General features: G+C 65.8%; 56 protein-coding genes, 1 tRNA gene and 1 riboswitch (1 of these 58 cut by a window edge). Of the genes, 38 read left to right on the forward strand and 19 right to left on the reverse strand.

The genetic code is table 11. The features are described 5' to 3' along the window. Positions 1-121: 121 nt before the first annotated feature. From CLU95_RS04540 to CLU95_RS04570, 7 genes are all read left to right on the forward strand, one after another. Positions 122-1,042 carry a dihydrodipicolinate synthase family protein gene (locus tag CLU95_RS04540; RefSeq protein WP_099790828.1) on the forward strand — a complete coding sequence of 307 codons (921 nt, stop codon included), beginning with the start codon at positions 122-124 and terminating at the stop codon, positions 1,040-1,042. Beyond that, on the forward strand, positions 1,039-2,226 hold the full coding sequence (locus CLU95_RS04545; RefSeq protein ID WP_099790830.1) for a mandelate racemase/muconate lactonizing enzyme family protein: 1,188 nt from the start codon (positions 1,039-1,041) through the stop codon (positions 2,224-2,226). Before CLU95_RS04540 ends, CLU95_RS04545 begins: the two co-directional genes overlap by 4 nt. Then, complete coding sequence (locus CLU95_RS04550) at positions 2,223-3,134, forward strand: 2-dehydro-3-deoxygalactonokinase (protein WP_099790832.1); 912 nt, start codon at positions 2,223-2,225, stop codon at positions 3,132-3,134. The genes CLU95_RS04545 and CLU95_RS04550 overlap by 4 nt, the downstream gene beginning before the upstream one ends. Then, positions 3,131-3,727 carry a 2-dehydro-3-deoxy-6-phosphogalactonate aldolase gene (locus CLU95_RS04555; protein WP_099790834.1) on the forward strand — a complete coding sequence of 199 codons (597 nt, stop codon included), beginning with the start codon at positions 3,131-3,133 and terminating at the stop codon, positions 3,725-3,727. Before CLU95_RS04550 ends, CLU95_RS04555 begins: the two co-directional genes overlap by 4 nt. Positions 3,728-3,775: 48 nt before the next feature. After that, positions 3,776-4,750: a Bug family tripartite tricarboxylate transporter substrate binding protein gene (locus tag CLU95_RS04560; RefSeq protein ID WP_257214536.1), complete on the forward strand. Its 975-nt coding sequence runs from the start codon at positions 3,776-3,778 to the stop codon at positions 4,748-4,750. 23 nt (positions 4,751-4,773) lie between these two features. Next, entirely contained in the window at positions 4,774-5,766 is a 993-nt protein-coding gene (locus tag CLU95_RS04565) for a Bug family tripartite tricarboxylate transporter substrate binding protein (RefSeq protein WP_099797112.1), read from the forward strand. A 215-nt stretch (positions 5,767-5,981) separates the two neighbouring features. Then, on the forward strand, positions 5,982-7,622 hold the full coding sequence (locus tag CLU95_RS04570; RefSeq protein WP_099790838.1) for an SMP-30/gluconolactonase/LRE family protein: 1,641 nt from the start codon (positions 5,982-5,984) through the stop codon (positions 7,620-7,622). A gap of 96 nt (positions 7,623-7,718) precedes the next feature. Here the strand turns inward: CLU95_RS04570 and CLU95_RS04575 are convergent, their stop codons facing one another. After that, on the reverse strand, positions 7,719-8,738 hold the full coding sequence (locus CLU95_RS04575; protein ID WP_180288539.1) for a porin: 1,020 nt from the start codon (positions 8,736-8,738) through the stop codon (positions 7,719-7,721). A gap of 174 nt (positions 8,739-8,912) precedes the next feature. On the opposite strand from CLU95_RS04575, the gene CLU95_RS04580 reads away from it, so the two are divergent. From CLU95_RS04580 to CLU95_RS04610, 7 genes are read left to right on the forward strand one after another with little or no spacing between them, the layout of a single operon-like run. Then, positions 8,913-10,193 (forward strand): ABC transporter substrate-binding protein, encoded by a 1,281-nt coding sequence (locus CLU95_RS04580; RefSeq protein ID WP_099790842.1) that lies wholly within the window; start codon positions 8,913-8,915, stop codon positions 10,191-10,193. Next, on the forward strand, positions 10,190-11,128 hold the full coding sequence (locus CLU95_RS04585) for a carbohydrate ABC transporter permease (protein ID WP_180288540.1): 939 nt from the start codon (positions 10,190-10,192) through the stop codon (positions 11,126-11,128). Before CLU95_RS04580 ends, CLU95_RS04585 begins: the two co-directional genes overlap by 4 nt. Before the next feature lie 5 nt (positions 11,129-11,133). Next, a complete protein-coding gene (locus CLU95_RS04590) occupies positions 11,134-11,970 on the forward strand; it encodes a carbohydrate ABC transporter permease (RefSeq protein WP_099790844.1) in 837 nt (278 codons plus the stop codon). After that, positions 11,967-12,788 (forward strand): SDR family NAD(P)-dependent oxidoreductase, encoded by an 822-nt coding sequence (locus CLU95_RS04595; RefSeq protein WP_099790846.1) that lies wholly within the window; start codon positions 11,967-11,969, stop codon positions 12,786-12,788. Before CLU95_RS04590 ends, CLU95_RS04595 begins: the two co-directional genes overlap by 4 nt. A 10-nt stretch (positions 12,789-12,798) precedes the next feature. Then, positions 12,799-13,905, forward strand: coding sequence for an ABC transporter ATP-binding protein (locus tag CLU95_RS04600; protein WP_099790848.1), 1,107 nt, complete (start codon positions 12,799-12,801; stop codon positions 13,903-13,905). Then, the gene (locus CLU95_RS04605) at positions 13,898-14,896 is read left to right on the forward strand and encodes a tripartite tricarboxylate transporter substrate binding protein (protein WP_099790850.1); all 999 of its coding nucleotides are present in this window, start codon (positions 13,898-13,900) and stop codon (positions 14,894-14,896) included. The genes CLU95_RS04600 and CLU95_RS04605 overlap by 8 nt, the downstream gene beginning before the upstream one ends. Positions 14,897-14,912: 16 nt before the next feature. Then, positions 14,913-16,094, forward strand: a complete 1,182-nt coding sequence (locus CLU95_RS04610) for a mandelate racemase/muconate lactonizing enzyme family protein (protein ID WP_099790852.1) — start codon at positions 14,913-14,915, stop codon at positions 16,092-16,094. Between the two features lie 197 nt (positions 16,095-16,291). Here CLU95_RS04610 and CLU95_RS04615 read toward each other — a convergent pair whose 3' ends face one another. After that, positions 16,292-17,041 (reverse strand): SDR family NAD(P)-dependent oxidoreductase, encoded by a 750-nt coding sequence (locus tag CLU95_RS04615; protein ID WP_099790854.1) that lies wholly within the window; start codon positions 17,039-17,041, stop codon positions 16,292-16,294. 180 nt (positions 17,042-17,221) lie between these two features. Between CLU95_RS04615 and CLU95_RS04620 the strand changes: the two genes are divergently transcribed. After that, on the forward strand, positions 17,222-17,875 hold the full coding sequence (locus tag CLU95_RS04620; RefSeq protein ID WP_180288541.1) for a TetR/AcrR family transcriptional regulator: 654 nt from the start codon (positions 17,222-17,224) through the stop codon (positions 17,873-17,875). A gap of 538 nt (positions 17,876-18,413) precedes the next feature. Here the strand turns inward: CLU95_RS04620 and CLU95_RS04625 are convergent. From CLU95_RS04625 to CLU95_RS04675, 11 genes are all read right to left on the reverse strand, one after another. Continuing rightward, positions 18,414-18,490 (reverse strand) — tRNA-Pro (locus CLU95_RS04625). Positions 18,491-18,516: 26 nt separating this feature from the next. Further along, positions 18,517-18,975, reverse strand: coding sequence for a MerR family transcriptional regulator (locus CLU95_RS04630; RefSeq protein ID WP_099790858.1), 459 nt, complete (start codon positions 18,973-18,975; stop codon positions 18,517-18,519). Between the two features lie 73 nt (positions 18,976-19,048). Then, positions 19,049-19,423, reverse strand: coding sequence for an integration host factor subunit alpha (locus tag CLU95_RS04635; RefSeq protein ID WP_099797114.1), 375 nt, complete (start codon positions 19,421-19,423; stop codon positions 19,049-19,051). Between the two features lie 2 nt (positions 19,424-19,425). Continuing rightward, the gene (gene pheT, locus CLU95_RS04640; RefSeq protein ID WP_099790860.1) at positions 19,426-21,867 is read right to left on the reverse strand and encodes a phenylalanine--tRNA ligase subunit beta; all 2,442 of its coding nucleotides are present in this window, start codon (positions 21,865-21,867) and stop codon (positions 19,426-19,428) included. 50 nt (positions 21,868-21,917) lie between these two features. Continuing rightward, positions 21,918-22,994 carry a phenylalanine--tRNA ligase subunit alpha gene (gene pheS, locus CLU95_RS04645; protein ID WP_099790862.1) on the reverse strand — a complete coding sequence of 359 codons (1,077 nt, stop codon included), beginning with the start codon at positions 22,992-22,994 and terminating at the stop codon, positions 21,918-21,920. A 112-nt stretch (positions 22,995-23,106) separates the two neighbouring features. After that, a complete protein-coding gene (gene rplT, locus CLU95_RS04650; protein WP_007832499.1) occupies positions 23,107-23,466 on the reverse strand; it encodes a 50S ribosomal protein L20 in 360 nt (119 codons plus the stop codon). Positions 23,467-23,490: 24 nt separating this feature from the next. Continuing rightward, on the reverse strand, positions 23,491-23,694 hold the full coding sequence (gene rpmI, locus CLU95_RS04655; protein ID WP_007832497.1) for a 50S ribosomal protein L35: 204 nt from the start codon (positions 23,692-23,694) through the stop codon (positions 23,491-23,493). A gap of 153 nt (positions 23,695-23,847) precedes the next feature. Continuing rightward, on the reverse strand, positions 23,848-24,471 hold the full coding sequence (infC, locus tag CLU95_RS04660; protein WP_099790865.1) for a translation initiation factor IF-3: 624 nt from the start codon (positions 24,469-24,471) through the stop codon (positions 23,848-23,850). A 102-nt stretch (positions 24,472-24,573) separates the two neighbouring features. After that, positions 24,574-26,481: a threonine--tRNA ligase gene (gene thrS / locus CLU95_RS04665; protein WP_099790867.1), complete on the reverse strand. Its 1,908-nt coding sequence runs from the start codon at positions 26,479-26,481 to the stop codon at positions 24,574-24,576. 329 nt (positions 26,482-26,810) lie between these two features. Continuing rightward, the gene (aceA, locus tag CLU95_RS04670; protein WP_099790869.1) at positions 26,811-28,142 is read right to left on the reverse strand and encodes an isocitrate lyase; all 1,332 of its coding nucleotides are present in this window, start codon (positions 28,140-28,142) and stop codon (positions 26,811-26,813) included. 205 nt (positions 28,143-28,347) lie between these two features. After that, positions 28,348-28,770: a gamma-glutamylcyclotransferase family protein gene (locus CLU95_RS04675; RefSeq protein WP_099797115.1), complete on the reverse strand. Its 423-nt coding sequence runs from the start codon at positions 28,768-28,770 to the stop codon at positions 28,348-28,350. Between the two features lie 35 nt (positions 28,771-28,805). On the opposite strand from CLU95_RS04675, the gene CLU95_RS04680 reads away from it, so the two are divergent. Together CLU95_RS04680 and CLU95_RS04685 are read left to right on the forward strand one after the other, a co-directional pair. Continuing rightward, positions 28,806-29,735 (forward strand): DMT family transporter, encoded by a 930-nt coding sequence (locus tag CLU95_RS04680; RefSeq protein ID WP_099790871.1) that lies wholly within the window; start codon positions 28,806-28,808, stop codon positions 29,733-29,735. 155 nt (positions 29,736-29,890) lie between these two features. Then, positions 29,891-30,349, forward strand: a complete 459-nt coding sequence (locus CLU95_RS04685) for an SWIB/MDM2 domain-containing protein (RefSeq protein ID WP_099790873.1) — start codon at positions 29,891-29,893, stop codon at positions 30,347-30,349. A gap of 40 nt (positions 30,350-30,389) precedes the next feature. Here CLU95_RS04685 and CLU95_RS04690 read toward each other — a convergent pair whose 3' ends face one another. After that, positions 30,390-31,169: an AraC family transcriptional regulator gene (locus CLU95_RS04690; protein WP_099790875.1), complete on the reverse strand. Its 780-nt coding sequence runs from the start codon at positions 31,167-31,169 to the stop codon at positions 30,390-30,392. Between the two features lie 97 nt (positions 31,170-31,266). Between CLU95_RS04690 and CLU95_RS04695 the strand changes: the two genes are divergently transcribed. Next, positions 31,267-31,560, forward strand: coding sequence for a hypothetical protein (locus CLU95_RS04695; RefSeq protein ID WP_099790877.1), 294 nt, complete (start codon positions 31,267-31,269; stop codon positions 31,558-31,560). On the opposite strand, the gene CLU95_RS04700 is transcribed toward CLU95_RS04695, so the two are convergent. Further along, positions 31,526-33,250, reverse strand: coding sequence for a thiamine pyrophosphate-binding protein (locus tag CLU95_RS04700; RefSeq protein WP_099790879.1), 1,725 nt, complete (start codon positions 33,248-33,250; stop codon positions 31,526-31,528). The genes CLU95_RS04695 and CLU95_RS04700 overlap by 35 nt on opposite strands. A gap of 95 nt (positions 33,251-33,345) precedes the next feature. On the opposite strand from CLU95_RS04700, the gene CLU95_RS04705 reads away from it, so the two are divergent. The 14 genes from CLU95_RS04705 to arsC all read left to right on the forward strand — a co-directional run bounded on the left by CLU95_RS04705 (position 33,346) and on the right by arsC (position 48,215). After that, positions 33,346-34,002, forward strand: a complete 657-nt coding sequence (locus CLU95_RS04705; protein WP_099790881.1) for a TetR/AcrR family transcriptional regulator — start codon at positions 33,346-33,348, stop codon at positions 34,000-34,002. A 176-nt stretch (positions 34,003-34,178) separates the two neighbouring features. Further along, positions 34,179-35,171 carry a tripartite tricarboxylate transporter substrate binding protein gene (locus CLU95_RS04710; RefSeq protein WP_099790883.1) on the forward strand — a complete coding sequence of 331 codons (993 nt, stop codon included), beginning with the start codon at positions 34,179-34,181 and terminating at the stop codon, positions 35,169-35,171. A gap of 31 nt (positions 35,172-35,202) precedes the next feature. Then, positions 35,203-35,976, forward strand: a complete 774-nt coding sequence (locus CLU95_RS04715; protein ID WP_099790885.1) for an ABC transporter permease — start codon at positions 35,203-35,205, stop codon at positions 35,974-35,976. A 40-nt stretch (positions 35,977-36,016) separates the two neighbouring features. Continuing rightward, positions 36,017-37,024 carry an ABC transporter substrate-binding protein gene (locus CLU95_RS04720; protein WP_099790887.1) on the forward strand — a complete coding sequence of 336 codons (1,008 nt, stop codon included), beginning with the start codon at positions 36,017-36,019 and terminating at the stop codon, positions 37,022-37,024. Positions 37,025-37,047: 23 nt separating this feature from the next. Further along, the gene (locus CLU95_RS04725; protein ID WP_099790889.1) at positions 37,048-37,827 is read left to right on the forward strand and encodes an ABC transporter ATP-binding protein; all 780 of its coding nucleotides are present in this window, start codon (positions 37,048-37,050) and stop codon (positions 37,825-37,827) included. A gap of 7 nt (positions 37,828-37,834) precedes the next feature. Further along, on the forward strand, positions 37,835-39,268 hold the full coding sequence (locus CLU95_RS04730; protein WP_099790891.1) for an enolase C-terminal domain-like protein: 1,434 nt from the start codon (positions 37,835-37,837) through the stop codon (positions 39,266-39,268). Between the two features lie 32 nt (positions 39,269-39,300). Further along, positions 39,301-40,464 (forward strand): Gfo/Idh/MocA family protein, encoded by a 1,164-nt coding sequence (locus CLU95_RS04735; RefSeq protein WP_099790893.1) that lies wholly within the window; start codon positions 39,301-39,303, stop codon positions 40,462-40,464. A gap of 13 nt (positions 40,465-40,477) precedes the next feature. Next, positions 40,478-41,665, forward strand: a complete 1,188-nt coding sequence (locus CLU95_RS04740; protein WP_099790895.1) for a dihydrodipicolinate synthase family protein — start codon at positions 40,478-40,480, stop codon at positions 41,663-41,665. Positions 41,666-41,673: 8 nt separating this feature from the next. Beyond that, positions 41,674-42,552, forward strand: a complete 879-nt coding sequence (locus CLU95_RS04745; protein WP_099797116.1) for a sugar phosphate isomerase/epimerase family protein — start codon at positions 41,674-41,676, stop codon at positions 42,550-42,552. A 48-nt stretch (positions 42,553-42,600) separates the two neighbouring features. After that, a complete protein-coding gene (locus tag CLU95_RS04750) occupies positions 42,601-43,698 on the forward strand; it encodes a DNA glycosylase AlkZ-like family protein (protein ID WP_099790897.1) in 1,098 nt (365 codons plus the stop codon). 315 nt (positions 43,699-44,013) lie between these two features. After that, positions 44,014-46,194 (forward strand): TonB-dependent siderophore receptor, encoded by a 2,181-nt coding sequence (locus CLU95_RS04755; protein WP_099790899.1) that lies wholly within the window; start codon positions 44,014-44,016, stop codon positions 46,192-46,194. 98 nt (positions 46,195-46,292) lie between these two features. Next, positions 46,293-46,452: riboswitch (FMN riboswitch) on the forward strand. 113 nt (positions 46,453-46,565) lie between these two features. After that, positions 46,566-47,078, forward strand: coding sequence for a 6,7-dimethyl-8-ribityllumazine synthase (locus CLU95_RS04760; protein WP_070061276.1), 513 nt, complete (start codon positions 46,566-46,568; stop codon positions 47,076-47,078). Positions 47,079-47,122: 44 nt separating this feature from the next. Then, on the forward strand, positions 47,123-47,806 hold the full coding sequence (locus CLU95_RS04765; RefSeq protein ID WP_099790901.1) for a glutathione S-transferase family protein: 684 nt from the start codon (positions 47,123-47,125) through the stop codon (positions 47,804-47,806). A 28-nt stretch (positions 47,807-47,834) separates the two neighbouring features. After that, entirely contained in the window at positions 47,835-48,215 is a 381-nt protein-coding gene (gene arsC, locus CLU95_RS04770) for an arsenate reductase (glutaredoxin) (RefSeq protein WP_099790903.1), read from the forward strand. Here arsC and queG read toward each other — a convergent pair. After that, complete coding sequence (queG, locus tag CLU95_RS04775) at positions 48,212-49,294, reverse strand: tRNA epoxyqueuosine(34) reductase QueG (protein ID WP_180288542.1); 1,083 nt, start codon at positions 49,292-49,294, stop codon at positions 48,212-48,214. The two genes, arsC and queG, sit on opposite strands and share 4 nt — an antisense overlap. On the opposite strand from queG, the gene tsaE reads away from it, so the two are divergent. Together tsaE and CLU95_RS04785 are read left to right on the forward strand one after the other, a co-directional pair. Continuing rightward, a complete protein-coding gene (tsaE, locus tag CLU95_RS04780; protein ID WP_099790905.1) occupies positions 49,280-49,774 on the forward strand; it encodes a tRNA (adenosine(37)-N6)-threonylcarbamoyltransferase complex ATPase subunit type 1 TsaE in 495 nt (164 codons plus the stop codon). The genes queG and tsaE overlap by 15 nt on opposite strands. Next, positions 49,771-51,273, forward strand: a complete 1,503-nt coding sequence (locus CLU95_RS04785; RefSeq protein WP_099790907.1) for an N-acetylmuramoyl-L-alanine amidase — start codon at positions 49,771-49,773, stop codon at positions 51,271-51,273. The genes tsaE and CLU95_RS04785 overlap by 4 nt, the downstream gene beginning before the upstream one ends. A gap of 1 nt (position 51,274) precedes the next feature. On the opposite strand, the gene CLU95_RS04790 is transcribed toward CLU95_RS04785, so the two are convergent. Both CLU95_RS04790 and CLU95_RS04795 read right to left on the reverse strand, forming a co-directional pair. Further along, on the reverse strand, positions 51,275-51,775 hold the full coding sequence (locus CLU95_RS04790) for a DUF2938 domain-containing protein (protein WP_099790909.1): 501 nt from the start codon (positions 51,773-51,775) through the stop codon (positions 51,275-51,277). Further along, positions 51,768-52,637: a class I SAM-dependent methyltransferase gene (locus CLU95_RS04795; protein ID WP_099790911.1), complete on the reverse strand. Its 870-nt coding sequence runs from the start codon at positions 52,635-52,637 to the stop codon at positions 51,768-51,770. The genes CLU95_RS04790 and CLU95_RS04795 overlap by 8 nt, the downstream gene beginning before the upstream one ends. An 84-nt stretch (positions 52,638-52,721) precedes the next feature. On the opposite strand from CLU95_RS04795, the gene CLU95_RS04800 reads away from it, so the two are divergent. Both CLU95_RS04800 and CLU95_RS04805 read left to right on the forward strand, forming a co-directional pair. Beyond that, positions 52,722-53,159 (forward strand): helix-turn-helix domain-containing protein, encoded by a 438-nt coding sequence (locus CLU95_RS04800; RefSeq protein ID WP_099790913.1) that lies wholly within the window; start codon positions 52,722-52,724, stop codon positions 53,157-53,159. 157 nt (positions 53,160-53,316) lie between these two features. Beyond that, entirely contained in the window at positions 53,317-53,607 is a 291-nt protein-coding gene (locus CLU95_RS04805) for a glycine zipper domain-containing protein (protein WP_257214537.1), read from the forward strand. 71 nt (positions 53,608-53,678) lie between these two features. Here the strand turns inward: CLU95_RS04805 and CLU95_RS04810 are convergent, their stop codons facing one another. After that, the gene (locus tag CLU95_RS04810) at positions 53,679-54,344 is read right to left on the reverse strand and encodes a DedA family protein (protein WP_099790915.1); all 666 of its coding nucleotides are present in this window, start codon (positions 54,342-54,344) and stop codon (positions 53,679-53,681) included. 49 nt (positions 54,345-54,393) lie between these two features. Here CLU95_RS04810 and CLU95_RS04815 point away from each other — a divergent pair, with 49 nt between their 5' ends. Beyond that, positions 54,394-54,903: a GNAT family N-acetyltransferase gene (locus tag CLU95_RS04815; protein ID WP_099790917.1), complete on the forward strand. Its 510-nt coding sequence runs from the start codon at positions 54,394-54,396 to the stop codon at positions 54,901-54,903. After that, a protein-coding gene (locus CLU95_RS04820) for a LysR family transcriptional regulator (protein WP_099790919.1) crosses the window boundary here: on the forward strand, positions 54,900-55,413 show its 5' portion. It continues 428 nt past the right edge of the window; only the first 514 of its 942 coding nucleotides appear in the window; its start codon is at positions 54,900-54,902; its stop codon lies off the right edge, out of view. The genes CLU95_RS04815 and CLU95_RS04820 overlap by 4 nt, the downstream gene beginning before the upstream one ends.

Raw genomic sequence — 55,413 nt, forward strand, 5'->3', positions numbered from 1 at the left:
GACCGGAAGTTCCTGCGGGGGATTTGCCTGGCTTGGGGTTGAGGTCCATAGGGTTTTTACCGAGGCAACAGTTAGTTTTGGAATAAATAATTCCATCCATTGGAACAAATTCTCTGAATTCATGACTTCGCATCTTTCTCTGACCGGTGTTTTCCCCGTTCTTCCCACACCCTTCGATGCCCAGGGGCGCCCTGACACCGAGTCCCTGCGCAAGCTCGTCGAATATCTGGTTCGGTGTGGGGTTGATGGCATAACCTACCCTGGGGTCGCGAGCGAGGTGGGGCAACTGGTTCCCGAGGAGCGGCAGGCGCTCGTCGACATCGTGCTTGCGGAAGTGGCGGGCCGCGTCCCGGTGATTGCGGGTGTTTCGAGCAGCGACGCCGCCACCACCGATCGTCTTGCGGTTGCCGCGACCAAGGGGGGCGCGGCGGCGCTGATGCTGGCTGTGCCGCCCGATCGAAAGAGTGCTGCCGAGCAGATCGCCTATTTCACCCAGGTCGCGCAGGCCGCGGGGGACACCGCTCTGATGCTGCAAAACGTGCCGCCTCCCGTGGGTGCAGGCTTGGACCCGGAAGTGCTGCTCGAGATTCTGGCGGCCGTTCCGTCGATCCGCTACGTCAAGGAAGAGACGCTGCCAAGTGGTCAGCGCCTGTCGGTATTGCGCGCCGAGGCGCCGACAAACCTGCTGGGTGTGTTCGGCGGCGCGGGCGGGCGCTACATCACCGACGAGTTGCGCCGTGGTGCTTCCGGGACCATGCCCGCGATCGAGTTGGCGGAGGTGCACACGGCGCTGTTCAAGGCGCATCGCGAAGGTGACGTCGATCGCGTGCGTGCGCTTTTCACGCGCATGCTGCCCGTGCTGAACGTGCAGGCGGTGTTTCGCTGGTCCCTGACGAAATACGTGCTCAAGAAGCGCGGCCTGATCGCCGACGCTCGCCAGCGCATGCCGGGCCCGCTGCTCGACGCGATGGACATGGCCGACGTCGACGCATTCCTGGCCGACATCGACGACCTGCTGCTGCCGCAGGACCAGTTGCCATGACCGGCTTCGCAAGGATCGCCCAGGTCGAAAGCTTCATCGTCTCGCTGCCGCGCGACACGCCCTACCTCGGGCCCCTGGGCCCCGGAGAGAAGATCAACGAGCGCGGCTACCTGGTGCGTCGCGGCAATCGCGCGATCTATCCGTCGACCGACATGTCGGTCCTGATCAAGATCACCGCCGACGACGGCACCGTCGGCTGGGGCGAAACCTACGGCATCGTTGCGCCCGACGCGGTCACGAGCATCATCGACGACGTGATCGGCCCCGTGATCGTGGGGCGCGACCCCCGCGATGCGATGGTGATCCAGGAGGACCTGTACGACCTGATGCGCGTGCGCGGCTTCTTCGGGGGCTTCTATGTCGACGCCATTGCCGGCGTGGACATCGCGGTGTGGGATCTCTTTGGAAAGCTGGTCGGCCAGCCCGTGGTCAAGCTGCTCGGCGGCCAGCGACTCGAGACCGTGCCGGCCTACGTGTCCGGCCTTCCGGGGGCGACTCTGGAGGCCCGGCTCGAACTCGCGCGCGGCTTCGTCGCCAGGGGCTTCGACGCCTTCAAATACCACGCGGCCGTATCCTTCGACGGCATTGTGGCCGAGATGCGCACGCTGCGCGAAGGCCTGGGCGATGCGGTCAAGCTGATGGTCGACCTGCACTGGAAGTTCACCGCGCAGGAAGCCGTGCAGCTCATCGACCAGCTCGCCCCCTACCGGCCCTACTTCGTCGAAGCACCCTGCCAACCCGAGGACATCGAAGGCCAGGCCCACGTCGGCGCGAGCGTGCGCGTGCCGCTCGCGCTGGGAGAAGAGTGGCGCACGGTCTTCGAATACCGCCCTCGCCTGGAGCGACGTGCGATGTCGATCGTGCAGCCCGAGATGGGACACACCGGCATCAGCCAGTTCATGCAGATCGGCCGCATGGCCAATGCCTTTCACATGAAGGTGATCCCGCACGCCAGCATCGGCCTGGGTATCTACCAGGCCGCGAGCCTGCACGCTACGGCGGCGCTGCCCAACGCGCCGATGCACGAGTACCAGCACTCGGTGTTCGACCGCAACCTGCAGTACGTCCGGACCGCGATGCGCTGCGATGCCGGGGCCTTCCATCTCCCCGAGGGGCCGGGATTGGGCATCGAGCCCGCCCCCGAAATCTGGCAATTCCTGAGAAAGAAAGGCTATTCGCAATGAAGGCGTCATTAATCGCCATCGACTGGGGCACTTCCAACCTGCGCGCGAGCTTGCTCGATGCGCGCGGCGACATCCTTGAAGCGCGCAGCGCGCCCGGCGGCGTGATGGCCGTGCCCGAGCGGCGTTTCGCCGAAGCATTGCTGGCGCTGTGCGGCGATTGGATCGACACGCATGCAGTGCCGCTGATTGCGAGCGGCATGATCGGCAGCCGCCAAGGCTGGCAGGAGGCGCCCTACGTCGCTTGTCCGGCAGGCCTGCCAGCGGCCGCGGCGCAGCTGGTGCAGGTCGAGGTCAGGCCCGGCGCGGTGCTGCACATCGTGCCCGGCATCCGCTGCTTCGGCGCCGACTGTGTGCACGATGTGATGCGCGGCGAGGAAACCCAGCTCTGGGGCGCGGGCCTTGCGGCCGGCGACTGCTGCGTGCTGCCGGGCACGCACAGCAAATGGGCCTGGCTGGGCGAGGAAGGCAAGGTCGATCGCTTCGAGACCTTCATGACCGGTGAGTTCTACGGTCTGCTGACGAAGCACGGCATCCTCGGCCGGCTCATGCAGTTCGGCGCGGCGCGGCCCGAGACCTTCGATGCCGGCGTCAGGCTGGGCCTGGCGCAACATGGCAACGCGCTGCACGTTGTGTTTGCGGCGCGCACCGCCGGCCTCATGGGCGACATCGACCCAGAGGGATTGCCCGACTACCTCTCGGGCATCCTGATCGGCGTGGAGATCGCAAGCGCGATCGCACGCCATCCGCAACGCAGCATTGCCTTGCTGGGCGACGACGACCTGTGCAGCCGCTACGAAACCGCGCTCGGCATCGCCGGCGTGGATACGCGCCGCGCGAGCGACGGGGCGACCACGCGTGGGCAATGGCGCGTTGCCGTCGAGGCCGGGCTTGCGAAGGAAGCCGCATGAACGGGGTCATTGCCATCTTGCGCGGCATCACGCCGGACGAAGTGCTGGAGGTGGGGCACGCATTGGAAACGTGCGGCGTTCGCTGCATCGAAGTGCCGCTGAATTCTCCGCAGGCGCTCGTCAGCATCGAGTCCCTCGTGCGCGAATTCGGTGATCGCTTGCAGATCGGCGCGGGGACCGTGACGGCTGCCGCGCAAGTCGATCGTGTCGCCGACACGGGAGCGCACCTGGTGCTGTCGCCCAACTTCGATGCCGAGGTCATTCGCCGCACCAAGGCGCGAGGCCTGTACTCGATGCCGGGCGTGGCAACCTCCACCGAGGGCTTCGCCGCGATTGCGGCAGGGTGCGATGCGCTCAAGCTCTTCCCCTCCGAGCTGCTGGGCACCGCTGCGCTGAAGGCATGGTCCGCCGTATTGCCCGCCGGGACGCCGATGTTCAGCGTCGGCGGCGTCGGCATCGACAACATCGGAGCCTTCAAGGCGGCCGGGGCTTCGGGGGTGGGCATCGGCTCCAGCCTCTATGTGCCAGGCATCTCCATCGACGAACTTGCCCGGCGCGCGAAAGCGCTGATTGCAGGGTGGTCGGCGGCCTGACAGAAGTTCAAGGAGACCCAGATCGTGTTCCGTAAAGACAAGAGAACCGTGCTGCGCCTTGCACTTGCCTGCGCGCTTCTTCCCGCCTTCGGCGCCGCGCAGGCGCAGTCCGCCTTGCCCTCCTATCCGTCCAGGCCGATCAAGTTCGTGGTCCCGGTGCCGGCCGGCGGTGCGGCCGACGTGATGGCGCGCATGATCGCCACCCACCTGCAGGCCAAGTGGGGCCAGCCCGTGGTGGTCGACAACAAGCCCGGTGCCGGTTCCAGCGTGGGCATGGCCCAGGTCGCCAAGGCGGCGCCGGACGGCTACACCATCGGCATGGGCAATGTCGCCGCCAATGCCATCAACCCCGCCGTCAGGCCCGAGTCTTTCCCCTACGACCCGGTGAAGGATTTCGCGGCGGTCACGATGGTGGGCATCACGCCGCTGATCCTCGTGGTGAATCCGCAGAAGGTACCGGCGCGCACTCTGCCCGAGTTCCTCGCCTACCTCAAGGCGCACCCGGGGCAGCTCAGCTACGGGTCTTCCGGCGCGGGTTCGGCGCTGCATGTGGGCATGGAGCTCTTCATGCAGAAGACGGGCACCTCGATGGTCCACGTCGGGTACAAAGGCTCCGCACCGATGCTGACCGACCTGCTCGGCGGGCAGATCGATGCCTCGATGGACGCGGCCGCGACCTCCTGGCCGCATGTTCAATCGGGCAAGCTGCGCGCGCTCGGCGTCTCGACCGCCCAGCGGGTGGATTTCGCACCCGACTTGCCACCGATCGCCCAGACCGTGAAAGGCTTCGAGATGAATCCCTGGCACGGTGTGATGGCGCCCGCAGGCACGCCGCCGGCGATCGTCGACAAACTCGCGGCCGAGATCCAGTCGTTCCTGCGCCAGCCCGACACCGAAGCCAGGCTGCGCGAACGCGGCGTGGTGCGCGTGGGATCGAGCCCTGCGGAGTTCGCGAAGACCTTGCGCGATGAAGCCGCGTTCTACAAGAAGCTGGTGGCCGACGCCGGCATCAAGGCCGAATGAGCCGCCGATCCGTCGAGAAGGCCATGGCTTTTCCAGGACCCGATTTCCCGCTCCCGCGCCGCCGCGTGCTCGGCCTGCTGGCCGCATCGGCGTCATCTTCCCTCTGGCCCATGGTCGCCAGCGCCCAAAGCGAATGGCCTGCGCGCCCCGTCTCCGTGATTGTTCCGTTCGCGCCGGGCGGTGCGGGCAACGGTTCCGTGCGCATCCTGGCCGAGTTGATCGGGCCACGCATCGGCCAGCCGCTGGTGATCGACAACCGCCCTGGCGCAGGAGGCATCACCGGCACCGCGATGGTGGCCTCCAGCAACGACGATCACATGCTGCTGATGGGCAGTACCACCATGACCATCCTGCCGGCACTGCGCAGCGACCTGAACTACGACGTGCAGCGCGACCTGCAGCCCGTGGGCATGATGTCGACGCAGCCGCTGGTGCTGGCCGTGGGCGCCGGCTCGCCGGTGCGCAACCTCGACGACCTCATGGCCAGAGGACGGGCGGGCGACCTGAGCGCCGGCAACAGCGGTGTCGGCACGCTCTCGCACCTGGCGACCGAACTGCTCAACCGCAAACTGGGCACGCGCATCCTGCCCGTTCCCTACAAAGGCGACAGCGTGCTGATTCCCGATGTCGTGGCGGGCACCGTGTCCATGGGCGTGATGAACCTCCCGGTCGCGTTGCCGCTGATCCATGCCGGTCGCCTGCGCGCAGTGGCGGTCACATCGGCACAGCCCCTCGCGAGCCTGCCCGCCGTGCCGCTGCTGCGTTCAGTCGGCGAAGAGTTCGTGATCTCCGGCTGGGCCGCGCTCTTCGCAGCGAAGAAAGTACCGGCCGCGGGCGTGGAGCGGCTCGGGAAGCTGCTGCGCGAAGCCTTGGGCACGCCGACGGTGCGGGAACGCTTTGCCGGCTTTGGCGTGACGCCGGAAGCATCGACGCCGTCGCAGTTGCGCGAATACGTGCGCAACGAAACCGCGCGTTGGGGAGAAGTGGTGCACAGCCGCAGTATTAAGCTTGAATGAGGGGGCGCTGAGCGCCAACATGCAAGCACGACTCGAACTAGAATTCGGTCAATGTTCCGCTCTTTGGAACTCCTTTCCGCATGCCCATGACAAGCACTACTGGAGCCGCCTCCCAGGGGGATGGCACAGCCAAATTTCCGGCGACCGAAACGAACCACCAGGCAACCAACTGCGCACGGCCCACGGCCTCAGGTCTCGGTGTGCTGGAAAAGGCGATGAATCTCCTGAACATCGTGTCAGCACGCCGCGCACCGATGACCTTCACCGAGTTGCTGCGCGCGTGCGACCTGCCCAAGGCCACGCTGCACCGCATCCTCGCGACGCTGGTGCGCGAAGGACTGCTGCGACACAACGCCTACGACAAGACCTTTCAACTCGGGCTGCGCCTGCTCGAGCTTGCGCACGACGTGTGGAGCGAGTTCGACTTGCGCGTGGCGGCACAGGACGAGCTTGCGCGGCTGCGTGACGCGCTCAATGAAACCGTGGAACTCACGTTGCTTGATGGCACCTGGGTGGTCATCCTGGCCAGCGAACCTTCGGGAGAGGCGCAGGGTACACGCTCGGCTGTCGGACAGCGCTTGCCAGTGCATGCTTCCGCGTCGGGCAAGGCCATTGCAGCGAGCCTCGATCCTTCGGGCCAGCGACGCCTAATCCAGGCACTTGATCTTGAACGCTTTACACAGCACACGATCGTGACGGCAACCGAACTGCAGGCCGAACTCGATCTGGTCCGCGCGCGCGGCTATGCTATCGAACAGGGCGAGCGCGCACTGGATCGCGCGGCGGTGGCCGCGCCGATCTTCGACTACGAAGGCCGCCCTATCGGTGCTGTCGCCATTACCACCGACGCGAGCCGGCTCGATGCGGCGCGTGCCCACACCCTGTCGTCCGCGCTGATGGGTGCGTCGCGCAGCATCTCCCACAGCGCAGCGGGCAAGGCGATGTCCATCGCAACGCAGGCACCGCCCGAAACGACGTCGTCCGTCGAGGTCGCTTGTGTGAGCGAGGTGCGCTCGCTCCTTGGCGAAGGGCCAGTGTGGTCGCCTCGCGACAACGCGCTCTACTGGGTCGACATCCTCACCCCCTCAGTGCACCGCTACGACGCCGCAACGGGCGTTGACACCGAGACGCCGCTCGGAACGATGGCAAGCTTGGTCGTGCCGAAAGCCAGCGGCGGTCTGCTGGTTGCAACCCCGGGGGGGATCATGGCGCTCGATCTCTCTACACGGCGACTGACCTCCTTCTGCCACCCTGAAGCGGGTCGAACCAATGTTCGCTACAACGACGGCAAATGCGACCGACGCGGGCGCCTGTGGGTCGGCTCGATGGACATGGGGGCAGCGGCCAATCGGGGACACCTGTTCTGCATCGAGGCGAACGGCAGCTGGAAACAGGTTGACACCGGCTTCACGGTCCCCAACGGCATCGGCTGGAGCCCCGACAACAAGACAATGTATGTCACCGATACGTACCGCCAGGTCATCTACCGCTACGACTTCGACCTCGCATCCGGAGCCATCGCAAACCGGCGTCCACTGATCACCATCGCCGCCTCCGACGGCAAGCCCGACGGCCTGACGGTCGACGACCAGGGGTGCTTGTGGGTCGCGCTCTGGGACGCCTGGCAGATCGCTCGCTTCTCACCCGAAGGCCAGCTCATGCAGCGGCTGCGCGTGCCGGTTCCGCGTCCCACCAGTTGCTGCTTCGGTGGCGACAACCTGGACACGCTGTATGTCACGAGTGCATCGTTGCGTCTCAGCGAGGAGCAACTGGCGACGGCGCCGCTGTCGGGCTCTCTGTTCGCAATTCAGTTGCCCGATGCACGAGGCTTGCCGGAGGCCGCCTTCGCTGGTTGAAGCGCCTGCGCGGAACTCGCGTAAAAAAAGCCACCCGTGAGGGTGGCCAAAGCCTTGGGGAATCGTTGCATGCGCTTGCCGCGCGCATCTCGCTGGTCAAAAGTAGTGACGCAAACCGAAGTCGTAGCCGGTCTTGCCGATCGTCTTGCCAGTTGAAGCCCAGCCTTTGGCGGCGGTATAGGCGAATGCCGCTGCCTTGGGGTCATGCACAACGTCTGTGTAAAGAACGGTGCGTTTTGACAGGTAGTGGTAGTAACCCACAGCGACCCGCGACTGAATCAATTGATCGTCCGCTTTGGTGCGGGTGTAGGACACGCGAATGTTGCCGGCACCCACAGGGACGTTCACTCCAACCATCTGGTTGCGGATGGCTTGGGCGGCCGTATTGGTGCCTGAACCAACGCCACCATACAGTCGCAGAACGCCGAAATCGTACTGCCCCGAGAGATAGGCCCAGTGGTCGCGCGGTTTGGACGGGTTGATGTACGACACACCGACTTGGAAGGGACCGGATGCATAGATCAGGGACGCCGCATAGGGGCGGTTGCCGGTGGGGTCTGTGCCCTCGCGCAGGGCGCTTTGGACGCGGAAAGTGAAGCCAGCCTGAGTCAACGCGTAGTTGATCGAGTTGTTCATTCGCACGGTATCGATCGCACCAGGTGCACCGTTGCCACGAGAAATGCCGCCTCGCGCACCGTAGCCGCCTGCCAGACCGTCCTGCCCGAAGGGATCGGCGCCCGCCTCGACATAGTGGCTGGGATTGACCTCACGACCCAGGGTCACGCGTCCAAAGGCGCCTTCCAAGCCCACCGTCGATCGTCCTCCGAAGTACGCAGTAGCGTTGTACTGCGTGCCGTCGTCAGGATTGATCTGGGTTTCGAGCTGGAAGATGGCCTTGAGGCCTCCCCCCAGATCTTCGGCCCCGCGAAAACCCAAGCGGCTCGTGGCGCCTGTTCCCATCGTCTTCACGTTGGTTCCGTCGTACTTGCCTGTGGCGATGTCCATGACGCCGTAGATCGTCATGCTGGACTGCGCGGCGGCAGTGCCTGCAAATGGAATGAGCGCCAGCGCGGGCAGCAGTTTGCGCAGCGATCGGCGATGAAAGGGGCGGTACATGAAGTGAGTCTCCTGTTTGAAGTCCATCTATTGGAACTAAATGGCGAATCGGATTGTTCTTCTTCAAATTTGTTCCGATGAATGGTACTTTCCCTGATGCTTTGAGAAAAGTGTGACGACATACTCCGACGTGAACTTGAAATGTTTCAGTAAACGAGACTAAAGGAGAGTGGAATGTTGAACCGACGTGAATTTGCGGCGGGTGTCGCCGCAAGCGCGCTGGCCCCCTTGGGCCCGGCAGCCTGGGCACAGGGGAAATCTCTGACGTATGTGGGCTTCAGTCAGGACGAGGCGGCATCGAAGCCAACGCTGGCGGCCTTCTTCGACACCTATCGCCGAGAGAATCCGGACGTGAAGCTGGAGGCGATCGGGTTTCCGTGGGCACAGACCCAACAGAACATCCTGCTGCGGGTGCGTGCCAATCAACCGCTGCATGTCGCACAGATGCAGGAGCGGTGGCTGCCGACCATCGCGCCGCTGGATCGCCTTGTCGATCTCGACACGGTGTTCAGCAAGGGGCAACTTGAAAAGCTGATCGATCCCGGCGTGCTTGCGCTGGGCGAGTTCCGCGGCAAACGTCTTGGCCTGCCCTGGACGGCGGGCTCCATCGGCATGGTGGGCAACCTCAAGGTATTGCAAGCCGCAGGTGTCGCAAAGCTGCCTGTGAGCGTCGATGACTTCGTCGACGCGTTGCGCAAGGTCAAGAAGGGAAATCCGCAAGCAGTGCCCTATGCGCTCATGAGCAAGAACAATGGCTCGCTGAACCCGGAATTCCAGGTCTGGCTCTGGACCTTCGGTGGCCGCATCCTGGACGACAAGGGCAAGGTACAGGTCAACGATGCGGCGGGGGTGCGTGCGCTTTCGTTCATGACCGATCTCATGCGCGAGGGGCTCGCGGCGCGCGACATCGATCGGCCCGACGCACGCCGTCTGTTCGCGCAGCACCAGACGGCCTTCTACAACGACGCGCCGCTCGCTCGCGGCTTTGCGCGCAACAACTCGGGGCAGGGGGTCCAGATCGATTCGCTGGTTGCCTCGGTCCCCACGCCTGTGTTCAAGAGCGATGCGACACCCCAATCCTTTGCATGGGGCCACCTGCTGGGCATCTTCAAGAGCGGCTCGGCACGCATCGACGCACAGTCGCCGCAGGCAAAGCTCCTGCAATTGCTCGCGCTCAACGACACCACGCAGCTCGAGTACTTCAAGGCCGTGGGGTTGTTTCCGGTGACGAACACCGCGCTCGAAGCGCTCGCCGGCGACGCCTATGTGCACGCATGGTCGCGGACCGCGCGTTCGGCCCGTCGCGATGAGCTCGCCGCATGGCCCAACTCCGCCGACCTCACGACCATCGTGGGCGAAGAAGTGCAGTCCGCGCTGCTGCAGCTGAAATCGCCGCAGCAAGCGATCGAAGCCATGGCCAAGCGCCTGGACGTGAAGATGGCAGAGGTGCGATGAACGCCGTGACAACAACCTCGACGCATCGCGAGGTGCAAGCCGCCCCGCGCCGCGGCAGGCTCAAGCGCCACGAGCGCCGCGTCGGCATCGCGCTGGCGCTGCCTGCACTGGTCGCCTTCTGCGGAGTCATCCTGTATCCATTCCTGCAATCGCTGTTCATGTCGTTGCAGCGCTACACGCTGTCGACGCCCGAGCCCATTTTTGCGGGGTTCGAGAATTTTCGGCGACTTGCCAACGAGCCAGGTATGTGGACCGTGTGGCTCAACACCGCGGTTTTCGTGGTGGTGACCACGGCGCTGACATTCGTGCTTGCGCTGGCCTGGGCGCTGATCGTGCAGCAGAAATTTCGCGGCCGCACCTTCGTGCGCTCCGCGTCCCTGCTGCCGTGGGTCCTGCCCTCTACCGTAACTGCTTTTCTCTGGGCATGGTTGCTCAACGGACAGTACGGCGTACTCAATGCGATGCTGCTTTCGCTGCACGTCATCGATGAGCCGATCACCTGGCTGGCGACCGAGTACGGTGCCATGGCTGGCGTGATCGTTGCCAAGGCGTGGCTGTCCGTGCCGCTTTTCATGGCGTTCTTCCTGGCCGGGTTGCAGGGCGTGTCTCAGGACCAGGTCGACGCCGCGCGTGTCGACGGCTGCGAAAACATCGGCGTGCTGCGCTACGTCGTGCTGCCGCACCTTGCACCCACCATGGTCATCATCACTGTCCTCGGGGCCATGGGCAACCTGCAGGCCTTCGACGTCATCTACGCGATGACCCAGGGCGGGCCGGTCAAGGCCACCACGATGCTCTCGATCGAGGTCTACAAGCAGGCGTTCCAGAACTGGGACATGGGCCTCGCATGCGCGATCGGCTTCGTCTGGTTCATCACCATCGCGGTACCTGCCGGGTTCTATCTGCGGATGCTGTTCCGCCGCGAAGCGGCCTGACCCCCATGCTCAATCTCAAGACACCGCAATCGAAACTCGTCTTCGGCACGACGCTGGTCTTTCTCGGCGCGTTTCTTTTCTTTCCGTTGATCTGGATGTTCATCACGGCGCTGAAGCCGGAAGGCGAGATCTTCGTGCGCCTTCCGACGCTGCTTCCGAAGGCGCCCACGCTGGACAACTTCCGCAACGCCATGCGCGGCGACATGCTGCTGCATCTGCGCAACAGCCTGATCACGGCGGGAGGCGCCGCGGTGCTGACCACCGCGCTGGCGGCCTATGCGGGCTACAGCTTCGCAAAGTTTCGCTACCGGGGCCGCACGGCGCTGATGTACCTGATGCTTTCGGCGCAGATGTTTCCGTTCGCGCTGCTGCTGGTGAGCCTGTATCCGCTGCTGCAGAAGCTGGACCTGCTCAACACCCATTTCGGCCTGATCGTCGCTTACATCGTGCTGGCGTTGCCGAGCGGTACGTACATGCTCTACAGCTACTTCGTGAACATACCGAGCGAGATCGTCGAGGCCGCGCGCGCCGATGGGGCGGGAGAGCTCTATATCTTCCATCGGATCGTGCTGCCGCTCGCACTGCCTGCGATGATTACCGTCGGCCTGTACTCCTTCATGTGGGCCTGGAACGATCTGCTTTTCTCGCTCACGCTGATCACCGACCCGGCGCTGCGCACGGTCGGCCCGGGCCTGTTGCAGGGCTACCTCGGCGAATCACGCAGCGATTGGGGCGGCGCCATGGCGGCATCGGTGCTCGGCTCGCTCCCCGTGGTGATCGGCTTCGCCATGCTTCAACGCTTCTTCATCCAGGGCCTGACGGCCGGAGCGGTCAAATCATGAGACTTGCCGGAAAAACAGCCATCGTCACCGGTGCTGGACAAGGCATCGGGCAGGCGATCGCCCTTCGGTTCTGCGCCGAAGGCGCCGCCGTCATCGCGATCGAATGGTCCCCCGTACTTGCGACCGAGCTGCGCAAGGCGCTGCCCTCCGAACGCGCAATCGTGGTCAAGGCCGACGCGACGACGCAGCAGACAGTGGACTACGCGCTGGCCCTGGCGCACCAACACTTCGGCGGTGTCGACGTTCTCGTCAACAACGCGGTGAAGTACGCCGAGAAGAGCGTGACCGAAACGAGCGACGACGAGTGGGCAAGCACGCTGGAGTCCGCACTGACTGGCACCTTTCGCTACTGCCGTGCGGTCATCCCCTCAATGGTCCAGCGCGGAGGGGGAAGCATCGTGAATCTTGCTTCGATCAACCAGCTCGTCGCCAACCCGGGTCTCGCTGCCTATACAGCAGCCAAGGGCGGGGTGCGCGCCTTGTCAAAGCAGATCGCCATCGAATACGGTCCCCAGCGGGTGCGCTGCAATTCGATCTCGCCAGCGTTGGTTCTCACGCCGCGAACCGGACATGGCGTGACGGATGCCGACATGCGACTCAACAACGAGGCCTACCCCATCGGCCGCGTCGGCGTGCCGGACGACGTGGCCAACGCCGCGCTCTTTTTGGCGTCCGACGAATCGGCCTTCATCACCGGAGTTGATTTGCCGGTGGACGGTGGCCTCACCTCGCTCGCGGCCAGCGCCTTGCTCTCCCGAAAAATCCGTCAGTGGTGGGGGCGCGCGCCCATCGCCCTGCCTTCGAACGACCCAACCTGATCCAGTATCCATGGCACAACTGACACTCCAAGGCGTTGCCAAGTCCTTTGGCGATACACCTATTGTTCGCGGCGTCGACCTGCAGATTGCGCACGGCGAATTTTGCGTGCTCGTCGGCCCTTCTGGCTGCGGCAAATCCACATTGCTGAGGTTGATCGCCGGCCTTGAAGAAGCCAGCGGCGGAAGCATCCTGATCGGCGGGCGCGATGTCACTGACGAGCCGCCCGCGCGGCGCGGCATCGCAATGGTTTTCCAGTCCTATGCGCTCTATCCCCACATGAGCGTGGAAGAAAACATGGGCTTCGGCATGAAGATGGCGAAGCAGAACGATGCCGGGGAGATCCGACAGGCCGTGCATTCAGCGGCGAAGACACTGCGCATCGATCATCTGCTGGCGCGCCGGCCGCGCGATCTTTCGGGTGGGCAACGCCAGCGCGTTGCCATCGGCCGTGCCATCGTGCGCAAGCCCGATCTTTTCCTGTTCGACGAGCCGCTTTCCAATCTCGATGCAGCGCTGCGCGTGGAGATGCGCGTCGAGCTCGCGAAATTGAAGGAGCAGTTGGGCACGACGTTCATCTATGTCACGCACGACCAGGTGGAGGCCATGACGCTTGCCGACCGCATCGTGGTCTTGCGCGATGGGCGTATCGAGCAGGTGGGCACGCCGCTCGAGCTTTATCACGCGCCGGCGAACGAGTTCGTTGCGGGCTTCATCGGTTCGCCGAAGATGAACCTGCTCGAAGCCCGCGTATCGCACGTCGGCTCCGATGCGTGCGAGCTTGCGCTCGCGGACGACGTGACGCTGCAGATTCCCCCGGTGGCCGGCGTACGCCCCGGGGAGGCCGTCAAGCTCGGAATCCGCCCCGAGCATCTGTCGCTCGCCTCGCCGGAAGACGCCCATCTGCGTGGACGCGTCGTCGTCGTGGAGCGGCTGGGAAGCGAAAGCTACGTTCATGTCCAGATGGGGGACAACACAGTCATCGTGCGGACGGACGGGGGCGCCGACTGCACGCGCGGCAGCGTGATCGGCTTGCGGCTGGCACCCCATCAACGGCATCTCTTCAACGCGGCGGGCCAGCGGCTCGCGCTCCGCTTGGACGAGCCCGCCCATGCGTGAATTCGAGACCGGCCGGCGTCGCCTGCTGTGCCAGGCCATCGCAGCCGCTACAGCGGTTGCGGTCCCGTTTCGCGTATCGGCGGGAGACTTTCCATCGAAGCCGATCCGCATCGTCGTGCCGTATCCGCCGGGCGGCGCATCAGACATCACGGCGCGCATCCTCGCGCAGCACATGTTCGCGGCCTCGGGCCAGCCGACGGTGGTGGAGAACCGTACCGGCGCCTCGGGAATCATCGGCACGGATCTGGTCGCCAAGGCGCCCGCGGACGGCCATACACTCGCATTCGTTGCGAGTTCTCATGTCGCGAACCAGCGATTGTTCGTCGGCCTGCCTTATGACGCCCTTAAGAGCTTCGCGCCCATCACGCAAGTGACGGCCACCCAGCTGGTGGTGGTCGTGAACGCCACGGTGCCCGCGCGTTCGGTTCCCGAGCTCGTGGCGCTGGCAAGGAGCAAGCCCGGCGCACTGACCTTTGCCTCCTCCGGCACCGGGAGCAACCCGCATCTGTTCGCGGAACTCTTCGCGCAGCGCGCCGGCGTGAAGTTGACGCATGTGCCCTATCGCGGCAGCACGGCGGCGCATCCGGATCTGATCGGCGGCCAGGTCGACCTGATGTTCGATGCCATCGCAGCCGTGCTCCCGCATGTGCAATCCGGTCGCATGCGCGCACTGGCCGTCTGCGGCGAAAACCGAAGCGCCTTGCTGCCCGCAGTGCCCACGATGAGCGAGGCCGGCGTCGCCGGCCATGTGGCGAGTTCGTGGGGCGGAATTCTCGCGCCGGCGGGAACGCCGGCACCGATCGTCGCGCGGCTTCAAGGCGAGATCGTGCGTGCACTCGCACTCCCGACAGTGCGCGCGCGACTGGCGCAATTGGGCGCGGAGCCCATCGGCAACAGCAGTGCCGCATTCGAAGCACTGCTGCGCACGGACTCCGAGCGCTACATCCGGCTGATCGAGTCACTGTCGATCGAGCCACAACAGATCAAATAACGAGGTAGTTGCAAGAATGAATCCAACAACTGGCGATGACGCGCTGCGCATCGTCTCCGCGCGCCACTGGATGGTGCGCATGCCGTTCAGGCAAACCATCGAATGGGCTTCGGGCAAGCGCACCGGCACGACCCGGGTGATCGTCGAACTGAAGACCGCCGCAGGCCATGTCGGCTACGGTGAATCGATCTGCCTGCTCGATTTCATAGAGCCCGTACTGCGCCGCGTGGTCATTCCCCTGGCCCTGCACCACCGCGTGGACGAGGCGGAGGCGCTGTCCCGGCACGTGCTTGGCGCCGGCTACTACCACCACAAGCGCGCAGCCGTCATGGCAACCGCCGCAGTGGAGATGGCGATGTGGGATGCATTCGGAAAGTCCTGCGGGCAGCCCCTTCACAGGCTCTGGGGTGGGCTTTTTCGCGAACGCATCGAGATGGCGGCCTACCTCTTTCAATCCGACCCGGTCGTGGTCGCGGAGCGCGCGGCACACTTTGCCGATGCAGGCTACCGCTCGTTCAAGGTCAAGATCGGCATGGACGTCGACACCGACGCTCCGCTGGTCGCGGCGGTGCGCAAGACGGTAGGCGAACGCATGCCCATCCGGGCCGACGTCAACAGCGCCTGGACGCCCGGCACCGCGCGTCGCCAACTGGCGAAGCTTGCCCCCTACGACCTGAGCTATGTCGAACAACCCCTGGAGCTGGACGACTTCATGGGCCATTCGGAGTTGCGCAAGTGCCAGTCGGTGCCGATCGCGCTCGATGAATCGGCCTATACGCTGGCGGACGTCGGCAACATCGTGCGCATGGGCGCCGCGGATGTGATCCTGCTCGACCCGCATGAACAGGGCGGTTTGTGGCAAACGATCAAGGCTGCGGCGATCGCGGAGGCTGCGGGCATACCCGTCACGCTGCACAGCGGCGCCGAACTCGGGTTTTCCCAAGCTGCCTACCTGCATCTCGCCGCAAGCATTCCGAACCTTACGCACTCGGTCGATACCGAGCACGCCTACCTTGCGGCTGATGTCGTGCGCGAGTCGTTCGAGTTGCGTGATGGCTGCTTCGATGTGCCGCGCGCGCCTGGTCTGGGGGTCACGCCGAACATGGACGCGCTGGAGCAGTTCTGTACTTCAGAAATTTCCGGTGCTTATCTGGATGACGAGCGTCCAGGGTGGTTTCCCGTCAAACCCGCGTACTGAGACCAAGCATCAGGAAGGGGCGGATAAAAAATTGGACTGGTTTTACGTCGCAAGTCCAAGACTCTCTCGGTACTCGATGGAGCTCAGAGAGCCAAGGGAGATCTTGCCCAGATATTCCACCCGACCGTCACTGACGGCAACGGCGCGCGCCGTTCGATCGCGCGCCGTCCGGGGTCGTTTCAGATTGATTGAGGGAGTTAGCGAAAGCCGCCGCTGACGTACAGGTGTTCGCCGCTGATAAAAGAGGAATCATCGGACGCTAGGAAGACCGCAACCTTGCCCATCTCCTCGGTCTTGCCGAGGCGGCCGAGTGCCGTTCTCGAGGTGATGGCGTTGGCGAAGTCGGACCCGACGAAGCCATTGGTAATCACTCTTTCGGTGACGGTCAGCCCAGGGTTCAGGGCGTTGACCCGGATACCGCGCGGTCCCAGCTCTTGGGCGAGGACGCTGGTGTAACCATCGATCGCAGCCTTGGACGCCGAGTAGACAGCATTGCCGGGCATTGGGTACTTCGCTGCCAACGAGCCGATATTGATAATGCTGGCGCCCGCCTTGAGGTGCTGGACGGCGGCGGCGGTCACCAACATCGTACCGAGCACATTGAGATCGAACTCCTGATGGAACTGCTCTTCGGTGACTTCCTCGACGGTACCGAACGTGTGCATGCCGGCATTGTTCACCAGGATATCGAGCCCACCGAACGTCTTGATCGCCGCGTCCACAATGGCTTGAGCCGATACCTTCTTCGTGATGTTCGCGCCGATGGCGATGGCGTCGCCACCGGCTTTCTTGATATCCGCAACGACGGCATCCGCGCCCACCTGGTCGCTGTTGTAGTTGACGACGACCGAAGCGCCCTCGGCGGCCAGCGCCCGCGCGATTGCGGCACCGATACCAGTAGAGGACCCCGTGACGATGGCGACTTTTCCGGTAAGTTTCTTGGACATAATCTATTCCTTTGCAAATGGTTTTTTACTGATCGATACAAAACATGGCGTGCCGGTTTGCCTCAAGGCAGAGCGCCCCGTTCTTACCTTTTTCCGTGGGAGTGTTGTGCTAGGGGCTTCGCCGACTGAGGTTTTGTACCGAAAGTATATTAAGGCGGCCCAAGCCAAGTCAAGAAAGAATTGTACCTTTCGGTAAAAAACCTTAAGGTGTCAAAAGTGATGGATAGTTCTTCGAAAAAAAACCTTGGGGGCCGCCCCTTGGAATTCTGTCTAGAGACGGCGCTCGAAGCGGCGACGGGCGTTTTTGCGTCGAAGGGATTTGAGGCGGCCTCGCTGAATGATCTCTGCTCGGCGATGGGTATCAACCGGCCGAGCCTCTATCTGCACTTCGGGAACAAGGAGGCGCTCTACCTGAAATCGCTCGAACGCTACTCGCGCATGAGCGCACAGGATCTGGAGACCTGCCTTTCCGATCCGTCCGCGCGAGCGGGAGTCGAGCGGCGGCTGCGCGAAGTTGTGATGACGTCCACCGATCCGCACGGACCGGGTGTGTGCTTCACCACCCAAGGTCCCCTGAAGAGCCGTACAGCGTCAGCGGGGATACGCGAGGAGCTGGCGCGATGGCGCGGCACCACGGCGCTCAGGCTGCGTGCGCGCTTTGATAAAGCGGTGATGGACGGCGAATTATCGCCCAGCACGAACACCGAGAGCCTCGCCAATTACTATACGGTGCTGATGCAGGGGTTGGCGGCGCAAGCGCAGGACGGCGGCGAGCGAGCGGCGCTGCTCAATGTGCTCGATGTCGCGATGGCTGCCTGGCCAGCGTCCCGCTAGGCGCTCTTTACGTTGGCATCGGTGTGCCGCGGCGCCTTCTTGGGAACAATATCTCGCCGATTTCCAGCAAATCCCGCAATTAAGCTGCGCTCACGGCGGCCCATGAAGCCCATGTCTTGGCCATAGGTCTGCTGCGATCAGCACCTGAGCGGTGCGGAGCAGGCTCAGGGTGCGCCACTCATATCCGACACGACCGCGTGCGCTGGATCAAAAACCGCAGCCGCCCCGCCATGCAGGCGGGCAAGCGCTTCACGGCGTAGGCAGGGCTGCCTGAAAGCGTTCATGGCCTGGTGTGTTGGATTCCGCCGATCTCTGACCCTAGGCGGATGCGCCAGGCGCCCTAGACGACGATGCAGCGACTTACTTACGAGCTCGACCGGCCTCGCATCAAAGGACTTGGCCGCTGGCTGATGCCTCCATCGCGCACTAAGTGCGGAATGCCTGAACGAAGCACCACAATTTAGGGCACATCTAGGGCATGAGCGTCAGAAATGACAAAGGGGTTAGCAACTACTACGCTGCTAACCCCCGTCAATACTGGTCGGTGTGAAAGGATTCGAACCTTCGACCCCTTGCACCCCATGCAAGTGCGCTACCAGGCTGCGCCACACACCGAAGCTCTCGATTATAGCGGGCTAAATTCAGTGTCCGACAGTCAGCAGCTCACGAATTTCAAAGAGTTCGCGGCGAAGGTGCAACAACTGCGACAGGTCGACGGTCTGCGTGGCCGCTGTAGCCCCGGGTTCGTCTTGCACGGCGGCATCGAATTCTTCCTGGCCGATCTCGATGGCCTCCAGGCCTTCGAGCGGCACTTCGCCGGCCTTGCGACGGTCGCGCTCGCCTTGCGTGAGTTCTTGCAGCTTGTTGCGCGCACCGCTGATGGTGAATCCCTGGTCGTAGAGCAGGTCACGGATGCGGCGGATCATCAGCACTTCGTGGTGCTGGTAGTAGCGACGGTTGCCCCGCCGCTTCATCGGGCGCAGCTGCGTGAACTCCTGCTCCCAATAGCGCAGCACGTGCGGCTTCACGCCGCAGAGTTCGCCGACCTCACCGATGGTGAAGTAGCGTTTGACTGGAATCGGCGGGAGCGCTTTCTCCATTATTTCCATTGAAATCAAGACTGTGCGCGGGAAACCTCATAGATTACTCTACGCGGCCGCACAGCACCAAGCACTATTCCGCGCCCAGGCTCCACTCGACTTCGGAAGTGCCTTCTTGTGGCTCGACGGTGCCCTGGATCTGCTCCTTGAGCTTCGCACTCGCATGGAAGGTGGCCACGCGGCGCTCGCCGATCGGAATGGCTTCGCCGGTGCGCGGGTTGCGCCCAGGACGCGGCGCCTTCACGCGGATCTGGAAGTTGCCGAAGCCAGAGATCTTCACGTCCGTGCCTTCGATGAGGCTACCGGCGACGAGCTCGAAGAACGCCTCCACCATGTCTTTCGACTCACGCTTGTTCAGGCCGATCTGCTCGAACAGCAGGTCGGCCAGGTGCGCCTTGGTAAGCGCCGGCGTTTCGAGGGCTTCGAGCGTGAATTCGGCGGCGTTCATCTTCATCCTCTCAAGCGGCCGCCCAGGGTGGCGCCCAGTTGTTCGACGATTGCACGGACAGCAGGTTCGACCTGCTCGTCCGTCAGCGTGGCGACATCGCTCTGGAAGGTCAGGCGCACGGCCATGCTCTTCTCGCCCGGCGCCAACGCACCCGGCGCGGCGACTGCGCCTTCACGCAAGGGCTGCGGACGGTAGATGTCGAACAGCGTTGCATCCCGCAGCAGGCCCGAGGCGGACGCGCCCGCGCGGATGGCCTGCATCAGCGCATCGTGCGTCACCGCTTCGGCCACGACGACCGCGATGTCGCGCTCGACAGCCTGAAGCTTCGGCACCGGCTGTGCCACGGGCACGGGCCGCGCCGTGACGGCGTCGAGGTCGAGTTCGAAGAGCACGGGCGCTTGCGTGAAGTCCCACTTCTGGCGCCAGCGCGGATGCAGTTCGCCGATGAAGCCCACGGCCTGGCCATCCAGCAGCACGCGGGCCGAACGGCCAGGGTGCAACGCCGGATGCTCGGCCACTTCGAAGGTCGGCACGCGCGGCGCGAGCAGCGCCTCGACATCGCCCTTGACGTCGTAGAAGTCGGCGCGCTGCGGCTTGCCGTCCCAGCGCGACGCCTCGGCATCGCCCCAGGCGAGGCCTGCCACGCGCATGGGCTGATTCACGCCGCGCACGGTGCTGTCGGTGGTGACGACGCTGTCGTCGCGCAGGAACACGCGGCCCAGCTCGAACACGCGCACGCGCGGCGCCTTGCGGTCGAGGTTGAACTTGAGCACCTGCAGCAGCGAGCCGAGCAGCGACGAGCGCATCACGCTCATCTGGCTGGCGATGGGGTTCAGCAGCTTGACCGGGTTGGCGTTGCCCGCGAGGTCCTGCTCCCAGTGCGCTTCGACGAAGCTGAAGTTGATGGTTTCCTGGTACCCCAGCGCTGCGATGCTGCGACGCACGGCGAAGCGGCTGCGCTGTGCTTCGGGTCGCACACGGGCGGTGATGGGCGCGAGCGGCGCGGTCGTCGGCAGGTTGTTGAAGCCGATCAGGCGCGCCACTTCTTCGATCAGGTCTTCCTCGATCAACAGATCGAAGCGGTGCGGCGGCGGCGTGACGGTCAACGTGCCTTCGCCTTCGACGAGGGCGAAGCCGAGGCGGTTGAGCGCGTCGGCGCATTGCGCCTGCGTCAGCGGCATGCCGATGACGCGCGCGGCGCGGGCCACGCGCAGCGTGACGGGCGCGGCGTCGGGCAGGCGCAGCGTCTGGTCGTCCATCTTGCCGGCTTCGCCGCCGCAGATCTCGACGATCAGTTGCGTGATGCGCTCGATGATCTGCACCGTGCGGCTCGGGTCGACACCGCGTTCGTAGCGGTGGCCGGCGTCGGTCGAGAAGTTGAAGCGGCGCGAACGGCCTTGCACGGCCTCGGGCCACCAGAAGGCGGCCTCGACGTAGATGTTGCGCGTGTCGTCGGAGACCGAGGTGGCATCGCCACCCATGATGCCGGCGAGCGATTCGACTTCGCGGTCGTCGGCGATGACGCCGACTTTTTCGTCGACGGTGATCGTCGTGCCATTGAGCAGCTTGAGCTGTTCGCCCGCCTTGCCCCAGCGCACCGTGAGGCCGCCGTGGATCTTGTCGAGGTCGAAGATGTGGCTGGGCTGGCCGTACTCGAACATCACGTAGTTCGAGATGTCGACCAGCGGCGTCACGCTGCGCTGGCCGCAGCGCGCGAGGCGCTCGACCATCCAGGCCGGCGTCGCGACCTTGGTGTTCACGCCGCGCACGATGCGGCCGGAGAAACGACCGCACAGGTCAGGCGCTTCGACCTTGACGGGCAGCACATCGGAGAACGACGTGGCCACGGGCGCGATGGCCGGCGTCTTCAGCGGTGCGCCGGTGAGCGCAGAGAGTTCGCGCGCCACGCCGTACACGCAGAGGCCGTGCGCCAGATTGGGCGTGAGCTTGAGGGTGAGCAGCGCGTCGTCGAGCTTGAGCACGTCGCGCACATCGGCGCCGAGGGGCGCATTCGCGTCGAGCTCGAGCAAGCCGCCGTGGTCTTCGCTCAGGCCGAGCTCGCGCGCCGAGCACAGCATGCCTTCGCTTTCAACGCCGCGCAGCTTGCCCAGCTTGATGAGGAAAGGCTTGCCGTCTTCACCCGGCGGCAGTTCGGCGCCGACGAGGGCGCACGGCACCTTGATGCCGACGCGCGCATTGGGCGCGCCGCACACGATGTTCAGCAAGGCACCCTGCCCCACGTCGACCTGGCACACGCGCAGGCGGTCGGCGTTCGGGTGCTGCACGGCTTCCTTGATTTCGCCGACCACGATGCGCGTGAAAGGCGGCGCCACCGGACGGCGCTCTTCAACCTCGAAGCCGCCCATGGTGAGCGTTTCGGCCAGTGTGGCGCTGTCGAGGGGCGGGTTGCAGAACTCGCGCAGCCAGGATTCCGGGAATTGCATCTCTTCGATCTCGATCTGTTTTTCTGGTTTGGAAAGGGCGTGTCAGTGAATCACTGGAACTGCGAGAGAAAACGCAGGTCGCCGTCGAAGAAGAGGCGCAGGTCGTTCACGCCGTAGCGCAGCATCGTGAGCCGGTCGGGGCCCATGCCAAAGGCGAAGCCGATGTAGCGCTCGGGGTCCAGGCCCATGTTGCGCACGACGTTCGGGTGCACCTGGCCCGAGCCGGCAACTTCGAGCCAGCGGCCGGCCAATGGGCCGCTCGCGAACTGGATGTCGATCTCGGCGCTCGGCTCGGTGAACGGGAAGAAGCTCGGGCGGAAGCGCAACACGAGGTCGTCGCGCTCGAAGAAGGTGCGGCAGAAGTCAGTGAAGACGACCTTCAGGTCCTTGAAGCTCACGTTCTCGCCGAGCCACAGGCCTTCGCACTGGTGGAACATCGGCGAGTGGGTGGCGTCGCTGTCGACGCGGTAGGTGCGGCCCGGTGCGATGACGCGGATCTCGGGCGCCTTCACGGTGCCGGTGGCGTCGGCGGCAGCAGCTGCGAACTCGGCCGCGTACTTCTTGGTGTGCTGGTGGGCGTAGCGCACCTGCATCGGGCTGGTGTGCGGACGCAGGTTGTAGGGAATGCCGTCGTCGCCCTTGAGGTCGACGTAGAAGGTGTCCTGCATCGAACGCGCCGGATGGTTCGGCGGGTTGTTCAGCGAGGTGAAGCTGTGCCAGTCGCTCTCGATCTCGGGACCGTCAGCCACGTCGAAGCCCATGCTCGAGAAGATCTCTTCGATGCGCTCCAGCGTGCGGCTCACGGGGTGCAGTCCACCGCCGGCGCGGTGGCGGCCGGGCAGGCTCACGTCGAGCGCTTCGGCGCGCAGTTGCAGCGAGAGTTCTTCGTCGGCGAGTTGCTGGCGGCGGTCGGTCAGTGCGGCCTCGATGGCCTGCTTGCCGACGTTGATCGCGGCGCCACGGGACTTCTTCTCTTCGACACTCAGCGCGGCCATGCCCTTCATCAGCTCGGTGATGCGGCCCGACTTGCCAAGGAACTGGGCCTTGGCGTTTTCGAGCTCTGCGGGCGTTTTCGCTTCGGCGAAGGCGGCGCGTGCGGTGTCGACCAGGGAGTCCAACTCGTTCATAGCAACAAAAATCTTCGAGGGGAAATAAAAAAGAGCTGGAGCCTTTTCAAGCGCCAGCCCTTGAGCCGTGGGCGCAAGAAGCCGTCCGAAGACGGCGACCTGCTGTGCAAGATCAAGCAGCCAGCTTGGCCTTGACCTGCTCCACGATGCCGGCAAAAGCGGCCTTGTCGTGCACGGCGATGTCCGCAAGCATCTTGCGGTCGATCTCGATACCGGCCTTGCGGATGCCATTGGCGAACTGGCTGTAGGTCAGGCCCAGTTCACGCGAGGCGGCGTTGATACGCGCGATCCACAGCTGACGGAACACGCGCTTCTTGGTACGACGGTCACGGTAGGCGTATTGCCCAGCCTTCATCACCGCCTGTTTGGCGACGCGGAAGACATTACCGCGGCGACCGCGAAAACCCTTGGCGAGTGCGAGAACTTTTTTGTGGCGGGCGCGAGCCGTTACACCACGTTTGACGCGAGGCATGTGTTTACTCCTTGTTCGTCTGAATTAAATGCCACGGCCGGGCAGCATGGCGGCGACAGAAACCATGTTGGTTTCATGCACTGCGACTGCACCACGCAGGTGACGCTTGTTCTTGGTGGTCTTCTTCGTCAAGATGTGACGCTTGAAGGCTTGACCGCGCTTGACGGTGCCACCGGGACGAACGCGGAAACGTTTTTTCGCGCTGCTCTTGGTCTTCATTTTGGGCATATGAATGCTCCTTTAGTTTGTGCTCGTGAGGCGCCGCGGATACTCCACGGACTTGTTGGCCCCGAGACACTTCTTTATCTCGCCCCCGCCTGCACTTCTTTCGAAATGCGGGCCAGGGCGAAATCCCTTCAAAACCCGTCTACTGCAAATGCCTCAGGCGGTTGCCGTGGGCGCTGCTGCCGGCGCAGCATCTGCAGCCGGCTTCGGCGCCGCGCTGCCAACCTTCTTGCGGCCCGGCGCGATCATCATGATCATCTGGCGGCCTTCCAGCTTCGGGAACTGCTCGACCATGATCGTGTCGCCCAGTTCGTCGCGAATGCGCTGCAAGAGTGCCAAACCGAGCTCCTGGTGCGTGATCTCGCGGCCGCGGAAGCGCAGCGTGATCTTGCATTTGTCGCCCTCTTCAAGAAAGCGCTTGATGTTGCGCATCTTGATGTTGTAGTCGCCATCGTCGGTACCGGGCCGGAACTTGATTTCCTTGACCTCGATGACCTTCTGCTTCGACTTCGCCTCGGCTGCCTTCTTCTGCTCGTGGTACTTGAACTTTCCGTACTCGATCAGGCGGCACACGGGCGGATTGGCCGCAGCAACGACCTCCACCAGATCCACATCGGCCTCGCCAGCAAGGCGCAAGGCCTCCGAGAGACTCATAACACCCATTGGCTCGTTTTCCGGGCCTACAAGGCGGACTTCCGGGGCCATGATTTCCCGGTTCAGGCGGTGTTGGCGTTCCTCGCGGTGGCGGCGGTCGCGAAATGCAGTAGCGATGGTCAGAATCCTTCAAAGTTTGCTACAAAATCTGTAGCGATCGCCGTTCAGTCTTCGCGGACAGGCGACACGACTTGGCAGGGAAACATATGAGGGTGTTTCAGAGACAAATCAACGCTTGTCAGCAACGTCCTGGACGAGCCGTTGCGTGAACGATTCGAGGGACATTGCACCGAGGTCTTGATTGCCCCGGGCGCGCACTGCGACGGCACCTGCTTCCTTTTCCTTGTCGCCCACGACGAGGATGTAAGGGAGCTTTTGCAACGAATGCTTCCGTATTTTATACGTAATCTTTTCGTTGTGCAGGTCGAGCTGGACCCTAAGCCCTTGATTTTGCAGCGTTTTCGCAACTTGCGCAGCGTAATCGGCCTGTCCTTCGCTGATATTGAGCACCGCCACCTGCACCGGAGCGAGCCATGCGGGCATCGCGCCGGAGTGGTGTTCGATGAGCATGCCGATGAAGCGCTCGAGGCTACCGACGATGGCGCGGTGCAGCATCACCGGGTGGGCGCGGCCGCTCGATTCCGTCACGTATTCGCCGCCGAGGCGCTCGGCCGTGTTGTAGTCGACCTGCATCGTGCCGCACTGCCAATGGCGGCCCAACGCGTCGCGCAGCGTGTACTCGATCTTCGGGCCATAGAACGCGCCGTCGCCGGGCGCAATCACGAAATCGACGCCCGAGCGGCGCAGCGATTCCATCACCGCGTGTTCGGCCTTGTCCCAGAACTCATCGGAGCCGACGCGGTTCTCGGGCCGCGTGGCGACCTTGTAGAGGATGTCCGTGAAGCCGAAATCGGCATACACCTTCTGCAGTTGCGCCGTGTACGCGATGCACTCGTCGAGGATCTGGTCTTCCGTGCAGAAGATGTGACCGTCGTCCTGCGTGAAACCGCGCACGCGCATGATGCCGTGCAGCGCGCCGCTGGGCTCGTTGCGATGGCACTGGCCGAACTCGCCGTAGCGCAGCGGCAGGTCGCGGTAGCTGCGCAGGTCGCTCTTGAAAATCAGCACATGGCCCGGGCAGTTCATCGGCTTGAGGGCGTACTCGCGCTTCTCGGATTCCGTGACGAACATGCCTTCGCGGTAATTCTGCCAATGGCCCGTTTTCTCCCACAGGCTCTTGTCGAGAATCTGCGGACTCTTCACTTCCCAGTAGCCCGTGTCGCGGTAGATGCCGCGCATGTACTGCTCGACCTGCTGCCAGAGCGCCCAGCCCTTGGGGTGCCAGAACACCACGCCCGGCGCCACTTCGTCGATGTGGAACAGGTCGAGTTCCTTGCCCAGCTTGCGGTGGTCGCGCTTCTCGGCTTCCTCGATGCGCTGGATGTACTGGTCGAGTTGCTTCTTGTCGGCCCAGGCCGTGCCGTAGATGCGCTGCAGTTGCTCGTTCTTGGCGTCGCCGCGCCAGTAGGCGCCGGCCAGCTTCGTGAGCTTGAAGACCTTCAGGAAGCGCGTGTTCGGCACGTGCGGGCCGCGGCACATGTCGACGTATTCCTGGTGGTAGTACAGGCCCATGGCCTGCTCGTCGGGCATGTCTTCGACGAGGCGCAGCTTGTAGTCTTCGCCGCGCGACTTGAAGACCTCGATGACCTCCGCACGCGGCGTCATCTTCTTGACCACGTCGTAGTCCTGCGCGATCAGCTCGCGCATGCGCGCCTCGATGGCGGCCATGTCTTCGGGCGTGAACGGGCGCTCGAACGAGATGTCGTAGTAGAAGCCTTCGTCGATCACGGGCCCGATCACCATCTTGGCCGTCGGGTACAGCTGCTTCACCGCGTGGCCGACCAGGTGGGCCGTCGAGTGGCGAATGATCTCCAGGCCCTCGTCGTCCTTGGGCGTGATGATCTGCAGCTTGGCATCGCGGTCGATGACATCGCTGGCATCGACGAGCTTGCCGTCGACCTTGCCGGCCACCGTCATCTTGGCGAGGCCGGGGCCGATGGATTGGGCCACTTCGGCCACCGAAACCGGGCCGGGGAACTCGCGGCGCGAGTTGTCGGGGAGCGTGATCTGGATCATGTGAAAACCTCGGGGAGAAAAACAAAAAAGCGCGGTGGATGCCGCGCTTTGCTTGGTTGGTGCGCTGGAAAAACCAGCGAGCGCGGGGCTACCGGCCCTTTCCTTCGAAGAAGAAAAAGCCGCCGAATCCTTGCGGGGTAGTTCGCGGTGTCATAACCAAGGTGCCTTTCTCGCTCTTGTTGAGTGCAGAGTCGGCGATTCTAGCCGCTGCCTGTGCGGGCCGTGGGACCGCGCCCATTCGTCGGAACGCCCACGAAAAAGCCCGGCACGGAGCCGGGCTCGGGGGCGACAGCGCAGCGCGCCGTCACTCAGCGATCAGCGAAGGCAGCTCAGTGGAACTGCTCTTCTTCGGTCGAGCCGGTCAGCGCCTTCACGCTGGATGAGCCACCCTGGATCACGGTGGTCACGTCGTCGAAGTAGCCGGCGCCGACTTCCTGCTGGTGCGACACGAAGGTGTAGCCCTTGTCGCGTGCGGCGAACTCGGGTTCCTGCACCATGTTCACGTAGTGCTTCATGCCTTCGCCGCGAGCGTAGGCGTGGGCGAACTGGAAGGTGTTGAACCAGTTGATGTGGATGCCGGCCAGCGTGATGAACTGGTACTTGTAGCCCAGCGCCGACAGGTCTTCCTGGAACGAGGCGATCTGCTTGTCGTCCAGGTTCTTCTTCCAGTTGAACGACGGCGAGCAGTTGTACGACAGCAGCTTGCCGGGGCAGGCGGCGTGCACGGCTTGCGCGAACTCACGGGCGAAGCCGATGTCGGGCACGCCGGTTTCGCACCACACCAGGTCGGCGTACGGGGCGTAGGCGACGCCGCGGCTGATGGCTTGCTCCAGGCCGTTCTTGACGCGGTAGAAGCCTTCTTGCGTGCGCTCGCCCGTCAGGAAAGGCTTGTCGTTGGCGTCGTGGTCGGACGTGATCAGGTTCGCAGCTTCTGCATCGGTGCGGGCCAGAACGATGGTCGACACGCCCATCACGTCGGCAGCGAAACGTGCCGAGATCAGCTTCTCGCAGGCCTCCTGCGTCGGCACGAGCACCTTGCCACCCATGTGACCGCACTTCTTGACGGCAGCCAGCTGGTCTTCGAAGTGCACGCCGGCAGCGCCCGACGCGATCATGTTCTTCATCAGCTCGAAGGCGTTCAGCACGCCGCCGAAGCCAGCTTCCGCGTCGGCCACGACCGGCAGGAAGTAGTCGATGAACTCCTTGTCGCCCGGGTTGATGCCGCGGCCCCACTGGATTTCGTCAGCGCGCTTGAACGTGTTGTTGATGCGACGGACCATCGTCGGCACCGAGTCGTAGGCGTACAGCGACTGGTCGGGGTACATCGTTTCCGAGGTGTTGCCGTCGGCGGCGACTTGCCAGCCCGACAGGTACACGGCTTCCAGGCCGGCCTTGGCTTGCTGCATGGCCTGGCCGGCGGAGATCGCGCCGAAGGCGTTCACGTAGCCCTTCTTGGCACCGCCGTTGATCTTGTCCCAGAGCTTTTCAGCGCCGCGCTTGGCCAGCGTGTGCTCGATGGGGAGCGAACCGCGCAGGCGAACCACGTCGGCTGCGCTGTAGCCGCGCTTCACGCCCTTCCAGCGCGGGTTGGTGGCCCAGTCCTTTTCGAGGGCGGCAATTTGCTGTTCGCGGCTCAGTTGTTCGTTCAGGGTCTGGGGCATGGTCACTCCGTGAGGTTGATTGAAGGTTGGCGTTGCGGCCGTGGGGTTACTGTAATCCGATTGCGGACTCTTATGTCTTATAGAAGACATATTTTTGAACCAACAAAATCAACAACTTACAGAGATATTTCTCAATGAGAAATTATTTTTCTCATATTGAGAAAAAATATTGCGGCGCAACAGTCTGAGTTTTCGCGATACGGAATCACTCTTTCGGTTGTGAAAACGAACGCGCTTCCCCTGCGATTTCCGCGGCATGCGCGATCCAGTCGCCGCCGTCGATCACGCGACGGCCCGCGATGCGCATCGGATGGATCTCGTAGACCAGGCACTCGACCCATTTCGCTCCCACCGCCACGCGCACGCTGCGTCGGATGTACTCGCCCGAATCGTCGTCGGCCACTTCTTCGAGCCGGTCGAGTTCGCGCTCGACCTCCGGCGCAATGCGATACACCTCGCCCTTCACGCGCCCTGCCCCGCCGAGCACCACGCCCGGGTACGCGCCCAGGTCGTACAACGTGCCGGCAATGACGGCCTCGCCAACGAACACCGGCGCCGGCCGGTAGCGCGCGATGTCGTTGCGCCCGCCGCGCCGCAGCGTGCCGTAGACAAGAACGTGGGGCATCATCGAATCCATCCGATCAACAACCAGTGCCCAGTCTATTGAACCCCGCCGCTTCCACCTCCGGCCGCCTCGTGGCCTACGGCTGCCTGGCCTTGAGCATGTCGCTCGTCGGCGTCTACGTCGCCCTCTCCAAGCCGCTGGTGGCGGCCTTCCCGGTGCTGCTGCTGGCCTGGCTGCGCTTCGGCATCGCGGCCCTCGCCATGCCGCACTGGCTGCGGCCCACGCCCGACGAGCCGCCCATGAGCGCACGCACGCGCGGGCTCGTCTTCCTCGAGTCCTTCCTCGGCAACTTCCTGTTCTCGATCTGCATGCTGTTCGGCGTGAGCCTCACCAGCGCCGTGTCGGCCGGCGTGATCATGGCGTCGATCCCGGCCGTGGTCGCGGTGGCCAGCTGGCTCTTCTTGCGTGAGCGCATCACGGCGCGCATCGGGCTGGCCATCGGCTGCGCCGCGATCGGCATCGGCCTGCTCGCCTTCACGCCGACGCATGCACCGACCGCCACCGGCAGTGGGGTCGGCGCACCGTCGATGCCCTGGCTCGGCAACCTGCTCGTGTTCTGCGCGGTGCTCTGCGAGGCCGCCTACGCGGTGATCGGCAAGTCGCTCACCGGCAAGCTGGGGCCCAAGCGCATCGCCTCGCTCATCAACCTGTGGGGCTTCGTGCTGTCGATGCCCTTCGGCATCTGGTTCGCGCTGCAGTTCGACTTCACTGCCGTGCGCTTCGGCACCTGGGCGCTGCTGGTGGCCTACGCACTGGCCGCCAGCATCTGGACCGTGTGGCTGTGGATGACCGGACTTCGCCACGTACCAGCGGCGCAAGCGGGTGTCTTCACTGTCTTGCTGCCTGTGAGTGCGGCCCTCGTGGGGGTGCTCGTGCTCGGGGAAAACCTCACTTCGCCACAGCTGCTTGCGTTCGCGATCGCCCTCGTGGGCGTGGTGCTGGCGACGTGGCCGGGGCGACGAACGTGAACAACGCCCCTTCTCCCCTCTGAAAAAACAACAGCTCCCAATGAAAAAAGCGCTTTTTCCCTTGGAAACGCGTTTTTTCTCATTTAGCATCCGCATTGCCACTGGAGACGCAAGTTTTTCATTGGTGAACGTTCAACCAAAAAAGGAAATCAACCATGGCAACTGCAAAGAAAGCTCCGGCGAAGAAAGCCGCTCCCGCAAAGAAGGCTGCGGCTCCTGCAAAGAAGGCCGCTCCGGCCAAGAAGGCAGCGGCGCCCGCCAAGAAGGCTGCTGCTCCTGCGAAGAAGGCTGCCGCTCCGGCAAAGAAGGCTGCTGCTCCTGCGAAGAAGGCTGCTCCTGCAAAGAAGGCTGCTCCCGCCAAGAAGCGCACCCCCAACGCTGCGTTCATGAAGGCCCTGACCCCCAGCCCGGCACTCGCCGCTGTGGTCGGTTCGACGCCTCTGCCGCGCACCGCTGTGGTGAGCAAGCTGTGGGACTACATCAAGAAGAACAACCTGCAAGACAAGGCCAACAAGCGCAACATCAACGCCGACGCCAAGCTGAAGGAAATCTTCGGCAAGGCCCAGGTTTCGATGTTCGAACTGGCAGCGCTGATTGGCAAGCACGTCAAGTAAGCGTTCGGGAGCCTCGTGCTTCTGAGTCAAAAAGCCCGCGTCATGCGGGCTTTTTTTTCGCCTGCGGCACGCCGCCACCCGCCTCGAAGAAGCGCGCAGGCGTGCGGCCGAAGTGCTTGCGGAAGGCCTCGATGAAGGCGCTCACCGAGCTGTAGCCCACCGTCAGCGCCACGGCCGTCACCGACTCGCCCAGGCTCAGCAACTCCACCGCCTTCAGCAAGCGCGCCTGCTGGCGCCATTGCGCGAAGCTCCATCCCGTCTCTGCTGCGAAGCGCCGCGTGAGCGTGCGACGGGCCATGCCGATGCGATCGGCCCAGTCGTCGATGCCATCGGCCAACGCCGGATCATTGGCCAGTGCGCTCGCCATCGCCACCAGCCGCGGGTCCTGCGGCATGGGCAGGTGCAGCGACTCGCGCCCGCCAACCACCAGCTCGTCGATCAGCACCCCCACCAATCGCATGCGACGGGGCTCCAGCAGCGCATCGGATGCCTCCAGCGACATCAGCCGCGCCACCAGCTCCCGCACCAGCGGCGTGGCGGCAAAGACATGCGGCCCGTCCGGCAGCACCGCCGCAGCCAATGCATCGATGTGCAGGCTCCACCCCGACGTAGCCCCGAAGCTCTGTGCGGCATGGGCGCAGCGCGGCGCAATCCAGCCGATCCATCCCGGCGGCTGCACCCAGCGACCTGCGGGCGTCTCGATGACCTGCAGGCCTTCGCGCAGTGCGAACAGCTGGCCGGTCTCGTGCGCGTGGTAGCCCGTGACGCGCGCTGCTTCGTGCGCGTAGCGCCAGAGCGTCGCGGGCGACTCAACCGCCATGGCTGCTGGCCCGCTGGCGGTATCGATTGGCCCCGCGCCGCAAGCCGGGCGCCCCTCTGCTGCCTAGCATCGGATGCATCGCCACCAAGGAACAACCATGAAAGCGCAAGACATCATTCCCGACGGTCAGGACTTCGCCGTCATCGACGGCCACACCGTGCGCAAGGGCTCGGTCGGCGCCTTCCTCGCGAATGCGCGCGTGCTCGAGGACGCCAACGCGCCAGCCGACGCACGCCGCATCGCCCGCAACGACCTGCTGTCGCTCGTCCCCACGCTCGCCGCGCTGGGCCTGTTCGACGTCTTCGAACTGCGCTCGCCCGCGCTGCGCGACGAGGTGGCCCGCCATCGCGCGACGCTCAGCCCTGCGCCTGCTGCTTCGCCGCGCGCGTGATCGACGCCAGCGTGCCGCGCGTGGTGATCACTTCGGGGTCGAGCGGGATCTCGATCAGCGTGCCCGTGTCGGCCGCCAGCGCGCGCAGCAGCGCCGCTTCGAACTGCGCCGTCTCGGTGACGCGCTCGGCCGCGTAGCCATACGCACGCGCCAGCCCGCAGAAGTCCGGGTTGCGCAGCGCGGTGCCGCTGGTGCGCTCGGGGTACTCGCGCTCCTGGTGCATGCGGATCGTGCCGAACATGCCGTTGTTGAGCAGCACGACGATGCTCTTGCCGCCGTGCTGCGAGGCCGTCGCCAGCTCCTGCCCGTTCATCAAAAAGTCGCCGTCGCCCGCGATGGTGAAGGCCACGCGCCCGGTCGCAATGCTCGCCGCAATGCCGGCCGGCACGCCGTAGCCCATCGCGCCACTGGTCGGCGCCAGCTGCGTCTTGGCGCCCTTGGCGAGCCCGTGGTAGCGGAAGTAGCGATGCACCCAGCTCGCGAAGTTGCCGGCACCGTTGGTGATGGCTGCATCCGCCGGCAGGTGCTTCTGCAGCAGCGCCACCACGGCCGCCATGTCGACCGCGCCGCGCGGCGTTTCGGCCGGCATGCCGGTGAGCGCCTGCGGCTCGAGCCAGGCTTCGTAGTCCGCATGCAGCTGCTGCGCCCAGTCTTCCCACGGCAGCGAAGGCGGCGCGCTCAGCACCTCGAGGCTGCGCGCGGCAGCGCTCATGCCGGCGTTGATCGCCAGGTCGGCCTGGTAGACGCGGTTCAGTTCCTCGGCGCTCGCGTGGATGTGCACCAGCGTCTGCTTGGCCTTCGGCGCTTCGAGCAGCGTGTAGCCGCCGGTCGTCATCTCGCCCAGGCGCGGGCCGATGGCCAGGATCAGGTCGGCGTCCTTCACGTGCTGCGCGAGCTTCGGATTGATGCCAATGCCCACGTCGCCCGCGTACAGCGGGTGGTGGTTGTCGAAGGTGTCCTGGAAGCGGAAGGCGTTCGCCACCGGCAGGCGCCAGTTCTCAGCAAAGCGCTGCAGCGCCTGGGCCGCCTGCGTCGTCCAGCCGCCACCGCCTGCGATCACCAGCGGGCGTTGCGACTTCAGCAGCAGCTCGCGCAGCGTGCGCAGCGCGCCCGGGTCGCTCCACGGCTGGACCGCTTCCACGCGCGCCAACGGCCGTGCCGACGTCTCGGAGCGCAACATGTCTTCTGGTAGCACCAGCACGACCGGGCCCGGCCGGCCATTCATGGCGGTGGAGAAGGCGCGCGCGATGTATTCGGGAATGCGGTCGGCGTCGTCAATGCGCTCCACACGCTTGGCGAAGCCCTTGGTGCTCGGGCCGAAGAAGCTGGCGTAGTCCACTTCCTGGAAGGCCTCGCGGTCGCGGAAGTCGCTGCCGACGTCGCCGACGAACAGCACCATCGGCGTCGAATCCTGGAACGCGTTGTGCACGCCGATCGATGCATTGGTCGCGCCCGGCCCGCGGGTCACGAAGCACACGCCCGGCCGCCCCGTGAGCTTGCCGTGCGCCTCGGCCATGAAGGCTGCGCCGCCCTCCTGCCGGTTCACCACGAAGCGTGCGCGGTCGCGGTACGCATGAAAGCCGTCGAGCACCGCCAGGAAACTCTCGCCCGGCACACCGAAGGCGACCTGCATGCCTTGTTCGACCAGGCACTCGACGATCAGGTGGCCGGCGGGTTGTGATGTACTCATGAAAAATTCGAACCTCAGTTGCAAATGTCTCCGGCAATTATGTGCGCCCGCCTTCCACGCCTTGTCTTAATTCCCCAATTGGTTAAATTCGCGTCATGAAGGCCCCCAAGGACTCTTTGCCCGAAACGCTCGAGCCGCGCTCGCGCGACGCCGACCGCTCGCAGCTGGCCATCCTCGCGTCGGCGCGCGACGAGTTCGCCGCGCGCGGGCTCGCCGGAGCGCGCATGGACAGCATTGCCGAGCGCGCAGGCCTGAACAAGCGCCTCATCTACTACTACTTCGGCAGCAAGGACGACCTGTTCCTGGCCGTGCTCGAGCGTGTGTACGCCGACATCCGCGCCGCCGAACAGCGCCTGCACCTGGACGAGATCGAGCCCGTCGAAGCCATTCGCCAGCTGGTGTCGTTCACCTGGCACTACTACCTGGAGCACCCCGAGTTCATCACGCTGCTCAACAGCGAGAACCTGCACGGCGCCTCGCACCTGAAGCGCTCCGACCGCATCCAGGAGATGAACTCGCCGCTGGTGCAACTGCTGGCCACCGTGCTGGAGCGCGGCAAGAAAGACGACCTGTTCCGCGCCGGCGTCGACCCGGTGCAGCTGTACATCTCCATCGCGTCGCTGTGCTACTTCTACCTCTCGAACAACCACACGCTGTCGGCCATTTTCGGGCGTGACCTGCGTGCCCCCAAGGCGATGGCGCAACGCCTCTCGCACATGACCGACCTCGTGCTGGGCTACGTCCTGCACTGACCGACGACGACCGGCGCGCGCCCCGCCGCGGGCGCACCCACCCTCCTTCTCGTTCTCCGGGTAATCACTAGGCCGCCGCCGTTGACGCTGCGGCGCAGCCGTTCCTAAAATCGTTAATTCACTCATTGGTGAATTGATCGATCCCAGAATGCGGCCCGACCGCGCGGAGACACACCTTGAAGCCCCTTGCCAGCACTGCACGCACCACCGTCCTTGCCTCGCTGACCTGCATCGCCGCCCTGCTGCCGGGCCTGGCCGCAGCGCAGAACGGCTACCCCACCAAGCCGATCCGCGTGATCGTTCCTTTCGCTGCCGGCAGCACGACGGACATCATTGCCCGTGCCATCGCCGACAAGATGAGCCTCAGCATGGGCCAGACGCTGGTCATCGACAACCGCGGCGGTGCCAGCGGCACCATCGGCCAGCAGGCGGTGGCCACGGCTGCGCCCGACGGCTACACGGTGATGATCCATTCGTCGTCGCACACGGTCAGCCCCTCCACCTTCGCCAAGCTGCCCTTCGACACGCTGCACGACTTCGCGGGCGTCACGCCCATTTCGTCGCTGCCCAACGCACTGGTCATCTCGCCCAGCAAGAACATCAAGACCCTGCCGCAGCTGCTGGCCGCCGCGCGCGCCAAGCCCGGCAGCATGAACTTCGCCTCGGCCGGCCAGGGCAGCGCCACGCACCTGAACGCCGAGAAGTTCAAGATGGCCGCGAAGATCGACGCGACCAACATCCCCTTCAAGGGATCGGGTGAAGCCGTCACCGAGGTGCTGTCGGGCCGCGTCGACTACTACTTCTCGCCCATCGCGCCCGTCATCGGCCAGATCAAGGACGGCCAGCTGCTCGCACTGGCCGTGGGCTCGCCCAAGCGCGCCGCCGCCCTGCCCGACGTGCCCACCACCACCGAGGCCGGCGTGCCGGGCTCCGAGTTCAACTTCTGGATCGGCATGATGGCCCCCGCCAAGACGCCGCGCGACGTCGTCAACCGCCTGCACGACGAAGTGGTCAAGGCGCTGGCCACGCCCGAGGTGAAGGAGCGCTTCCTCAAGCTGGGCGCCGACGCCTGGACGCTCAAGCCCGAGCAGTTCGACGTCTACATCAAGGACGAGATCGCGAGCAACGCGCAGCTCGTGAAGGCCGCCGGCCTGTCGGTCCAGCCGTAGTCCGCAACAAGAGGCTCCAGTCGTCGTCGCCATGTTCCGCAAGCTCCTGCTCTCCCCGGCCCTGCGCCCGTTCTTCCTGATCCTGTTGCTGCTGGTGCTGTGGGACCTGACGATCCGCCTCTTCAAGATTCCGGCCTACCTCATTCCCCCGCCGTGGGAGGTCGTGAAGCAGCTCGTGGCCGAATGGCCGCGCCTGCTCGCCGAAGCCTGGAAGACCACGCTCGCCACGCTCGGCGGCTTCGGGCTGACGATCGTCATCGGCATTCCGATCGCGATGGTCATCGCCTACTCGCGGCTCGTCGAGTCGTACGTGTACCCGCTGCTGGTGTTCTCGCAGAGCATCCCCAAGGTCGCGATTGCGCCGCTGTTCGTGGTGTGGTTCGGCTTCGGCATCTTCCCGAAGGTGATCAGCGCCTTCCTGCTGGGCTTCTTCCCGGTGGTGGTGTCGACGGTGATGGGCTTCAAGTCGGTCGAGCCCGACATGCTCGACCTGGCCCGCTCGATGGGCGCGAGCCGCCTGCAGACCTTCTTCAAGATCAGCCTGCCGCAGGCCCTGCCCGCGATCTTCAGCGGCCTGAAGGTGTCGGTCACGCTGGCCGTGGTGGGTGCGGTGGTCGGCGAATTCGTCGGTTCCAACTCAGGCATCGGCTACGTGCTGCAGGTGGCCAACGGCAACTTCGACCTGCCGCTGATGTTCGCCGCGCTCGTCGTGCTGTCGAGCATCGGCGTCATTCTTTTCGTCGCCGTCGACCTGGTCGAGCGCGTGATGATTCCGTGGCATGCCTCGCAGCGCCACGTGCAGTGAACTCCCTCGTCATACCCAGAAAACTCCCGGAGACAACGCCATGAAGAAACTGCTGCTTCCCTCGCTGCTCGCCGCAGCCGCGCTCGCCACCTTCGCCATCGCCCCCGCCCACGCGCAGGGCGACAAGCCGAAGGACAAGGTCACGCTGATGCTCAACTGGTACCTGTACAGCGAGCACGCGCCCTTCTTCCTGGGCAAGGAGAAAGGCTTCTACGCCGAGGAAGGCATCGAGCTCGACATCCAGGAAGGCCGCGGCTCCGCCGTCACCGCGCAGGCGGTGGCTGCCAAGTCGGCGACCTTCGGCTACATCGACGTCACCACCATGATCAAGGCTGCCGCCAAGGGCGCGCCGCTGAAGTCGACCGGCGTGCTGTTTCAGGTGAGCCCGATGTCGGTCATGGGCTTCACCGAGAAGAACATCAAGACACCCAAGGACATCATCGGCAAGACCGTGGCCGTGACGCCCGGCGATTCGATGTCGCAGATGTGGCCGCTGTTCCTCAAGGTCAACAACATCAAGGCCGACCAGGTGAAGATCGTCTCGGGCGACGGCCAGACCAAGCTCAATGCCGTGACCAACGGCCAGGCTGATCTGCTGCTGGGCTACGTGATGGACCAGGCCATCAAGCTGCAGGACGCCACCGGCAAGCCGGTAACGCCGATCCGGTTTGCCGACTCGGGCGTGAACCAGATCAGCTCCGGGATCATCACCAACAAGAACCTGCTGACCGAGAACCCCGACCTCGTGAAGCGCTTCATGCGCGCCTCCACCAAGGCCGCCGAAGCCGCAGAGAAGAGCCCTGAGGCCGCAGTCGACGCGATGCTCAAGGCCAACCCGAAGGCCGGCGTGCGTGACACGCTCATCGTCGGCATGAAGCAGAGCGTGGCGCTGTATCACACGAAGGACACAGCCAACCAACGGCCGTTCCGCGTGGCGATGAAGAACGTCAACGACTCGCTCGACCTGCTGGTGCAGTACGGCGGCATGGATGCGTCCACGCGCGGTAAGCCCGAGGACTACGTCACCCTGGACTTCCTGCCGAACTGATTTCCTGCCCTCTCACGCATCCCATGTCCCAAGTCACCCTGATCGAAGCGCGCGGCGTCTCGAAGACCTACCAGAGCAAGGACGGCCCGGTCGAGTCGCTCAAGCCGCTCGACTTCGCCATCCGTGAAGGCGAGTTCGTCTCCGTCGTCGGCCCCTCGGGCTGCGGCAAGAGCACGCTGCTCAAGATGGTCGCGGGCCTGCTGCCGATCAGCGGCGGCGAGCTCACGCTGGCCGGCAAGCCGATCAAGGGGCCGCAGAAGGACGTGGGCATCGTGTTCCAGAGCGCCGTGCTGCTGCCCTGGCGCAGCGTGGAAGACAACATCCTGCTGCAGGCCGAGATGCGCCACCTGCCCAAGGCCGCCTCGCAGGCCCGGGCGCGCGAACTGATGCACATGGCCGGCCTCAAGGGCTTCGAGGGCAAGTACCCGTGGCAGCTGTCGGGCGGCATGCAGCAACGCGCGTCGATCTGCCGCGCGCTGCTGCACGACCCGTCGGTGCTGCTGATGGACGAGCCCTTCGGCGCGCTTGATGCGATGACGCGCGAGAAGATGAACCTCGAGCTGCAGCGCATCTGGATGGCCTCGAAGAAGACCGTGATGCTCATCACCCACAGCATCCCCGAGGCGATCTTTCTCTCGGACCGCGTGATCGTGATGAGCGAACGCCCCGGCTCGATCGCCGCGGTGTACGACATCGACCTGCCGCGCCCGCGCACGCTGGACATGATGGCGTCGCCCGAGTTCGGCCAGTACACGAAGCTGGTGCGCGCGCATTTCTTCTCGCAGGGCATCCTGGACCACTGAAGCGGCCATGACCGACGCGCCCCGTTTCCACATCGAAGAGGTCCGCTTCGCCGAGCGCGACGTGGCCCTGCGCCTGCCGTTCCGCTTCGGCGCCGCCACCGTCACCGCCTGCCCGCAGGTCTACGTGCGGGCGCGCATCCGTTTCGAGAACGGCCGCACCGCCGAAGGCTGCGCGGCCGAGATGATGGTGCCCAAGTGGTTCGACAAGAACCCGGCACTCACCAACGAGCAGAACTTCGAGCAGCTGCGCTTTGCGCTGCGCGATGCACGCGACGCGTACGTCGGCGAAGACGATGCGCAGACCGCGTGGACGCACTTCGCCTCGAACTACGCTGCGCTGCAAGCCCGCGCGAAGGCCAAGGGACTGCAGGCGCTGGTGGCTAGCTACGGCCCGGCACTGATCGACCGCGCGGTGATGGACGCGCTGTGCCTGCACACCGGCACGAGCTTCGCAACGGCGATGAGCGCCAACCTCTGCGGCATCGACATCGCCGGCAGTGGCCTCGCCGACGATCTCGCGGGCTTCGACATGCCCGCCTTCCTCGGCCGCCAATCGCCGCGCGCCAGCATCGCCGCACGCCACACCGTCGGCCTGGCCGATGCGATCGACGACAGCGACGCGCTGCCCGACGCGCCCACCGATGGCCTGCCTGCCACGCTCGCCGCGGCGGTGAAGCGCTACGGCCTCACGCACTTCAAGCTCAAGCTCTGCGGCAACACCGCACAGGACATCGACCGTCTCCAGCGCATCGCCCGCGTGATCGACGGCCACGCGCAGCTCGTGACGCTCGATGGCAACGAGCAGTACGCCGATGCCGACGACTTCGCCGTCTTTCTCGACCGCATGCTCTCCACGCCCGTGCTGTGGAAGCTCGCGCAGAAGACGGTCTTCGTCGAACAGCCGATCCGCCGCGATGCCGCCTTGGAGCGCAGCGTGTCGGCACTGGGCAAGCGCATCCCACTGCTCGTCGACGAATCCGACGGCACGCTCGATGCCTTCGTGCAGGCGCGCGCGCTCGGCTACACCGGCGTGTCGAGCAAGAGCTGCAAGGGCTTCTACAAATCGGTGGTCAATGCGGCGCGTTGCGCACACTGGAATGCGGCACAAGACAAGCCGCGCTACTTTCTCTCCGGCGAAGACCTGACCATGCAGGCCGGTATCGGTGTGCAGCAAGACCTCGCGCTCGTCGGCTGGCTCGGCCTGTCGCATGTCGAGCGCAACGGCCACCACTACGTCAACGGCCTCGCGGCCGTGCCCGAGGCCGAGCAGCAGGCGCTGTCGCAGCTGCACCCCGGCCTCTACGAAACCAGCGACGGCGCCACGCGCCTCGCCCTCCGCGACGGACAGTTGTCCCTGTCCTCGCTCGCCACCGCGCCCGGCTTTGCCACCGGCAAACCCGGCGCCGGCATCTCGTGGGACGCCATGCGTTCCGTCTACTGAAGCACCCCTCTCGCATCCCAAGGAAGAAAACGATGGCCACCCAACGTCTCGGAATCATCATGCACGGCGTCACCGGCCGCATGGGCATGAACCAGCACCTGATCCGCTCCATCTGCGCGATCCGCGCGCAAGGCGGCGTCACACTGTCGAACGGCGACAAGGTCATGCCCGACCCGATCCTCATCGGCCGCAACGCCGAGAAGATGGAAGCGCTCGCCAAAACCCACCACATCGCACGCTGGGGCACCGACCTCGACAAGGCGCTCGAGAACAAGGACGACACCATCTTCTTCGACGCCGGCACCACGCAGATGCGCCCCACGCTGCTGGCCAAGGCCATCCGCGCCGGCAAGCACGTGTACTGCGAGAAGCCGATCGCGACCAACCTAAACGAAGCCGTGGAAATCGCGCGCCTGGCCGAAGGCTCGGGCCTCAAGCACGGCGCGGTGCAGGACAAGCTCTTCCTGCCCGGCCTGCGCAAGCTCGACATGCTGCGCCGCGCCGGCTTCTTCGGTCGCATGCTCAGCGTGCGCCTGGAGTTCGGCTACTGGGTGTTCGAGGGCGACCTGCAGCCCATCCAGCGCCCGAGCTGGAACTACCGCAAGGAAGACGGCGGCGGCATGATCCTGGACATGATGTGCCACTGGCGCTACGTGCTGGACAACCTGTTCGGCGAGGTGAAGTCGGTCTCGTGCATCGGCGCGACGCACATCCCCAAGCGCTGGGACGAAGCCGGCCAGCCGTATGAAGCCACCGCCGACGACGCGGCCTACGCCACCTGCGAACTCACCGGCCACAACGGCGAGCCGGTGATCGCACAGATCAACATGAGCTGGGCCACGCGCGTGCGCCGCGATGACCTCGTGACCTTCCACGTCGACGGCACCGACGGCTCTGCCGTGGCCGGTCTGTCGAGCTGCCGCGCCCAGTCGCGCGTCGCCACGCCGCGCCCGGTGTGGAACCCCGACGAGAAGCAGATGATGAATTTCTTCGACCAGTGGCAGGAGATTCCGGATTCGCAGGTCTACGACAACGGCTTCAAGATCCAGTGGGAGCATTTCATTCGCCACGTGGTCGAGAACGAGCCCTACAAGTGGACGCTGCCCGAAGGCGCCAAGGGCGTGCAGTTGGTCGAGGCTGCGCTCGAATCGTGGCAAGACCGCCGCTGGGTCGATGTGCCCGCGCTGAAGGTCTGACGAAGCACACGCCATGGCACTGTCGCTGACCCTCCCCACCGCGAGCGGCGCGCTCGCGCCCTACGCCCTGCGCGGCACCGCGCCGGTGAAGCCCGAAGCGGGCGTCAAGTTCAACCGCATCGCCTACTCCGCCGCGCACGTCGTGGCCGACCCGCTCGCGGCCGTCGACCCGTGGCTGCAAGCGGCGGTCGATTGGGACACCACCATCGCTTATCGCCGCCACCTGTTCTCGCTCGGCCTGGGCGTGGCCGAAGCGATGGACACCGCGCAACGCGGCATGGGCCTGGACTGGCCCACGTCGCTCGAGCTGATCCGCCGCTCGCTCGATGCGGCGAAAGATGTGCCGGGCGCGCTCGTCGCCTCGGGCTGCGGCACCGACCACCTGAACATCGACGACGTGAAGAGCGTCGACGACGTGATCCGCGGCTACGAAGAACAGATGGCCGCCATCGAAGCGCTCGGCGGCAAGTTGATCGTGATGGCGAGCCGCGCACTGGCCCGCGTGGCGAAGAGCCCTGCGGACTACGAACGCGTGTACGACCGCATCCTGAGCCAGGCAAAGCAACCCGTGGTGCTGCACTGGCTGGGCGACATGTTCGACCCTGCCCTCGCGGGCTACTGGGGCACGAAGGACGTCGATGCAGCGATGGACACCGCCGTGGGCATCATCGCGGCGCATCCGGACAAGGTCGACGGCATCAAGATTTCGCTGCTCGACAAGGACAAGGAAATCGCGATGCGCCGCCGCCTGCCGAAGGGCGTGCGCATGTACACCGGCGACGACTTCAACTACGCCGAGCTGATCGCCGGCGACGGCTTCGGCAGCGAGCCGACGCACGGCAAGAGCGATGCGCTGCTGGGCATCTTCGACGCCATCGCGCCTGCCGCGAGTGCTGCGCTCGGTGCACTGGCCCAAGGCAACACCGAGAAGTTCCACGCGATCCTCGGCCCGACGGTTCCGTTGTCGCGTCACATCTTCGCGGCACCCACGCGCTTCTACAAAACGGGCGTGGTGTTCATGGCCTGGCTCAACGGCCACCAGACGCACTTCACGATGGTGGGCGGCCAGCAGAGCACGCGTTCGCTGCAGCACTTCGCGGAGCTGTTCCGCCTCGCAGATGCGGCGAACCTGCTGGAGCAACCCGAGCTTGCGGTGCGGCGCATGAAGACGTTGCTGGCCTTGCACGGCGTGGAAGGTTGACCGAGGCCATGCGCGACTTCTCGAAGAACCACGACTGGCTGTCAATCAACACGGCCACCATCCGCAAGCAGTCGGGCGCCGAGGTGCCGCTCGACCGCCTCATCGACCAGTGCGCCGAACGCGGCATCCGCGCCATCAGCCCGTGGCGCGACCAGGTCGCGGCAGTCGGGCTCGACAAGGTGGCCAAGCAGCTGAAGGCGCATGGCATCGGCCTCTCGGGCTATTGCCGCGGCGGCTTCTTCCCGGCGCCCGATGCGGCAGGACTGAAGGCCGCGCTCGACGACAACCGCCGCGCCATCGACGAAGCCAAGACGCTGGACGCGCCCTGTCTTGTGCTCGTCGTCGGTGCCCTGCCCGGTGCGCTCGAAGGAAAGGTGGCCTACAAGGACATCGGACGCGCGCGCGACGAGGTGCGCGACGGCATCGCCGCATCGCTGGAATACGCCCGTGAGGTCGGCATGCCGCTGGCCATCGAGCCCCTGCATCCCATGCAAGCGGCCGACCGCGCCTGCATCAACACGCTCGAACACGCGCTCGACCTGTGCGACGAACTCGATGCGGGCAAGACCGGCATGCTCGGCGTGGCGCTCGACATCTATCACGTGTGGTGGGACCCGAAGCTGCAGCAACAGATCGCCCGCGCTGGCCGCGAACGGCTGCTGGCGTACCACGTCTGCGACTGGCTCACGCCGACGCGTGACCTGCTCTCCGATCGCGGGATGATGGGCGACGGCGTGGTCGAGTTGAAGAAGATTCGCGGCTGGGTCGAGGACGCGGGCTTTGCCGGGTTCAGCGAGGTCGAGATCTTCTCGAACCTCGACTGGTGGCAGCGCCCCGGCGCCGAGACGCTCGACGTCTGCATCGAACGACACCGCAGCGCGGTCTGATCGATCCGACCGAAGCGAAAGGCAGCCGCTTGTGCTGCAATTCGCCCCATGGCTGACCCGACCCTCGACGACCTGCGCCGCTACGCCGTCGCGCGCACCCTCTTCACGCCCACGACGCTCCCCGCCGCGATCCGCAAGCTCGGCTTCGTGCAGGCCGACCCGATCCGCGCGCCCGCGCGTGCACAAGACCTCACGCTGCGCCACCGTGTGAAGGACTACCGCGCGGGCGATCTCGAAAGCCGCTACGCGCGGCTGGCGATCGAGGAAGATTGCCTCGTCAACTACGGCTTCCTGCCGCGCGAGCACCTGGCGCTGATGCATCCGCGCGAAGCCAAGCAGGCCTGGGACGCCGACACGCGCCGCAAGGCCGCCGACGTGCTGGCCTATGTGCGCGAACACGGGCCGGTGCATCCGCGCCAGGTCGAGCAGCACTTTGCGCATGGCCGCATCCAGAACTACTGGGGCGGCTCCAGCAATGCCACCACGCACCTGCTCGACGGCATGCACTACCGGGGCCTGCTGCGCGTGGTGCGGCGCGACAGCGGCACGCGGGTCTATGAAGCGGTGAACCATCTGCCCGCCGACGACAGCCCCGCCGGGCGCGCGCTGCGTGCGGCGGCATTGATCGTGCTGGTGGTGCGCAAGTACGCGCCGCTGCCGGCCACGAGCCTGACCTACCTCGTGCGCCTGCTCGGCTACGGCGCGCCGCACCTCGCCGCGCAAACGCAGGCGGCGCTGCGGCTGGCGCGCGACGAGCTGCTGGCCAGTTGCCGCTTCGACGGCACCACCTGGTACTGGCCCGCCGACGAGAAGCCCGCCTCGCGCCGCCATGCGCCCGACGACGCAGTGCGCCTGCTCGCACCCTTCGACCCGGTGGTCTGGGACCGCCGCCGCTTCGAGCTGCTGTGGGGCTGGACGTACAAGTTCGAGGCCTACACGCCCGCGCCGAAACGGCAGTTCGGCTACTACGCGCTGCCGATGCTGTGGCACGACCGCGTGATCGGCTGGGCCAACGTGAGTGCGCCGGAAGGCCGATTGCAGCCGGCGTTCGGCTACGCCGATGCGAAGAAGCCGCACGGCGCGGCCTTCCGCACCGGCCTCGACGAAGAACTGCACCGCATGACGCAGTTCCTCTCCGGCCGCTGACGCCGCCTTTTATAATCGCCCGCCTCAGCCAGCCGCCCGCGCCCGCCGCGAGCCCGCCAGCCGTCTTCGAAGGAACGAAGACGCAGCAGCCCGAGCAACGACACCTTTCGTCGTCGCACCCGGCCACTGCCCCCACGACGCCGTAGACACACAACACCAGCCGGTGCGCTTTCCTTTCGGAAGGCGCCACGGCACGCGCTCGTTCGTTTCCGTTTTTCGCTCGCACCCGAGAAGCCATGGCGCGCCCCAATCGCGCGCCGCAGCCACTCCCCCGCCCTAGACACATCCGACCGCAGGACACAGGAGAAGCTGCACATGACATTCAAGAACCGTCGCCCCGGAACGCCGCTCACGCGGCGGGGCTATGCCACGCTCGCGGCCACCGCCGTGGCGCTCGCCGCCAGCGCACACGCCCACGCACAAGAAGCCGCCGCCGCCGACACACGGCAGGCGCTGCCCACCGTGACCGTCTCGGGCGATGCGGGTGAAACCGCCACCGGTCCCGTGACGGGCTTTGTCGCCAAGCGCGGCAGCACCGCCACCAAGACCGACACGCCACTCATCGAAACGCCGCAGGCCATCTCGGTCGTCACACGCGACCAGATCGAGGCCCAAGGCGCACTCACCCTGCGCGAGACCACCAACTACACGGCCGGCGTGGTGTCGAGCTACTTCGACAGCCGCGTGGATTCGTTCAAGGCGCGCGGCGGCGAGGCCACGCAGTACCTCGACGGATTGCAGCGCACCTACGGCACCTACAACGCCAGCCGGCCCGACCCGTACATGCTCGAACGCGTGGAGCTGCTGCGCGGTCCTTCGTCGGTGCTGTACGGCCAGGGCGGCATCGGCGGCGTGCTCAACCTCGTGTCCAAGCGCCCGCAGGCCGAGACGCAGCGCGAGGTGCAGCTGCAGCTGGGCAGCCACTCGCGCAAGCAGATCGCCGCCGATTTCACCGGCTCGCTCGATCCCGAGAGCAAGTGGATGTACCGCCTCGTGGCCGTGAACCGCGACAGCGGCACGCAGGTCGACCACGTGTCGGACGACCGCATCGCGATCGCGCCCTCGCTCACCTGGCGCCCGAACGCCGACACCTCGCTCACGCTGCAGGCGTCGTACCAGAAGGACAAGAGCGGTTCGCTGATCGGCTTCTTCCCGTGGCAAGGCACGCTGCTGCCCTCGCTGTACGGGCGCATCCCAACCTCGACCTTCACCGGCGAGCCCGGCTTCGACCGCTTCGACACGCGCAGCACCTCGCTCGGCTACCTGTTCAGCCACCGCATCAACGACACCTGGACGGTGCGCCAGAACCTGCGCTCAACGGAGAGCAAGGTCTGGTACAACACCTCGTACACCAGCTTCGCGGCCAACCGCCTCACGGGCCGTCCGGCGCGCCCGGTGTTCAACGCCGACCAGCGCACCATCGAGCGCGACCTGAGCAGCGACATCAACGGCGGCAAGATGCTGCTGCTCGACAACCAGGCCGAAGCACACTTCAAGACCGGCGAGGTCGAGCACACGCTGCTGCTGGGCGCCGACTTCCAGCGCAACACCACCTCCAAGCTCTCGGGCCGCGGCCGTGCGGGCGCGCTCGACGTGTACGCGCCGGTGTACGGCAACTACACAGCCCCCACCAGCTACACGCGCGCACCCGAGGTGGTGCAGAAGCAGGCCGGCTTGTATGTGCAGGACCAGGTCAAGTACGGCCGCTGGATCGGCCTGCTGGGCCTGCGCCACGACAAGGCCACCACCGACACCGAAGGCCGCCCCGCCGCGGCGGCCGACGACAAGGCCACCACCAAGCGCGCCGGCCTGGTCTACCTGGCCGACGGCGGCTGGGCGCCGTACCTGAGCTATGCCGAATCGTTCCTGCCGCTGGGCGGCGTCGACACGTCGAACAACCCCTTCAAGCCCCAGCGCGGCAAGCAGTGGGAAGCCGGCGTGAAGTGGGAGCCGGCGGGCCAGCGCACTTCGTTCATGGCGGCCGTGTACGACCTGCGCGACACCAACCGCAAGACCACCGACCCGACCAACCCGCTCAACAGCGTGCAGCTCGGCGAAGTGCACGTGAAGGGCCTGGAGCTCGAGTACAAGGGCAGCATCGCGCGCGACTGGGACTGGACCACTTCATACGCGTACACCGACGCACGCGTGTCGAAGAGCAACGGCTCCGACCTGGGCAAGCGCATCTCGGGCGTGCCCAAGCACACGGCCTCGGCCTGGGTGACCAAGCGCTTCTCGATCGGCGGCCTGCACGGCTTCTCGGCCGGCGGCGGCGTGCGCTACATGGGCAAGTCGTACGACGGCATGGACAACAACCCCGTGCCCGCGGTCACGCTGTTCGACGCGATGTTCGCGTGGGACAACGGCCCGCTGCGCCTGGCGCTCAACGTGGCCAACCTGACCGACAAGGTGCAGATCACCACCTGCCTGGCGCGCGGCGACTGCTTCTACGGCCAGCGCCGTACCCTGACCGCGAGCGCCACGTACCGCTTCTGAAGAAAATCCCCGCGCGGGCGAAGGTCTGGCGCGCGGGTGACAACCCCGCGCTGCACGGGGCTTCTAGAATCGCGCCGTCGTCCGGTTCGCCGGACGGCAAGCGTTCTCAGGGCGGGGTGCAATTCCCCACCGGCGGTGATGGCGACGAAAGTCGCACAAGCCCGCGAGCGCCTTGAACCTGGTCACAGGTTCGAGGGTCAGCAGATTTCGGTGCGATTCCGAAGCCGACGGTCACAGTCCGGATGAAAGAGAGCGCGAAATGCGGGCATGCCCGCGCGCCTTGCTTTGCTTTTTTGAGGCAAACCGGCGCGCGAGCGGGCCTGTGGTTTCGTGCGCCCTGATTCAGGAAACCTGCTTTCTAGAGGCACACCATGAGTCAGATCAACGACCTTCCCCTTTCTGCCGTCACCGCGTCGGGTTCGCCGCGCGGTCAGCGCATCGCATTCGTCGAGGCGCAATGGCATTCCGACATCGTCCACCAGGCACGCGACGCGTTTCTCGAAGAGATGGCGCGGCTCGGCGTGGCGCGCGAGCTCATCGACATCTTCGATGTGCCCGGCGCCTTCGAGATTCCGCTGCACGCCAAGCGCCTCGCCAACTCGGGCAAGTACGCGGCCATCATCGGCTGCGCGCTGGTGGTGGACGGCGGCATCTACCGCCACGAGTTCGTCGCCAACACCGTCGTCAGCACGCTGATGTCGCTGCAGCTGGAAACCGACGTGCCGATCTTCTCGGCCGTGCTCACGCCGCACCATTTCCACGAGCACGTGGAGCACCGCAAGTACTTCCACCGCCACTTCGCGATCAAGGGCACGGAAGTGGCCGAGGCCTGCTTCAAGACGCTCGAGGCGCTGGACAAGGTCGACGCGCTGCTGGCCGCCTGACCGCGGAGTTGGCAAGCGGCGCAAGCCTGCAGTAATCTGCGCGGATGGCCTCTCCATCCGCCTCCAGCGATCGCTACACCCTCTACGGCGCGCCCGGTTCGGGCGCCACGCCCATCCACGCCGCGCTGACGCTGATCGGCGCGCAGGTCGAGACCGTCGACATGTCCCCGTGGGAGGGCGAGTCCGAACGCGAGCGCGTGGCGGGCATCAACCCGATGCGCCAGGTGCCCGCGCTCGTGCTGCCTTCGGGCGAGGTGATGACCGAGAGCGCGGCCATCCTCATCTGGCTCGGCGACCGCTACCCCGAGGCCGGGCTCTGCCCCGCGCCCAGCGATCCGCTGCGCACGCGCTACCTGCGCTGGATGGTCTATTTGCCAGCGTCGATCTATTCGATGTTCTGGGTGCGCGACGACCCGCAGCGCCTCGTGCCCGACCCCGACGCACAGGCCGCGATGCTCGAACGATCGGCCGAGCGCATCGCACACTGCTGGCACCTGATGGACACGCAGATCGACGAACCCGCGCCCTACCTGCTCGGCGACAAACTGAGCATGCTCGACCTGTACGTGACCGTGATGTCGCGCTGGACCCCAGGCCGCCGACGCTTCTACCGCGTGGCGCCACGCATGACCCCGGTGGTGCGCCGCGTGGATGCCGAACCGCGGCTCGCGGCATTCTGGGCGGCGCGCTTTCCCTTCTCGCTGGACCCGAGCGCGCCGGGCGGCTAAGGCAACGCAGTTTTCTATCATCGACCCCATGACCGCACGCACACAGACCACCGCCTACCCGACGACGATTTATCACAAGCCCAACTGCAGCACGTCGCGCAACGTGCTGGGCTTGATCCGTGAAAGCGGCGTGGAACCAGAGATCGTCCTGTACCTGGAAACGCCGCCCTCGAAGAAGAAGCTGCGCGAGCTCACGAAGGCCATGGGCCTGACGGCGCGCGACCTGCTGCGCACGAAGGAAACGCCCTACGAAGAACTGAAGCTGGCAGACGAGAAACTGACCGACGACCAGCTGTTCGACGCGATCGTGGCGCACCCGATCCTCCTGCAACGCCCCATCGTCGTGTCGCCGCGCGGCACGCTGATGTGCCGGCCGTGGGAGCGCGTGCGCGAGATCCTTCCCGCTTAAACCGGCTGATCTTCGGGCTGCTGCGCGAGCCCCCACGCGACATGCTCGCGCACCAGCGCACTCGGATGCCCGGCACGCGTGGCCAGCGCTTCCTTCGCGCCGTCCTCGCCTGATCGCACCGCATTGCCCAGCGCCACCGCGATGTTGCGCAGCCAGCGCTCGTGGCCGATGCGGCGGATCGGGCTGCCTTCGGTGCGGCGCAAAAAGTCTTCCTCGCTCCACGCGAACAGCTCGGCCAGCGTGCGGCCCGTGAGCCCGTCGCGCGCGTCGAAGTCGGGCAGCGTGCTCTTCTTCGCGAACTTGTTCCAGGGGCAGATCAGCTGGCAGTCGTCACAACCGTAGATGCGGTTGGCCATGAGCGGTCGCAGCTCCGTCGGAATGGCACCGGCGTGCTCGATCGTCAGGTACGAGATGCAGCGCCGCGCATCGAGCCGCTGCGGCGCGACGATGGCGCGTGTCGGGCACACGTCGATGCAGGCGCTGCAGCTGCCGCAGTGCGCGCTGACGGGCTCGCTCGGCGGCAGCGCCATGTCGACGTAGATTTCGCCGAGAAAGAACATCGAGCCCGCGTCGCGGTCGAGCACCAGCGTGTGCTTGCCGCGCCAGCCCTGGCCGCTGCGCGAGGCCAGCTCGGCTTCGAGCACCGGCGCCGAATCGGTGAAGGCGCGGTGGCCGAAGGGGCCGACCTCTTCGGCGATCTGCTCGGCCAGTTTGGCGAGGCGGTTGCGCAGCACCTTGTGATAGTCGCGGCCCCGCGCATAGACCGACACGATGGCTTCGCCGGGCCGCGTGAGGCGGTCGAACTCGACGGCCTGCCAGTCGCCCGGCGTGGCGCGCGGCAGGTAATCCATGCGCGCGGTGATCACGCTCACGGTGCCCGGCACCAGCTCGGCGGGCCGCGCGCGGCGGGTGCCGTGTGTTGCCATGTATTGCATCTCGCCATGGAACCCATGGGCCAGCCATTGCATCAGACCGTCCTCGGCGCTCGACAGATCGACGCCCGCGATTCCGATTTGGGAGAATCCGAGTTCCCGGGCCAAGGCCTGAATACGAGCAATGAGTGGATGGCTGACGATCACTTGCCGATTGTAGAAACGCGCACCCTGCGCTGGCAGGGCGAAAACGACACCGACGCACTGGCGCGCGCGCTCGCCGCATCGCCCGCGTTGCGCGACGCGTTCATCGCGCTGCAGGGCGACCTGGGCGCCGGCAAGACCACCTTCGTGCGCCACCTGCTGCGCGCGCTCGGCATCACCGGGCGCATCAAGAGCCCCACCTACGCGGTGGTCGAGCCGCACGAGGCGCCCGACGGGCTGGCCATCTTCCACTTCGACTTCTACCGCTTCGCCGATCCGCGCGAATGGGACGACGCGGGCTTTCGCGACATCTTCGCGGGCCCCGGCCTCAAGCTGGCCGAGTGGCCGGAAAACGCCGCGGGGCGCACCCCACCTGCCGACCTAGCTATTAAAATAGAAGCAATGACCGACGACACCCGCAGCGTGACCCTTCTTGCGAACACCCCTCGCGGCAGCGATCTGCTGGCGTGCCTCGCCGCATGAAGGCGACCGGCCTGAAACGGCGCGTGCTGCTGCAGGGCGGCAGCATCGCGCTGATGCTGGGCGTGCACCAGATCGCGCGCGGCGCCAGCATCCTCGCCGTGCGCGTGTGGCCCGCCGCCGATTACACCCGCGTGACCATCGAGTCCGACGCCCGCCTCAACTCGCAGCAGCTGGTGGTCGGCAGCCCGCCCCGGCTGGCCGTGGACATCGAGGGCATCGACCTCAACACCGAGCTGCGCGACCTGGTCGGCAAGATCAAGCCCGGCGATCCGTTCATCAACGGCCTGCGCATCGGGCAGAACGCACCGAAGGTGGTGCGCATCGTGTTCGACCTGAAGCAGACCGTGCGCCCGCAGGTGTTCTCGCTGGCGCCCGTGGCCGCCTACAAGCACCGGCTGGTGCTCGACCTGTACCCCGAACAGGCCATCGACCCGATGGAAGCGCTGATCGCCGAGCGGCTGCGCGATGCGCCCAAGAACGGCAGCAGCACCGCGCCGAGCAACGGCCCCGCCGTGGCAACCGCCCCGCCCGCCGCGCCCTCGCCGGCCCCCGCGCCCGTTCGCCCTGCCATGCCGCCCGTCGACCCGCTGGGCGACCTCATGGCGCAGCAGGCCATGCGCCCCGGTCCGTCGGCGCCCGCGCCGGCCCTGCCTCCCGGCGGCATGCCACTGCCCATGCCGCCGGCACCGCCGCCCGTCGTGGCCGCGGCGCCACCTCCGGCGCGCCCCGTGACACCGCCCGGCCCGCCGCCGCGCGCGACGGCCAGCCGCACCGACCGCATCATCATCGTGGCGCTCGACCCCGGCCACGGCGGTGAAGACCCGGGCGCCATCGGCCCGAACGGCACGCGCGAGAAAGACATCGTGCTGCAGGTGGCGCACCGCCTGCGCGACCGCATCAACGCGGCCAGCGTCAACGGCAGCCCGATGCGCGCCTTTCTCACGCGCGACGCCGACTTCTTCGTGCCGCTGGGCGTGCGCGTGCAGAAGGCGCGGCGCGTGCAGGCCGACCTGTTCGTGAGCATCCACGCCGACGCCTTCACCACGCCCGCCGCGCGCGGCGCCAGCGTGTTCGCGCTGAGCCAGAGCGGCGCATCGAGCAGCGCCGCGCGCTGGCTCGCCAACAAGGAAAACGACGCCGACAAGGTCGGCGGCGTGAACGTGGGCACCCACGAGGCGCAGGTGCAGCGTGCCCTGCTCGACATGAGCACCACCGCGCAGATCAACGACAGCCTGAAGCTTGGCGGCGCGATGCTCGGCGAGATCAAGGGCATCGGCGCGCGACTGCACAAGGCGCAGGTCGAGCAGGCCGGCTTCGCGGTGCTCAAGGCGCCCGACATCCCGAGCGTGCTGGTCGAGACGGCCTTCATCAGCAACCCCGAGGAAGAAGCGAACCTGCGCCGCGCCGACTACCAGGAGAACCTGGCCGACGCGCTGATGCGCGGCATCCAGCGCTACTTCGCGCAGAACCCGCCGCTCGCGCGCAGCCGCCAGCTCTGACCTAGAAGCCCGCCACGCGGGCGCCCCACGCGGCCGCATAGAGGCCGACGCCGAAGACGCTGTGCGTCACCAGGCTCTGGAACCGTGCCATCGCAGGGCGCGGCGTGCGGCGCGCGGCAAAGCCCGCGCCCATCGCGGGCTGCATCACGCAGAACGGCAGGATCACGGTGCCGATGCCGACGATCAACGCAGGGGCGAGCGTCGGCTGGCGCGCCCAACCCAACCCCCAGCCCGCGAGCAGCACGGCGGCGAACGCGATGCCGAGCAGGTAGTGCGCAGTCCAGCCGATCACGCCCTCGCCCGCCACGCGCGGCGACTTGCCGATGGGGTTGTGAAAGAAGCGCCCGCGCGTCAGGTGCACGAGCCAGCGGCCGACGAGCGCGTAGTCCAGCGAGGGAATGCCGAACAGGCGCTGGCGCAGCACGGCCCAGAGGTCCATCACCACCGTCGCACCAGCGCCGATCCACAGCGTGCGCAGCGCGAACTCGACGGCCTCAGACACGGTCGCGCTCCTGCACCGATGCACGCGCGGCGATCATCCAGCAGGCCGCGACAAAGCGCACTTCGTCACCATGCACATAAGGAGCGAAGGCAGCGTGCAACGCCTCAACGACCTGCGCGCGCGTCTCGGCATCCGCCTCCTGCAGGATCAGCCCGACCGGCCCGAGCCGCGTGAAGTAGTCGACCAGCGCCATCGCGGGGAACGCGCATTCAACCTCGAACGGCTGGATGTCGACCTCGCCCCACCCGCTCGCCTCGAGGATCTCTGCGACCCGCGCGCGGTCGGCGAACGCGAACTGGCCCGGTGCGTTCGGGCGGCGCGGCGGCAGGCCGGGCAGCAGCGGTGCGGCGGCGCGCTCGGCCGTCGTCATGAACGGGTTGTCGGCCCCGCCGCGCCAGGCGATGCAGCGCAAGGCCGCACCGTCCGTCGCGGCGCGTCGCAGATTCGCGAAGGCCCGCACCGGGTCGTCGAAGAACATCACGCCCAGGCGTGAGATCACTGTGTCGAACGCGGCCGGCTCGAAGACGTGGCTCTGCACGTCGGCGCAGACAAAGCGGGCCGACGGCAACACCTCGCGCGCGGCGCGGGCCTTCGCCGCCTCGATCATCGGTGCCGAGATATCGACGCCGAGGCACTGACCGGTCGCGCCCAGTTGCCGCGCCACGGCGAGCGTCGTGCGGCCGGTGCCGCAACCCACGTCGAGCACACGGCGGGCGCCCACAGCGCGCACCGCATCGCTCAGCCGCGCTTCGAGCGGCTGGAACATCGCATCGAGCACGGCCTGCGTGTCGACCCAGGCATTGCCGGCGCGGCCGTTCCACAGGGCGGCCTGTTCGGCATTGGCGGGAGATGTGTCGTCCATGATCGTTTTCCTCAAGGTGCCTTCAAGCGGCGAAGGCTAGACTGTGCCAATTCAAGTCGACTTGAAGTCAAGAGGGGGCAGCACATGGACATTTCGGAAGTCGCGCAACGCGCCGGCGTTCCCGCCTCGACGCTGCGCTTCTATGAAGAAAAAGGGCTGATCGCCTCGACCGGCAGGCACGGCCTGCGCCGCGTGTTCGCGCCCGACGTGCTGGAGCGGCTGGCGCTCATCGCGCTGGGCCGCGCCGCCGGTTTCTCGCTGGAAGAAATCGGCCACATGTTCTCGCCCGAAGGCAAACCGCGCATCGACCGGCAGGTGCTCGCCGACAAGGCGCAGGACCTCGACCGCACGATCCGCCAGCTCACGGCGATGCGCGACGGCCTGCGGCACGCAGCGGTCTGCCCCGCGCCCAGCCACATGGAATGCCCGACCTTCCGCCGCATCCTGCGGGCCGCATCGTCGGGTGCATTGGAAGCCCCGAAGAAAAAGGCGCCGACGCCGCGCAAGCCGCGCGCTGCTTGACCCCACGCGTTTGCTTGCAGGCCTTGCGTCCCGCAACACGCGCCCTGTCCCACGCGGTGCGGCCCACGACCGCGCACAGGCAAGCGCGGCAGGCTCCTACACCGCGAAATGCATACTTTTGACCATGATGGGCCATCACTCTCGAAAGGTGGACCTCATGTTCAACACACGTCTCTGGATCGCCGCAGCGGCAGCCACATCGGTCATGACGCTGGCTGGCTGTGCGAGCGGTCCCAACCAGAACCTCGGCACAGGCATCGGCGCACTCGGCGGCGCGGCGGTGGGCCATGCGATCGGCGGCAACACGGGCAGCACGCTCGGCGGCGCAGCCATCGGCGGCATCATCGGCAACCAGGTGGGCCGCAACGTCGACGAGCGCAACTACTACAACCAGCAACGCTACCCGCGCGGCAGCGGTTACTACCCGGACAACGGACCGCGCTACTGATCATTCATTCACACACTCAACGAAAAACGCGCCCTCGGGCGCGTTTTTTCATGGGGTGAGTTTGCAGCGACTCAGGCCTGCGATGCCGCCGCCCGCGCCTTCTCGGCCTTCGAGGCGCGCCACGCGCCGAAGATCGCCAGCAGGCCGGGCACGAAGATCAGCGCCCAGATGATCTTGTCCAGGTGCAGCCGCACGAACGGCAGGTTGCCGAAGAAGTAGCCCGCGGTGGCGATGCCCAGCACCCAGAGCAGCGCGCCGCCCACGTTGTAGGCCGTGAACTTCGCGCGATCCATCTCGGCCACGCCGGCCACGAAGGGCGCAAAAGTGCGAATGAAAGGCATGAAGCGCGCAAGCACGATGGTGATGCCGCCGTAGCGTTCGTAGAAGCTGTGGGCCTGGTCGAAGGCCTTGCGGTTGAAGAAGCGCGAGTTCTCCCACTGGAACACCTTGGGCCCGAAATAGCGCCCGATCGAGTAGTTGCACTGGTCGCCCAGGATGGCCGCCGCAATGAGGATGCCGCAGGCCAGCGGGAAGCTCATGAGCCCGATGCCGCACAGCGCGCCGACGATGAACAGCAGCGAGTCGCCCGGCAGGAACGGCATGACCACCGCACCGGTCTCGACGAACACGATCAGGAACAGCAGCGCATAGACCCAGGGGCCGTAGGCGACCACGAAGGCCTCGAGGTGTTTGTCGACGTGAAGAATGAAGTCGACGAGAAAGCTGATGATTTCCATGGGCGCGGATTATCCTTGTTGGCATGCTGCCCCCTTTTCGAATCACCCCATGATCCAGATCCGCGAAGCCCTCGATGCCGACTGGCCCGCTATTTGGGCGGTTCTCGAACCGACGTTCCGCCGGGGCGACACCTACACCTACGCGCCCGATGTCACGGAAGAAGACGTCCGCCACTCGTGGATGAAGGTGCCCACGCTGACCTTCGTGGCCTGCAACGACGAAGGCGCCGTGCTGGGCACCTATGTGATCCGCCCTAACCAGCCGGGCCAGGGCGCACATGTGAGCAACTGCGGGTATGTGGTGTCCGAGGCGGCGCGCGGCCTGGGCGTGGCCTCGGCGCTGTGCGAACACTCGCAGCAGCAGGCCCTGCGCATGGGCTTCCTGGCGATGCAGTTCAACTTCGTCGTGTCGACCAACGCGCGCGCGGTGCAGCTGTGGCAGCGCATGGGCTTCGCCATCGTCGGCACGCTGCCAGGCGCGTTCCGGCATCCGCAGCATGGCTTCGTCGACGCCTTCGTCATGTTCAAGCAGTTGCAGCCGCTGCCCGGCGCGGCATGAAGAAGATCGAGCCCCGGCTCCTGCAGGCCTTCGTGGCCGTGGCCCGCGAGGGCTCGGTGTCGCGCGGCGCGCAGCGCCTGTTTCTCACGCAGCCGGCCGTGAGCCTGCAGCTCAAGGAGCTGGGCGCGCTGGTCGAGCTGGAGCTGTTCCAGCGCACGCCCACCGGCCTGCTGCTCACGCGCGACGGCGCGGCGCTGCTCAACCATGCGGAGCATGCGCTCGAAGGCCTGAACGATTTCGCGGTGGCGGCGGAGCGGCTCAAGGGCGGCGTGCGCGGCTCGCTGCGCATCGGCACCATCCTCGACCCCGACTTCACGCGGCTCAGCCCTTTTCTCACCGAACTGGTGGCGCTGGCACCCGAGCTCGAGACCGAGTTGCATCAAGGCACGAGCGGCGACGTGCTGGCCCAACTGCTCAACAAGGAGCTGGACATCGGCTTCTACCTCGGGGACCCTGAAGCGACCGACCTGCCGCAGGCCAGCGCGGCCGCACGCCGTCAGGAAGGCGGCC

The organism is Variovorax sp. 54, from assembly GCF_002754375.1.
GTDB lineage: Bacteria > Pseudomonadota > Gammaproteobacteria > Burkholderiales > Burkholderiaceae_C > Variovorax.

Bases quoted from the DNA above. Each gene is read 5' to 3' on its own strand.
- CLU95_RS04540 (WP_099790828.1), top strand. From the start codon at position 122: ATGACTTCGCATCTTTCTCTGACCGGTGTTTTCCCCGTTCTTCCCACA.
- CLU95_RS04545 (WP_099790830.1), top strand. From the start codon at position 1,039: ATGACCGGCTTCGCAAGGATCGCCCAGGTCGAAAGCTTCATCGTCTCG.
- CLU95_RS04550 (WP_099790832.1), top strand. From the start codon at position 2,223: ATGAAGGCGTCATTAATCGCCATCGACTGGGGCACTTCCAACCTGCGC.
- CLU95_RS04555 (WP_099790834.1), top strand. From the start codon at position 3,131: ATGAACGGGGTCATTGCCATCTTGCGCGGCATCACGCCGGACGAAGTG.
- CLU95_RS04565 (WP_099797112.1), top strand. From the start codon at position 4,774: ATGGCTTTTCCAGGACCCGATTTCCCGCTCCCGCGCCGCCGCGTGCTC.
- CLU95_RS04570 (WP_099790838.1), top strand. From the start codon at position 5,982: ATGAATCTCCTGAACATCGTGTCAGCACGCCGCGCACCGATGACCTTC.
- CLU95_RS04575 (WP_180288539.1), bottom strand. From the start codon at position 8,738: ATGTACCGCCCCTTTCATCGCCGATCGCTGCGCAAACTGCTGCCCGCG.
- CLU95_RS04580 (WP_099790842.1), top strand. From the start codon at position 8,913: ATGTTGAACCGACGTGAATTTGCGGCGGGTGTCGCCGCAAGCGCGCTG.
- CLU95_RS04585 (WP_180288540.1), top strand. From the start codon at position 10,190: ATGAACGCCGTGACAACAACCTCGACGCATCGCGAGGTGCAAGCCGCC.
- CLU95_RS04590 (WP_099790844.1), top strand. From the start codon at position 11,134: ATGCTCAATCTCAAGACACCGCAATCGAAACTCGTCTTCGGCACGACG.
- CLU95_RS04595 (WP_099790846.1), top strand. From the start codon at position 11,967: ATGAGACTTGCCGGAAAAACAGCCATCGTCACCGGTGCTGGACAAGGC.
- CLU95_RS04600 (WP_099790848.1), top strand. From the start codon at position 12,799: ATGGCACAACTGACACTCCAAGGCGTTGCCAAGTCCTTTGGCGATACA.
- CLU95_RS04605 (WP_099790850.1), top strand. From the start codon at position 13,898: ATGCGTGAATTCGAGACCGGCCGGCGTCGCCTGCTGTGCCAGGCCATC.
- CLU95_RS04610 (WP_099790852.1), top strand. From the start codon at position 14,913: ATGAATCCAACAACTGGCGATGACGCGCTGCGCATCGTCTCCGCGCGC.
- CLU95_RS04615 (WP_099790854.1), bottom strand. From the start codon at position 17,041: ATGTCCAAGAAACTTACCGGAAAAGTCGCCATCGTCACGGGGTCCTCT.
- CLU95_RS04630 (WP_099790858.1), bottom strand. From the start codon at position 18,975: ATGGAGAAAGCGCTCCCGCCGATTCCAGTCAAACGCTACTTCACCATC.
- CLU95_RS04635 (WP_099797114.1), bottom strand. From the start codon at position 19,423: ATGAACGCCGCCGAATTCACGCTCGAAGCCCTCGAAACGCCGGCGCTT.
- pheT (WP_099790860.1), bottom strand. From the start codon at position 21,867: ATGCAATTCCCGGAATCCTGGCTGCGCGAGTTCTGCAACCCGCCCCTC.
- pheS (WP_099790862.1), bottom strand. From the start codon at position 22,994: ATGAACGAGTTGGACTCCCTGGTCGACACCGCACGCGCCGCCTTCGCC.
- rplT (WP_007832499.1), bottom strand. From the start codon at position 23,466: ATGCCTCGCGTCAAACGTGGTGTAACGGCTCGCGCCCGCCACAAAAAA.
- rpmI (WP_007832497.1), bottom strand. From the start codon at position 23,694: ATGCCCAAAATGAAGACCAAGAGCAGCGCGAAAAAACGTTTCCGCGTT.
- thrS (WP_099790867.1), bottom strand. From the start codon at position 26,481: ATGATCCAGATCACGCTCCCCGACAACTCGCGCCGCGAGTTCCCCGGC.
- aceA (WP_099790869.1), bottom strand. From the start codon at position 28,142: ATGCCCCAGACCCTGAACGAACAACTGAGCCGCGAACAGCAAATTGCC.
- CLU95_RS04675 (WP_099797115.1), bottom strand. From the start codon at position 28,770: ATGATGCCCCACGTTCTTGTCTACGGCACGCTGCGGCGCGGCGGGCGC.
- CLU95_RS04685 (WP_099790873.1), top strand. From the start codon at position 29,891: ATGGCAACTGCAAAGAAAGCTCCGGCGAAGAAAGCCGCTCCCGCAAAG.
- CLU95_RS04690 (WP_099790875.1), bottom strand. From the start codon at position 31,169: ATGGCGGTTGAGTCGCCCGCGACGCTCTGGCGCTACGCGCACGAAGCA.
- CLU95_RS04695 (WP_099790877.1), top strand. From the start codon at position 31,267: ATGAAAGCGCAAGACATCATTCCCGACGGTCAGGACTTCGCCGTCATC.
- CLU95_RS04700 (WP_099790879.1), bottom strand. From the start codon at position 33,250: ATGAGTACATCACAACCCGCCGGCCACCTGATCGTCGAGTGCCTGGTC.
- CLU95_RS04705 (WP_099790881.1), top strand. From the start codon at position 33,346: ATGAAGGCCCCCAAGGACTCTTTGCCCGAAACGCTCGAGCCGCGCTCG.
- CLU95_RS04715 (WP_099790885.1), top strand. From the start codon at position 35,203: ATGTTCCGCAAGCTCCTGCTCTCCCCGGCCCTGCGCCCGTTCTTCCTG.
- CLU95_RS04720 (WP_099790887.1), top strand. From the start codon at position 36,017: ATGAAGAAACTGCTGCTTCCCTCGCTGCTCGCCGCAGCCGCGCTCGCC.
- CLU95_RS04725 (WP_099790889.1), top strand. From the start codon at position 37,048: ATGTCCCAAGTCACCCTGATCGAAGCGCGCGGCGTCTCGAAGACCTAC.
- CLU95_RS04730 (WP_099790891.1), top strand. From the start codon at position 37,835: ATGACCGACGCGCCCCGTTTCCACATCGAAGAGGTCCGCTTCGCCGAG.
- CLU95_RS04735 (WP_099790893.1), top strand. From the start codon at position 39,301: ATGGCCACCCAACGTCTCGGAATCATCATGCACGGCGTCACCGGCCGC.
- CLU95_RS04740 (WP_099790895.1), top strand. From the start codon at position 40,478: ATGGCACTGTCGCTGACCCTCCCCACCGCGAGCGGCGCGCTCGCGCCC.
- CLU95_RS04745 (WP_099797116.1), top strand. From the start codon at position 41,674: ATGCGCGACTTCTCGAAGAACCACGACTGGCTGTCAATCAACACGGCC.
- CLU95_RS04750 (WP_099790897.1), top strand. From the start codon at position 42,601: ATGGCTGACCCGACCCTCGACGACCTGCGCCGCTACGCCGTCGCGCGC.
- CLU95_RS04755 (WP_099790899.1), top strand. From the start codon at position 44,014: ATGACATTCAAGAACCGTCGCCCCGGAACGCCGCTCACGCGGCGGGGC.
- CLU95_RS04760 (WP_070061276.1), top strand. From the start codon at position 46,566: ATGAGTCAGATCAACGACCTTCCCCTTTCTGCCGTCACCGCGTCGGGT.
- CLU95_RS04765 (WP_099790901.1), top strand. From the start codon at position 47,123: ATGGCCTCTCCATCCGCCTCCAGCGATCGCTACACCCTCTACGGCGCG.
- arsC (WP_099790903.1), top strand. From the start codon at position 47,835: ATGACCGCACGCACACAGACCACCGCCTACCCGACGACGATTTATCAC.
- tsaE (WP_099790905.1), top strand. From the start codon at position 49,280: ATGGCTGACGATCACTTGCCGATTGTAGAAACGCGCACCCTGCGCTGG.
- CLU95_RS04785 (WP_099790907.1), top strand. From the start codon at position 49,771: ATGAAGGCGACCGGCCTGAAACGGCGCGTGCTGCTGCAGGGCGGCAGC.
- CLU95_RS04795 (WP_099790911.1), bottom strand. From the start codon at position 52,637: ATGGACGACACATCTCCCGCCAATGCCGAACAGGCCGCCCTGTGGAAC.
- CLU95_RS04800 (WP_099790913.1), top strand. From the start codon at position 52,722: ATGGACATTTCGGAAGTCGCGCAACGCGCCGGCGTTCCCGCCTCGACG.
- CLU95_RS04805 (WP_257214537.1), top strand. From the start codon at position 53,317: ATGTTCAACACACGTCTCTGGATCGCCGCAGCGGCAGCCACATCGGTC.
- CLU95_RS04810 (WP_099790915.1), bottom strand. From the start codon at position 54,344: ATGGAAATCATCAGCTTTCTCGTCGACTTCATTCTTCACGTCGACAAA.
- CLU95_RS04815 (WP_099790917.1), top strand. From the start codon at position 54,394: ATGATCCAGATCCGCGAAGCCCTCGATGCCGACTGGCCCGCTATTTGG.